Source organism: Rheinheimera sp. UJ63, from assembly GCF_021568285.1.
Lineage (GTDB): Bacteria > Pseudomonadota > Gammaproteobacteria > Enterobacterales > Alteromonadaceae > Alishewanella > Alishewanella maricola.
This window is the reverse complement of sequence record NZ_JAKGTQ010000006.1, coordinates 115,344-165,702: the sequence shown is the minus strand read 5'-3', so window position 1 is coordinate 165,702 and position 50,359 is coordinate 115,344. Positions and strand designations below refer to the sequence as shown.

35 protein-coding genes, 1 pseudogene and 1 CRISPR repeat array (1 of these 37 running past the window's edge) are annotated in these 50,359 nt (G+C 40.7%); of the genes and pseudogenes, 9 read left to right on the top strand and 27 right to left on the bottom strand.

Going from position 1 to position 50,359, the window contains the following annotated elements:
* Positions 1-225: 225 nt before the first annotated feature.
* The 4 genes from L1N97_RS14900 to L1N97_RS14885 form a co-directional block, all read right to left on the bottom strand.
* A complete protein-coding gene (locus tag L1N97_RS14900) occupies positions 226-669 on the bottom strand; it encodes a hypothetical protein (protein ID WP_236130355.1) in 444 nt (147 codons plus the stop codon).
* A gap of 771 nt (positions 670-1,440) precedes the next feature.
* Positions 1,441-1,650: a hypothetical protein gene (locus L1N97_RS14895; protein WP_236130354.1), complete on the bottom strand. Its 210-nt coding sequence runs from the start codon at positions 1,648-1,650 to the stop codon at positions 1,441-1,443.
* A 560-nt stretch (positions 1,651-2,210) separates the two neighbouring features.
* Positions 2,211-2,819, bottom strand: a complete 609-nt coding sequence (locus L1N97_RS14890) for an outer membrane beta-barrel protein (RefSeq protein WP_236130353.1) — start codon at positions 2,817-2,819, stop codon at positions 2,211-2,213.
* Between the two features lie 538 nt (positions 2,820-3,357).
* Positions 3,358-3,930, bottom strand: a complete 573-nt coding sequence (locus L1N97_RS14885; RefSeq protein WP_236130352.1) for a hypothetical protein — start codon at positions 3,928-3,930, stop codon at positions 3,358-3,360.
* A 593-nt stretch (positions 3,931-4,523) separates the two neighbouring features.
* Between L1N97_RS14885 and L1N97_RS14880 the strand changes: the two genes are divergently transcribed.
* The 3 genes from L1N97_RS14880 (at position 4,524) to L1N97_RS14870 (ending at position 8,819) form a co-directional block, all read left to right on the top strand.
* Positions 4,524-4,892 carry a hypothetical protein gene (locus tag L1N97_RS14880; protein ID WP_229588195.1) on the top strand — a complete coding sequence of 123 codons (369 nt, stop codon included), beginning with the start codon at positions 4,524-4,526 and terminating at the stop codon, positions 4,890-4,892.
* 1,651 nt (positions 4,893-6,543) lie between these two features.
* A complete protein-coding gene (locus tag L1N97_RS14875) occupies positions 6,544-7,323 on the top strand; it encodes a hypothetical protein (RefSeq protein WP_236130351.1) in 780 nt (259 codons plus the stop codon).
* 89 nt (positions 7,324-7,412) lie between these two features.
* Complete coding sequence (locus L1N97_RS14870) at positions 7,413-8,819, top strand: hypothetical protein (protein ID WP_236130350.1); 1,407 nt, start codon at positions 7,413-7,415, stop codon at positions 8,817-8,819.
* A gap of 406 nt (positions 8,820-9,225) precedes the next feature.
* On the opposite strand, the gene L1N97_RS14865 is transcribed toward L1N97_RS14870, so the two are convergent.
* The 10 genes from L1N97_RS14865 to L1N97_RS14820 form a co-directional block, all read right to left on the bottom strand.
* Positions 9,226-10,179: a hypothetical protein gene (locus L1N97_RS14865; protein WP_236130349.1), complete on the bottom strand. Its 954-nt coding sequence runs from the start codon at positions 10,177-10,179 to the stop codon at positions 9,226-9,228.
* Entirely contained in the window at positions 10,179-11,237 is a 1,059-nt protein-coding gene (locus tag L1N97_RS14860) for a VWA domain-containing protein (protein ID WP_236130348.1), read from the bottom strand. The genes L1N97_RS14865 and L1N97_RS14860 overlap by 1 nt, the downstream gene beginning before the upstream one ends.
* A gap of 9 nt (positions 11,238-11,246) precedes the next feature.
* Positions 11,247-12,017, bottom strand: coding sequence for a MotA/TolQ/ExbB proton channel family protein (locus L1N97_RS14855; RefSeq protein ID WP_236130347.1), 771 nt, complete (start codon positions 12,015-12,017; stop codon positions 11,247-11,249).
* A 177-nt stretch (positions 12,018-12,194) separates the two neighbouring features.
* Entirely contained in the window at positions 12,195-14,174 is a 1,980-nt protein-coding gene (locus L1N97_RS14850; RefSeq protein ID WP_236130346.1) for a PEGA domain-containing protein, read from the bottom strand.
* Positions 14,175-14,186: 12 nt separating this feature from the next.
* Positions 14,187-15,641, bottom strand: a complete 1,455-nt coding sequence (locus L1N97_RS14845) for a hypothetical protein (RefSeq protein ID WP_236130345.1) — start codon at positions 15,639-15,641, stop codon at positions 14,187-14,189.
* Positions 15,642-15,667: 26 nt separating this feature from the next.
* Positions 15,668-16,966 carry a hypothetical protein gene (locus L1N97_RS14840; protein ID WP_236130344.1) on the bottom strand — a complete coding sequence of 433 codons (1,299 nt, stop codon included), beginning with the start codon at positions 16,964-16,966 and terminating at the stop codon, positions 15,668-15,670.
* A 52-nt stretch (positions 16,967-17,018) separates the two neighbouring features.
* Positions 17,019-17,627, bottom strand: coding sequence for a hypothetical protein (locus tag L1N97_RS14835; RefSeq protein WP_236130343.1), 609 nt, complete (start codon positions 17,625-17,627; stop codon positions 17,019-17,021).
* A gap of 233 nt (positions 17,628-17,860) precedes the next feature.
* Positions 17,861-19,576, bottom strand: coding sequence for an exodeoxyribonuclease V subunit alpha (recD, locus tag L1N97_RS14830; protein WP_236130342.1), 1,716 nt, complete (start codon positions 19,574-19,576; stop codon positions 17,861-17,863).
* Entirely contained in the window at positions 19,573-23,193 is a 3,621-nt protein-coding gene (gene recB, locus L1N97_RS14825; RefSeq protein ID WP_236130341.1) for an exodeoxyribonuclease V subunit beta, read from the bottom strand. The genes recD and recB overlap by 4 nt, the downstream gene beginning before the upstream one ends.
* Positions 23,190-26,504, bottom strand: a complete 3,315-nt coding sequence (locus tag L1N97_RS14820; protein ID WP_236130340.1) for an exodeoxyribonuclease V subunit gamma — start codon at positions 26,502-26,504, stop codon at positions 23,190-23,192. The genes recB and L1N97_RS14820 overlap by 4 nt, the downstream gene beginning before the upstream one ends.
* A 569-nt stretch (positions 26,505-27,073) precedes the next feature.
* On the opposite strand from L1N97_RS14820, the gene L1N97_RS14815 reads away from it, so the two are divergent.
* Together L1N97_RS14815 and L1N97_RS17115 are read left to right on the top strand one after the other, a co-directional pair.
* Entirely contained in the window at positions 27,074-27,334 is a 261-nt protein-coding gene (locus L1N97_RS14815; RefSeq protein ID WP_236130339.1) for a helix-turn-helix domain-containing protein, read from the top strand.
* Positions 27,335-28,417: pseudogene (locus tag L1N97_RS17115) on the top strand (type II toxin-antitoxin system HipA family toxin); the annotation flags it as partial. It abuts the gene before it with no gap.
* 59 nt (positions 28,418-28,476) lie between these two features.
* Positions 28,477-30,004: a CRISPR direct-repeat array (repeat unit 28 nt; unit sequence TTTCTAAGCTGCCTATCCGGCAGTGAAC).
* Between the two features lie 128 nt (positions 30,005-30,132).
* On the opposite strand, the gene cas6f reads toward L1N97_RS17115, so the two are convergent.
* From cas6f to cas3f, 5 genes are read right to left on the bottom strand one after another with little or no spacing between them, the layout of a single operon-like run.
* The gene (gene cas6f / locus L1N97_RS14810; protein WP_236130338.1) at positions 30,133-30,693 is read right to left on the bottom strand and encodes a type I-F CRISPR-associated endoribonuclease Cas6/Csy4; all 561 of its coding nucleotides are present in this window, start codon (positions 30,691-30,693) and stop codon (positions 30,133-30,135) included.
* Positions 30,694-30,695: 2 nt separating this feature from the next.
* On the bottom strand, positions 30,696-31,733 hold the full coding sequence (gene csy3 / locus L1N97_RS14805) for a type I-F CRISPR-associated protein Csy3 (RefSeq protein ID WP_236130337.1): 1,038 nt from the start codon (positions 31,731-31,733) through the stop codon (positions 30,696-30,698).
* A gap of 17 nt (positions 31,734-31,750) precedes the next feature.
* Entirely contained in the window at positions 31,751-32,731 is a 981-nt protein-coding gene (csy2, locus tag L1N97_RS14800; protein WP_236130336.1) for a type I-F CRISPR-associated protein Csy2, read from the bottom strand.
* Entirely contained in the window at positions 32,728-34,098 is a 1,371-nt protein-coding gene (gene csy1 / locus L1N97_RS14795; protein ID WP_236130335.1) for a type I-F CRISPR-associated protein Csy1, read from the bottom strand. Before csy1 ends, csy2 begins: the two co-directional genes overlap by 4 nt.
* 12 nt (positions 34,099-34,110) lie before the next feature.
* Positions 34,111-37,140 carry a type I-F CRISPR-associated helicase Cas3f gene (gene cas3f / locus L1N97_RS14790; RefSeq protein WP_236130334.1) on the bottom strand — a complete coding sequence of 1,010 codons (3,030 nt, stop codon included), beginning with the start codon at positions 37,138-37,140 and terminating at the stop codon, positions 34,111-34,113.
* A 206-nt stretch (positions 37,141-37,346) separates the two neighbouring features.
* Between cas3f and L1N97_RS14785 the strand changes: the two genes are divergently transcribed.
* On the top strand, positions 37,347-38,045 hold the full coding sequence (locus tag L1N97_RS14785; protein WP_236130333.1) for a hypothetical protein: 699 nt from the start codon (positions 37,347-37,349) through the stop codon (positions 38,043-38,045).
* Between the two features lie 176 nt (positions 38,046-38,221).
* On the opposite strand, the gene L1N97_RS14780 is transcribed toward L1N97_RS14785, so the two are convergent.
* The 6 genes from L1N97_RS14780 to L1N97_RS14755 form a co-directional block, all read right to left on the bottom strand.
* On the bottom strand, positions 38,222-38,836 hold the full coding sequence (locus L1N97_RS14780; protein WP_236130332.1) for a hypothetical protein: 615 nt from the start codon (positions 38,834-38,836) through the stop codon (positions 38,222-38,224).
* A gap of 82 nt (positions 38,837-38,918) precedes the next feature.
* On the bottom strand, positions 38,919-39,368 hold the full coding sequence (locus L1N97_RS14775; protein WP_329605561.1) for an ATP-binding protein: 450 nt from the start codon (positions 39,366-39,368) through the stop codon (positions 38,919-38,921).
* Positions 39,369-40,916: a S8 family peptidase gene (locus L1N97_RS14770; protein WP_236130331.1), complete on the bottom strand. Its 1,548-nt coding sequence runs from the start codon at positions 40,914-40,916 to the stop codon at positions 39,369-39,371.
* Positions 40,917-41,166: 250 nt separating this feature from the next.
* Complete coding sequence (locus tag L1N97_RS14765) at positions 41,167-42,036, bottom strand: hypothetical protein (RefSeq protein WP_236130330.1); 870 nt, start codon at positions 42,034-42,036, stop codon at positions 41,167-41,169.
* A 221-nt stretch (positions 42,037-42,257) separates the two neighbouring features.
* Positions 42,258-42,965: a signal peptidase I gene (gene lepB / locus L1N97_RS14760; protein ID WP_236130329.1), complete on the bottom strand. Its 708-nt coding sequence runs from the start codon at positions 42,963-42,965 to the stop codon at positions 42,258-42,260.
* A gap of 271 nt (positions 42,966-43,236) precedes the next feature.
* Positions 43,237-45,264, bottom strand: coding sequence for a tetratricopeptide repeat protein (locus L1N97_RS14755; protein WP_236130328.1), 2,028 nt, complete (start codon positions 45,262-45,264; stop codon positions 43,237-43,239).
* 670 nt (positions 45,265-45,934) lie between these two features.
* On the opposite strand from L1N97_RS14755, the gene L1N97_RS14750 reads away from it, so the two are divergent.
* Both L1N97_RS14750 and L1N97_RS14745 read left to right on the top strand, forming a co-directional pair.
* Complete coding sequence (locus tag L1N97_RS14750; RefSeq protein WP_229588179.1) at positions 45,935-46,456, top strand: hypothetical protein; 522 nt, start codon at positions 45,935-45,937, stop codon at positions 46,454-46,456.
* A gap of 52 nt (positions 46,457-46,508) precedes the next feature.
* On the top strand, positions 46,509-47,258 hold the full coding sequence (locus L1N97_RS14745) for a hypothetical protein (protein ID WP_229588177.1): 750 nt from the start codon (positions 46,509-46,511) through the stop codon (positions 47,256-47,258).
* A 331-nt stretch (positions 47,259-47,589) separates the two neighbouring features.
* Here L1N97_RS14745 and dgt read toward each other — a convergent pair whose 3' ends face one another.
* Positions 47,590-49,176: a dGTPase gene (gene dgt / locus L1N97_RS14740; protein WP_236130327.1), complete on the bottom strand. Its 1,587-nt coding sequence runs from the start codon at positions 49,174-49,176 to the stop codon at positions 47,590-47,592.
* Positions 49,177-49,526: 350 nt separating this feature from the next.
* Between dgt and L1N97_RS14735 the strand changes: the two genes are divergently transcribed.
* Complete coding sequence (locus tag L1N97_RS14735) at positions 49,527-49,799, top strand: hypothetical protein (protein WP_236130326.1); 273 nt, start codon at positions 49,527-49,529, stop codon at positions 49,797-49,799.
* A gap of 175 nt (positions 49,800-49,974) precedes the next feature.
* Here the strand turns inward: L1N97_RS14735 and L1N97_RS14730 are convergent, their stop codons facing one another.
* Positions 49,975-50,359 carry the 3' portion of a hypothetical protein gene (locus tag L1N97_RS14730; protein ID WP_236130325.1) on the bottom strand. The gene runs 608 nt beyond the window's last position, so the window shows 385 of its 993 coding nt (coding positions 609-993); its start codon lies beyond the right edge, outside the window — the gene reads right to left on this strand; its stop codon occupies positions 49,975-49,977.

The window sequence follows — 50,359 nt, the reverse complement described above, 5'->3', positions numbered from 1 at the left end:
AAAAGAACCGACGTATATCGGGTTGTTTTAAAGCAGGCATACATAACTCTCATTGTTGGCAACACAGAAAGATATGATGCGTGATCAGTCAGCAAATAAAAGATGTGATGGCCGGACGCTTACTTTTAATTCTGAGCAATAAAGTGCTTGTTGCCAAACCACAAAGCCTTTGTTGCAAATAAGGGTGGTTCGTATCTACTGGTTTGGTGCTGGCAAATAGGTTGTCTAAAACCATAAAATACTTTGCACGCTGTTTTTCATAAGCCTGATCGGAGGGAGACAACCGCTTTGCATGTGCAATGTCGTTGAAAACTGGCTTAGCGCGATCTGCATTAGAAGATAACAATAATTTTGACTGTTGCCTAACCATCTCAATCCATTGAAATCAATTGATAAACCACCGTCTTTAAAGGTATAAAATCGAAAAAACGGCCAAGGCTGTCCATCTGAGGTATGGTTATAGTAAAAGCGAACCGAGCAGCAGCCTTTGTAACGTTTGGCTAATACCGGCACCTCATTTCCTTTTAAAAAAACGGAATGATCTGGTAAGCACGGTAATAAAGCGCCAGCATCAATATCTATTGTAGCAGCAGCGTTTGCAATAGCCTCTTTTGCATGAGTTAGAATGCTTAACATATCTACTTTGTGCCGAAGCGTATTCTGCTGCATAACCTACACCTTCCAATAACAGTGGAAGGTAGTTTAATGACTTAAACCGTTGGATTATGTGCTGACAAACTTGTGAATAGCGGCTCTTTCACGTTGTTGGGTAGTTATAGACAAGGAATGTTTCAGTTAACTTACAGTCGAAATATCTAGCAGCATTCGTGCGATATAGTGACATTTCCAATATCCGACAAATTTACGGCAAAATGCGTAAAATTGTCGGAAAACCACTTAACCCGACAATTTTATGGCAAAACGAGTAAAATTGTCGGAAATTTACTAGCAAATGAGTGGTACATGAAACGCTATGCTTAGAATTGCTTCGTAATACACGCAGCACCTTTCCTATTGAATTGTATGACCGTTTGGATAACGCTCACTAGCTTCCGGTGCAGCACATTGAGCAACTGGCTTAACTAAGGAAGGTTAGCTGAACCGTTCTTGATATGAATGCAATCTGAGTTATTGATACGACGGATACTGTCGTTGTGAAGCTTTTTTCTTGAACTTAACACACTCCCGCGAGGCAAGCTGTGGGGAAAACCTCTAGCAGAAGCTCAGGCAAATATTTCATAACTTAAGACGGTGTTCTGGAGGGAAATGACATTTTGGGTTGATGGTTATTGGCAATCCCATTGCCGATACCATCAGCGAGTATATTCAATAGCATGGTCAATTTTACCGACTCATGTCCGCGACCTCGCTATGCTCTGAACACGGCATCTCTCGAAAATTTCAATAACATTTGAACCTCCAATGCAGTTGATTTGTGCGTTATTTCTTTAATCCGTTTCCTTTGAAAAACTCTTCCAAATTATCAAATTCAGAGATGTCTTTCATTGGTTGACGATATTCATCTAAGCCTTTACTGATGAAACGCTTGATAAGCAATTCAGGCTCTATACCGTGAAGCCCTGCGACATATTCAATAAGGTCAGGTTGCGTTTCGTAATCCTTGAAGGTAACGGTGTAGCTCTTAGGCATAGTGTAATTCCAACGTAAGCATTTAATTAAGCTACCACAAGAGTTGGGCCTTCGCTGTAAACCTAGCCCATAACTGAGACTAGGTTGAGTCAGTTAGCCAGACTTACACTGTTTGTAGCAAACAAGAACCAGACCAACTGTTAATATCATTGCCGGTATTAACCATAGAGCTTCCATTTAATTCTCCCGTATCAGATTTTGAGAAAGGACCGTCGGTTGCCACTAGACTGAGAGGTTTTTGTTAAATCACGATGGTTTTCGCTCTGCTATGCGCCTTCAGTCGCTTACTAACCAAGTTGTAAAAAGTAGCGTTGACTTCGCCATAAATTAATCTTGAGTATTGTTACATAAGAATAGCAGTGATTGTTCTGATTAGGAGGCAAAAACCGTATGTCTAATGAAACTGTTTTCTGATTTCCACATAGAGGTTAAGTGTTAGATAAATATCTAGTTTTTAAGTGGTTGATTGAGGATTAGTATCAATTTTCTTACTAAGCAACATAACGGGATAGGAATATTGTATTCTTAGCCAGGTGAAAACCACCTGGCCAGAGTATCAATTAAAAAGCGTAGCTAACCGCAATCTTATACATTGCGACATCGCTATCTTGCTCATACGACACAACACCATGGAAATGGTCTGTAAACTTCAAGCGACCTTCAACACCAACGAATGTAGCAGAATCATAATCGCCGCCAAAATCTGAATGTTCTGCGTATACGCCACCTTCAAATTTACCAAAACTATGCTTTAAGCCGACCTTAACTAAATAGCCATCTGCCGTATCTGATAGTGAAAATCGTTGATTACTTATTACTGCATTGTAAGTATCTTTTTGACGGGCATATCCAACCTGACCATATAAATCCGTTGCTGGCGCTATACCATACCGATAACCCACAGACACTTTAAGTAAATTAACGTCCCAATCATAAATCTCAACAGAATCTGCACCTGAGTCTTCGACTTTTGCTAATTGTCCCGTTACGAAAACATTATCTGTTATAAGCTTTGATGCTGCTAATGAGAAGCCATTAAAAGTACTGTCAGAATCATCAACTTTTACACCTGCAAAACCAACATCAACAAAATCATATGTGTTATTGACGTTTGCATTTGCTGCACCGCACACACTAGCTAATACAACAACTAACAATGTTTTTTTCATCTTTTTATTTCCCTTAAAATTACCAAGCACCATGCTCGGCTGTGAATAAATTGTTCACATGCTAAATCCCACGCTACAAATCTAGTAGCGATAACATTGTACCTTTTTCAGTAAACTAAAAGTATAGGTAAGTTCATAATTTATATGTATTATTCAAATAATATATGGTTTTTTTAATTGCTTTAAGATGAGAATGTGAAAATTGTAAGGATTTAATCATCACTTACGCTCAGAGGGTTAATACGCTTAATATCTTTGAACGATGTATCTAAGGCACAGCTGCACAAAAATAATTTAATGTAAACTCATTGAAATGAGTTAGTGTCGAAAGCATGTCGTTGGTATGCAGGGGAAGAGTGATTCGTTTTTCTTCCCCTGCCATTCTTTAAAGGTTTTTACTGATTTTTTAAATAATACAGACGACTCTTTTCAGGTAATCAAACTAGCCAAATGCGTTATCGCTTTCTCGCATGGATACCATGTAATCAAGGGTATCTGCAGCTAACAAATACCCTACCCTGTATTAAATTAGCTGTCCTCAGTTACGTTTTGTGAGTAGATTGTCAATCTCAATACATGTTTCGAGTAGATTACAAACAATCTGACATATGTCGTTGAAGTAATAGTCATCATCCAGCGCTAGAAAACTGGCTAACACTAACTGCTCTTCCTCAGTCTCTGGCAAAACAATAACGTTTTTAAACTCGCCCTGAATCAAAGGCGCTAAAGCCTTATGATGCTGATTATATGTCATCAGAAACCCTAGAAAACGCGTTCCACCGCTGGGCGATGTCCAACAACCTGGCTGCATGCTGTAAGCCGTTAATTGGCCAAACGGTAAAGGCAACTCCAGCATAATGCCAGTATCTGGATGTGGCGTAACAGGGCTGAAATATAAATCTTCGTTTGCCATCATCAGCAACGAAAACACTTTGGGGCTGATGCCATTTATCGGATCTTCGCAGGGATCATCGCCACCAATCACCCCCGTCCTTGCACCCTTATGTTCCAGGTACAAGTGCTTACTGAAATTCTCCATTTCAAGAGAATGACAAAAGTCGGTTAAATCAAAAATCTCTCGGTCGTCAGGTTGCATAATTGGAATGTTCATTTTGTCCTCCACATGTCGATTGAACCTTACCAGCAAAACACAGATTAATTTTGACGCCACAAAACGGCACAACACTCAAAAATGCATGAATTGGCTAATCCCTCTTGGAACCAACTGCCACAAACGACGCAGAGGCTTTATCAAAAGCGTATATTAGTTAGGTACTTCACGTTAGCGATGTGTGAAGGCTTTCGGGTAGTAGGTGAACATTTTAGCCACCAGTTTTACATAAAGTTAGGCGAACAATTCAGATAGCGAAAGAATCGCGATGGATTTTTGGTCAATGCTAAAGTTCTTTTTGCTAAACATTGCGATTGTTGGATATATCGCCTATAAACCGGATATGGCGCCTATCAAATAGCGTCATCGCTGAGTTAGAATACCTTTAAGGTTATTAATTTCTATGGTGCAGTGATGGATTTAGTGACACTTCTATTATCAATTGGCACAGCCTTTTTGGTGTTATCAGGTATTCTGTGGTATCGAGCTTACCGCATTGTCAAACAGCAAATTAAGTAACACCAAGCCCCTTCAACATTTAACAATCTAGTTTTATATTTTTAATTTGTAAAAAATCGTTACAAGGATTTAAATTGACACCATTCAAGATAGGTACTGCACCAGATCAGGGTATTGAGCAACCAAAGGCGTGGGCAGAGGCGTTTTTTACTTCAATAGAGCAGCTTGCTGACTTTGTTGACCTTCCACCTCAGTCTCTTAAAAGGTCAGAGCGCGTTAAACAATCAAAAGTGCAAACAAGGTTAATCGAGATCCATTTATTATTGCGCCGAGTACGCCCTTGGTTTAATTCGGATCAAGCTACCTGGGCGTGGTATATCGCTGAGCCGCTTGTAGCTTTTGAGCAATTAACGCCTTCAGAAGTTATTAAAAAATTTCATGGCTCAGGTATTCAGGCGTTGAATGATTGGATAACAGAGCGAGAATTGGGCGGTTTTAATTAGTGGTATTTTGCTAAACGAAGATATTTTAATATTCAGCTTCCGATATCTCATCTCCATTTTTTTGATCTAACACGGTTAGCTCAGCTAGTACATTCAGTCTATTCGATGCAAAAAAACAGTTCTCATCTTCCATAAGATCGGCATAGGCCACCTTCCTGCGATTACCGGTGCGGATGAATGGAGTTTAATTAGATGCTGTTGACCTTTGAGTCTAAATTAAACGTCATAGCAACAAAGTATAATGGTTTCGCCAAAAATCAAAAATACCAACGAGAAGGACGGGTAACCAAGGTTATTCGGTATCTAAAACGAATTTGTTATTTTTTGTTATCACCGACTTGGCAATACTGAGATTAACAACAAAAATCTCGTGATCCAGTAATATAATTTTTTTAAGGGCTAAAACATGCTGTGGTATATATTACCGATGTACCAGTAACATAATTTTGAGGGGTAAGCGATAGCACAAAATTAGTGTTTTTTTTTTGATGTTTTCATACTGATTTCTTATGCTTTAAATGCTTGAGATTTTCATTTTAACCCCTGAATTTGGTCATTTTTAGTACCTTTCTCGAACCTTAAGGTTAAAGTTATCTATCTATATGGCTAGATTTCCTGTTTTTCTATTTTTAGTGTTTTTTTAAATGTAACCCAACACGCCAACTGTAGTGAATCACTACACTTAGCGCACTAAATCAGTACACCTAGCGTACCAAAACGGTTCCCTTAGAGGACCAAAATGGTTCCCTTTGAGGACCAAAATGGTTCCCTTGGAGGACCAAAACGGTTCCCTTGGAGGACCAAAATGGTTCCCTTGGAGGACCAAAATGGTTCCCTTGGAGGACCAAAATGGTTCCCTTGGAGGACCAAAATGGTTCCCGTGGAGGACCAAAACGGTTCCCTTAGAGGACCAAAATGGTTCCCTTAGAGGACCAAAATGGTTCCCTTGGAGGACCAAAATGGTTCCCTTAGAGGACCAAAATGGTTCCCTTTGAGGACCAAAATGGTTCCCTTTGAGGACCAAAATGGTTCCCTTGGAGGACCAAAACGGTTCCCTTGGAGGACCAAAACGGTTCCCTTGGAGGACCAAAATGGTTCCCTTGGAGGACCAAAACGGTTCCCTTAGAGGACCAAAATGGTTCCCTTGGAGGACCAAAACGGTTCCCTTATAGGACCAAATCAGTACACCTAACGTACTAAATCACTACAGTTTGTGTAGTAAATTACTACATTTGACGTTTCCACTTCTGGATTCTTAGATTAATATCTTTGCGGGCTGGGAAAATTGATCCATTTTCCATGATAACAGCTTATCAATGCGATTGATGAGATGATCCGATACGCCTTAGCACCCTTGCTTCCCATACCTGCATGACAGTGATTATCGCAAACATCATTTGAACTACTCGGCACTGGAGTACCGATATTGCGCCAGTCAGTTGTTCAAACCTCATCTGAAATTATCATATCGACAAAATGACAAACAGACCAAAAAATTAGTAAACATAAAACTTTCGTTTTTTTCTCAGCTTATGCATCAGATACAAACCTCACCATTAGCCTATCACTGAGCGTGACTGAAGCGCTCAAACTATTCAAACACTTGGACTTCCCAGATTTTGTATTCGTCATAGCTTAGAAGGAAAACTGTGTGCTAAGAAAACATTTCAATGCCTTTCTCTCGAATAAACTTATCATCTATTGCAGTGTGATAGGAACGATCTTACTTGGTCTTTTAGAGCATTACATCACTGGCAGCACTTCAGACCTCATTAAAGAGGCCTCTATGGGAAAGACAGCACAATGGTTTTTTTTGATTAATCTTTTGAGCTATTTACTCTTTGCTTGGGCGTCATCACAGTTAATCGCTAGAACAATTGACCTGGCTTTTTTGAGTATAAGAACGGTATTACTCTCGCTTGCTAAAGCATTCATTTGCACGGCATGGTGGTGTTATGTTGGGATATGGCTTTTAAAACAATTTATACAATATAGCTCAATTGAATTAACCGGTTTTTCGGTGTTGTCACTCTCCATCTTTGGACAAATCGGCACTGCTTTGATTGTCTGCCTATTGGTGTGTTATTGCTACAGCATGTTTATCAGTATTTATATCGGTTCGATATTACGCACTGCCTTGCGCGGAGTCTCAGAGAGAAATCGGCGTTGGTTTGCTAGGTATCACGTGCCTGTATCATGTGTATGGGTCGTATTTAACATGCCGTTGCTGTGGCTGATACTTGCAGGAGCATTTTTCTTAAAATTGTCCGGTCTGCTCTTACTATCTGTAGGGGTATCCTTTATCTACCTCATCACAGAGCCTCTAGCAATGCTTGCTGTATTGTTTAGCTTTTATATTGCGCTTGTTGTGTATTTAGATGAACAAAAAAATCCAAATTGGGCGAATTTAACCAAAAGGCTTGCACAGTAAAGCATTTTAATTGTTGATCATTTTTATTCGAGGCACTCATGAGCAAGGCAACTTTTTTCTACCTATTTTTTCAAACGCTAGCAATGACCATGTTAATTGCCATATTAGGGGGGATCGCGAGTGGTGAAACATTAAAAGATTATGAGCGCTTTAGCTACGCTGTAGGGGCTCTTGGCCTAGCAATGTTCTTTTCAAATCAGTTGTGTCAGCATTTTCCCAATCGTATTAATCGCACTAATCAGGTGTTACTTACGCTATGTTTTTACCCTTTGATGTTGTTAGCTATTAATACAGCTGTTGAGCACAGCCCTAAACTAATTACAGAAGCGAATCGTCCTATTGCAATGCAACGGGGTGTAAAAAGATTGTCTGGACCAACAGCAGCAGACCTTAATTTTGTTAGCCAATTATCTTCAACAATTAAGCGTTTCCCTATACCCGATAAAAACATTAGTGAATTGTACCTTGATAGTATTAAAGGCATATCACAGCTGATCCAGCACAAAGATAATTGGTCACAGGGGTTTACTGAAGAACAGTTAAAAAAACCGATATGGGGGCTTTTTCATCAAAACAGAAATTACCATGTGTATGAAGATGATTTGGCCTACGCTTATTATCTAAATGTCCTTACCAGCCCCATTTTACCAATGACGTCTAAACTCTTCACACAAATAGGTCATTTAGCTCGAGTTGACAAGAGTATGCTTCTAGACAACGAGCCTATAGTTAATCTTTTGATAATGTCCCGCCTAGGATTAATCGACTCGGCAAAGGCAGACATGTCAGTACTAAATGATTTCAATCGAGCTAAGCGGCAGGAATATAGCACTAATAAACGCGTGCTATTGCAATTTGAAAAAAACATGAAGGCACAATCAAAGGTTGAAATGTTTGATGTCATCGACTACCAGCAGGGCTGGACAGTGCTTGATTCTGTTAAGCGTAGCTTTACCTTGCATATCTTAACCCAAGCCGGTTTAAACACTAAAAACTTACCCGAAAATATTATTTTCCCTTTTCGCAATAAAGACCAACCTTATCATGCCGATGCTGAATTTATAAAATTAACTCGCTGGTATGCGCCCTTTCTGTTTGATAAGAAAAACCGATTAATTATCCCGTTACAAGATTTGGAAAGTGCGTCGCAAATTAAGCGCTATGAAGCTATGTTGTCCAAAAAACTTCCCGATAGTTATAAAAATAACTTTTACCATTTTTACTATAAAACAGCTATCGAGCTAAGTAATACACCGACAACATGGCAATTACCCATCGCTATGCCGCTTTATGGTCACTTCGTGCGAATTGGTAGGGTATTAGAATGGGTACTAATAATCACTTTAGTACTATTAGTCTTTAAGATCATCTGTATTTCACTACAAGTAAAATATGGCTTTTTTAAAGCATCCGCTACCGTTGTCGCCGCATTCCTGATCTTCCTTACGCCATTGTTGCATTGGATTATGCAACCAGTGCTCTGGTTTTCATTCTAAAAGCCAGTTGAGTAAATTTTGTATGACGCAGGAACTGATAGCTCATATTTCCAAATAAGCCATGAGTAGCCAGCTAAACATTAAGACTTTTCTGGAGGTATCTCACCATCAAATATTCTTAATTTTTTATCTAAAGCCATACAACCAGCGTGGTGAACGATTATTGCAAAGTGCTAATTATCGTTCTAATCGAGAGATGCAGCTAACTGTCACATGGTTTAATTAGGTAAATTTCGACCAGTTTAAATCGAACTGGATTTCACCCTATAATCTCTGTAAAGCCTGAATTAGCAGCGTTTTTCAGTAATATTTAGCAGCAAAAATGTAGATATATAGCGATAAACTATTCGCTAATAGCCAACATTTAACGCAAAAATAATCAATTATGTACAGTCACGATCAGTTGTTAAAATGCTAAACCAACAAAGGCGCCGCGATTGCGTTTTGATAAAGCTTGCATAAAAGCCGCAAATTGTGCAGCGTCACCACCGCTAGGGCGGTAGAAACCTATGCCATGAATGCGAAACCGGGGATTACCACTAGTATCGCTATTTCTGCTGGTAATTTCACTGACGATGGCATCGAGATCACGATGGCGGTAATCATCACCAAAAACGTATAAACTGACTTTGCCACGAGTTTTACTGTATAAATCCAGTGCTCGTAAAATGCCCACTTCCGGCGCACTGCCGCCGCCAGTGAAGCTTCGCATTCTATCCATAGCGCGTTGGCGCATGGTGGTTGAATCACTAAGCCATTTCCCCTCTTGCCCAGCGTATAAAAAACTGCCATCCGCAGATATAATCTGAAAGCCTTTCATTTGCGGGTGATTCATTAAAATATCATTCACTACTGCGATTACCTGATTCCATTTGGCTCCCGATACCATTGATCCAGAGTTATCAATCACGAATACCACATAGTCAGCATCTGTTGGTATACCGCCCACTTCTGCAGTAGGCTTATCAGTTGATTTGGGGACATTGAGCATCGCCGTCGCCTGTCGGATCTCGTTGCGTAACGAGCTAGCCTTTTCCTGCAATTGTTGTAAGGTTTGCTGTGCTCTTGGTACAGAAGACTCCAAAGATTTTAGCTGTTCGGTGACGGATGCAGAGCGCGCCCGAGCCTTGGCCAGTTCCTGTTGTTTATCTGATAAAGCGCCTTTTAACAATTCGACATTCAGCTGCGCGGCCAAAACCTCATCTACTAAGATACTGAGATTATTCGGGCCAGCCAGGGTATTAGTTTCACCATTTTTAGCCAGTAACACCAGCAACACAACCGCGCCAAAAGCGCAGGAAATAATATCCAAAAATGATAGGTTGAATATTTCAACCGGGGCTCGTTTTATTCGGCGCATTATGGCCACTCCCCTGCAGGGGCTAAAAAAGTGCCGCCAGTAACCTGGGTCCAGCTCCAATACATCGCCGAAGCATAGGGATCCCCTTCCAACGGCAGTAAAATTACATTGACCCGTATTCCCTGACCGGCTCGTTTTACTGTTTCAATCAGCAACTCCTGCCGACACTGCGAAGAAATGGTTTTCCTAGTGGTTAATAAACCACGACAACGCACGCCCAAACCGTCGCCAAGCGTCGGTAGGCCATCGGTAATAATATACACGTCGGTAACATTGGGATGCACCTCACGCAGCTTTTGTATGCCGATTTGCAAATTCGTGCCCCCATTGGGCACCAGCTTGCCAATATCGCGGACGATAGCGTTCATAGAATCGGTAACCTGTGGTGAGCTGGCGGCTCGGATGCCGAGCATAACGGCATCTTCTGAATAAGCGACAACAGTTACCTTGGCATTTTGCGGGGCGCGAGCTAGCAACCATTGTGCGGTACGCCGGGTACGCTGCCATTTGCGCTGCGTGATTTTTTGATTATCAGGCAGCGCCAAAAACCGCAAAATTTCCAGTAAATTATCGCCCATCATAGAAGCAGATTTATCCAGTAAAATGCCGATCTCTCGTCCTTCTACTTTTAAACCGGTAATATAACTTTGTTGCCCGCTGCCACTTAATTGCACATTGGCATCGGGTACGGGTAAGCGAGCCAGCGCGGCTAACTGGTTTTCTAAATCTGCCACAACCGCCAGCTCAGTAGAGATTTGCTGCAACAACTTACTTTGGGTGCTGCTAGTATCAGCTTGTGAGCTACGAGAATCTTGTTGGGTGCTGGATTCTAGCGCGATTTTATCGTTTAGTTCATCGATAGACTTTTGCAATTGCTCACGCTGACGCGCTGCCGCGTTTAATTCCTGCTGTAACTTCTTGGTTTCGTCAGTCGGTTCTGGTAGATACGCATGAAAATCGACCAGAATAAAAATCAGGATAATAGCCCCTAAACCACAAGCCATGACATCCAAAAAGGACATATTAAAACCATCATCGGGGCGGCGTTTTAATCTCATAACCTGAGATCAGTTATGCAGATGCGCAAGCAAATGTTTTTCACAGGATTGCTGTGTATTCAGCACCATGGTGTCCTGACGACTATTTAGCAGATGCATAAAAAACATTAAGATCAACGAAATAAATAACGCCACCAACGTAGAGTTAAACGCTACACCTAAAGAGGCTGTCATACCGGCAATATCCCCAGCCAGTGCTTGATCAGCTTGCGCCAAAGCCTGGCCAATACCACGTACCGTACCCACAAAGCCAATGCTGGGGATGGCCCAAATAATATAGCGGATCATATTGTTACCGCTTTCCAGCTGTGCAGCGACACTGTCGACCGACGAAGCAATCGCATCTGCAGCATGCTGCACGTTACGAGTATTTTTAAAGCGCCGGATACAATTTATCCAGGTAGCCATAGCGGGGTTTTCTTTATATTTTGATGCTTCTAAATCTGACAGGGCAAGATCTACATCCAGTGGTAGACTTTTGTCATAGTCTTTCAGAAAATCACGGGTATATAGCGTTTCTTCATCCAGTAAACGCCATAGTTTATAGCCCATGAGAAATAAACAAAAAAACAGTAATGAGAAACAGATCTGTTGCTCCATATCTTTTAAGATAACCCAGATAGAGAACAAACTACTACTACCAGATGCCGCTAGCACTGTGCTGGCAGCCGGCCGGATAATACCTTCATAAAACAGGTGCACCAGCGTAAAGCTAGCAAGCAACACCAACAAACTGGTAATAAGGTTAGGGTTCATTGCCGCAGAATTTGGTTTACTCATTAGAGTGTTTCCCACACTTAAATATTAATAGGAAATTCTTGTGGCGCATCCAGCGACACAAAATAAGCCATTGCCGATCCGGCTAACATCATTAGTACGAGCGCTAACGCAATACGTTTTTTGTTCATTTGTTGCTCCTGCTTACTCTGTCTGATGTTAACGGGTTACGGCTACAACTTAGTTATAGCGTGCGATCCGAAAGCCAATATCCTCTTCCGGTTCACTGCCTTCAGCTCTGATACTGGCCCGTAATTCTTTCATACGTCCTGATTTAAACGATGCCCCTTTAACTACATGGCCCTGACCATTGCTAACGCCTAAGTAATCTCTCTGCACTTCTTCAGTATTAGGTGTATTCAATGCATAGTAGTCATGTACCCATTCGCGCACATTACCATCTAAATCGAAAAAGCCGGCTCGCTCCGCTTTAAAACTACCCACGGGCGCTTTACCCGCAAAGCCATCCTCGTAATCTCGGAAGATAAAGGTTTGTTGACCTTGTAAAACCTTGTCAGCAAAATTACCCTGCTTAGCACGCAATCGTTCTTCATTGCCCCAAACATAGGTAGTTCTGGCGGCTCGTCTATTATGTTTGGCAATAAATTCCCATTCCGCTTCAGTAAGTAAGCGATAGCCGTTGCTGTTAGCCTGGATCCCCCTAAGCCTCTCACCTTGCATAATATAAAAAGGTGTTAAACCTTCTTGTTCACTTAACCAATTGGTAAATTTAACGGCATCAAGCCAGGAGACTTGGGTTACCGGCAATGCAGAGCCTGCGCCTTTACCACTAAAGACTGCATACTGAGCTTCAGTAATTTCGTGTGCCGACACCCAAATATTGCGGCTAAAATCGACTTTAATTTGATGCTCGTTACGGCCCCGATCCGTTTCATTTGGTGGTGAGCCCATAGTATAGGCTTTCGGTTGAACGCCAATAAAGCTAATCCCTAGTGTTTCTGCAAACAGGGGCTTACCTTCACGTCGTCGCGCTGCAAACTCTGTTATCATTTCAGCCTGGACTATTTGTTGTTGGCGCGAACTGGGAGTCACAGTGCGACTAACAGTACGATAACCGCTTTTTCGAAACTCAACCTGCTGCGCCAGTGCAGGCAGTGACAAGGTTAACGGTGTTTGCCCCTGCCCCTGACCATTGATAAAGACCTCAGCAACCTCATTGGCATTAAAGCGCACCTGCCCTATTTCTGCCTTCAGTGAAAATTCAAGTGTGCGCTGCTCTTTGGCTTGCAAGGTAATACTTTGCGTTTGCGGTAAATAACCCGGCTTTTCATAACGCACGCTATAAGCTTTACCGGCATCTAAACTTAGCGGACTCTGTGCTGGTTTACCATTCACGAGTAAAATACCATCGGCAGGTGTCGCCGCAATCGTTAGTTTAGCCTGCACTGGTGATAAAAAGTAATCGCGTTGCTGTGCTGGCTGGTGATAAGAGAGGTTAATGCTATCTTTTATAGGCTCATAGCCAGCTAAGGTAAGCTCTACCTGATAGCTACCCCCGGGTTTAGGCATACTTAATGGCGTTTGGCCTACCAGTTGACCGTCGATGGTAATTGCTGCGCCAGTTGGGCGCGATGCCAACATCAGATTACCTTGTACCTGAGTTAAGGTTAGTGTTTGGGTGAATTCATCTGCTGCAACAAGTTCAACACTGATACTAGCCGGTTGATAGAACGGATGCTCAGCAGTGATCTGATAAGTACCCGGTTGAAACTGTTCTGCAAAGCTTTGGCTCTTACTCACCAATTGCCCATTCACTGACCAGCTGATATCGGCTAGCTGTGGCGCAGTTACCAAACTGACCGTCGCTGGCATCGGTTCCAGCGTAACACTCAGATTGCTATCCTGGGTCGCTAAAACTAATACCTCTTTGGCAGCAAATTTGCTGGCGCTAGCGCGGATCTTTGCTTGAGCGCCGAATAAATAGAACTTATCTTCAATAAAAAAGCCTACGCCTGAGCTTACCGCAAACTGTTGACTTTGGGCAGCTTCGGCTGGCAACACTTTAACGGTAAAACCCTTTAACAAAAATAACCAACTTAAGTAAACGGATAATATGCCAGTAAAAAACACAACTGCAACCAACACTACCCACTTACGTTTACGCTTATCTGAGGCAATAGCATCATCAATACGACTCACAATTTACTCCTGTTAGATGCGAACTTTGCATTTTAGCGCAACTTCTATGGGCGTTGGGCTGGGATGAACCGCAACGGTGATGATCTCGGTACGGTACCCTTCACAGGCACCTTCAAACTGATAACTACCTGGTGCTAATTGTATGGTTTTGTCTTTTATTTCGCCGACGTTACCAACCCCTAGCACCCGAATATAAGTGCGCTCATCGCTTTGTATTCTAACCGCTACAGGCTGCTGCTTAACGAGCAATAGCTGCTTTAACTGAAGTATCTGTGCCGTTAATTTAGAGCTCAGTGTACCAAGCGGTTCAGCACGGGCTATCGCAGCATTGGCAGCTTTTTGAATATTGGCATCAGTTAACCGTTCGGGCTGTTGAACATAACTGTTAAGTTGCTGACTCGCAGCCATAATACGCTCGGCTTGCTGCAAGCTTTGCTGCAAATCGGGATTATCGGGTGCCGTATTTAGCGCCTTGTTTGCAAGCAGTTGCACTGTAGGCCATTCATCGGCAGCACTAAATACCATAATTTGTTGCAACGCCTCAGTCACCGCATTAGTTTGTTCGACTCGGTCAAGTTGCTGTTGCACACTGCTTAGCTCTGGCCTACTACTGTCAATAGCGCGTGCCCGGGCTAAAGCTTGGCGAGCTTGTGAGAAATCATTACGCTCCAGCGCGGCAACCGCTTCGGCCAATACCTGAGCAAAAGCCTGTTGCTGTTGGCCTTTATTAATAAAAGCCAAGCGCGATGTCGCTGCCTGATCGGCCCCATCTAACTGTTGAATTTTCTCCAGCAGAGCTTTTTGCTTACTTGGGTTATTTTCCAACTCGGCAACCCGTACTTGCTCCCATAACGCCAGCACCTCTGCTGCCACCACTAAGCGCTGCTGTAATTGCAATGCCGGCGTAAACTCGGGGTTTATACTAAGGGTTTTACTATTGTGCAGTGTGGCTTGCTGCAAATCGGCCTGAGTGAAGGCCGCCATAGCAGCCGCGTGGGCCTGCCGGTAAGCATCGGTATAGGCTGTTTGGTAGGCCTGTGCTTGCTGTTGTAAATCAGGCAATAAGGTAGCCGCCTCAGCATAGCGCTGTTGACCGTATAGCTGATACGCTTGCTGCACACCCTCTTGTAACTGACGCAAAGTAGCAGTTTGCCAACGGCTAAGCAGTGGATCTGCCGCTAACAAATCGACTTGTGCATTGGTCTGAGACAGCATGAGTTGCAGCGCGGTTCTCGATTCAGCATCAAATTCAGCACCGACACTCACAGATCGCTGAAGCGCCGGAACAGTTGCCGTTGACCCCACAGAAATGCCGTCGGTTCGCAGCGGTGAAGCAGTTAAATTTTTTACGACCAACCACACCAAAGCTACCAATAACAAAGCCGTCACAATATAAAAACTCAACTTAATATAGCGCGACTTTTTGGCAAGTTTATCGTTGCTGATTTGTTCATCTAACGAGGTCAATAGTGGCTCCTTCCACAGTTTAAGCTTTACAGCTGCCTATCAGGTGTGGCTTCTACCTGGTAAATCTCTAATAAACGTTGCCTTAACTGAGTATATTGTTCACTCGCGGTTCCTTTTAATTCAATGGTCTGATCATTAAGCTCCACCACTTGTGGTGTTACTTTAATATCTAAGTTTTGTCCCATTTCACTTAAAACATCACGCTGCGCACTAACCTGTTGATTCGTTTCAATCGCCTTTGATAAGCTGTATACCGCCGCCGCACCAGCCGCAATAGCCCCTAATTCGCCAGCAGCCGAGCCAGAATTTTTCGCCAACATAATACCTAGCACAGCACCACCCGCTGCGACCAATTGCTGTGCTGCCCGTTCTGCTTTTTTCTTGCGAATATCGGCTGCTATTGGCAGAGTTTCACGCTGATACTTAAGATAGGCCTCATCCGTTTCGGCATAAAAAGCTTCATAACTATCTTGTAATTGATCAACGAACAACTCGTCTTTGTTTTGCAATAAGCTTACGCGCTGGAGCATGGGATCTTGTGGTGAAGGCGCGCCTGTTAACTGAAACACCGTTTGGCGCGAGGTAAAGCTTTTTCGTTTACTCACCAGATAAGGTGAAAAAGCCTCTGGACTATACATAGCGGCATACCGCAAATCAGACACTTGCTTAATGGCTTTTTTCTCAGTGTCTGGCTTTTTAATTAATAAGTCGTACACATAAGCAGCAATATCATTAAAGATTGGGGCATAGGGATTTTGATCTTTTCGCAGCGCATCACGATAAAAGGCTTCTCCAACCCGATGCTCAAAGCTTTTTTCTCCCCAAATATTATTGGTAGCATCCATCACCCGCACACTGATTTTTACGGTTTCGGTGTCAGAGTAATTAATTTTGCCCAGCACATAAACATCTGCCGAGGCTGAAGCATCTGGCGTAACATTAATTGCACCAAAAGACTTAGTTACGGCCAATGCTTTTTTGGTATCAATAGCAAAACGGTTAGCCTCTAATCGCCTAACCTGAGGCCAAATGTCCTCATCTGCCACTTTTTTGTCATCAATATTGCCACGAGAATCTAAAGGAATACCCGGATCAAACACCGGGATAGCCACATCTAAAAAAATGGCAGAATTGTAGTTAAATTGCCGTTGAGCAGTGCCTAACTCTGGTGTTTTGGAAGGTCCGGCAATAGAGGGGCCAACTGAATTGACGTTAGTCTGTGTTGTTTGACAACCACTTAAAAGTAGTGCAAGTAGTGTAACCGAGGCAACTAACCAACGCTTCGCTGCTGGTATAGCGGCGATTATCGCAGTGAAAATGTGCATCCTAGTCTCCGTAATCATATTTCCATAATCATATTTTTATATTGGGTTATTATTAACCCTGGCACCCATACTGGGTCATTAGCGCCTGAAAATGCTTTTTTTCGTTGTCAGTGGTTGCAGATGCAACCCCCTGCTTAACAGTTTCACATACCGCTGAACTACCCGACTGCCCTTGGTCTTTTTTAGTAACCGCCGACGGTGAACTTGCCGATTCTTGCTCGCCTTTTGCTTGCTGATTAGCCGTGCTTTCAGACTGCGTTTCACCTGCTGCTTGATTACTTGTCGAAGCGGCAGCACCGGTATTTCCCCCCCCGGTACCCACCTCGCTGATACGACCGGCTCCCGAATTAATGGCTTCGGCCATGCATTTTTCACTCTTGTTCAAGTTGTCGGCAAAATCCAAATCCATTTTCTGCACTAACTCCGCTTTAGTCAGCGCACTACTGTCGATATCTTTAAAATCAATCAACGCACAATCGCCATAAGCAGTGCTATTTTTTATTGATGTCGTTTTGCCAGGAGCATCAGTAATAGGTTGTTGAGCGCAAGCAGGCAATGTTAACGAAAAAACTGCAAAGCTAAAAACCCACAGCGACACTCGAATTATCGAGTTGTTTAGCATATAAAACCTCCTGGCTGTCCCCGTTTTTTTAAAACTCATACATTGAGCAACTCAAAAATACCAGCAAAAACAACATATAACCTTATCATCAGTTAATCTTAGAGATATTTTTAACTTTTAGCCAGCCCCCAAAAAGCACCGTTATCAAAGCCAAAAGCACAACAGAGCCCTAAAAATCGTATCTAAATCATCATTTTCTATCTTTCAGTCAGATTTTTTATATTAGATTAGCCTTACTGAAAAGCGTACGAATATTCAAACAACGAAGCTGGTTATGTTTTGAACAACCCACTCATACGCTCAGTTTTATTTAAAACCATTTGTTTTATTTCAGACTGCGTTGCAAATAACATAAACGCTTTTTTTGCGCGGGTAATTGCTGTATAGAGAATCTCACGTGTTAAGAGGCTGCGTTGATTATCAGTAGGTTCAGGGACAACTAACATACAGCGTTCATATTCAGACCCTTGCGATTTATGAACTGTCATCGCGAAAACTAATTCGTGATCAGGTAAGTTACGGGTATTAATAAAACGATAATTCTGAGACCCACTTTTTTCAGGCTCAGTTGCTGGAAAACAAACTTTTTTACCTTCTTTATCTAAACATATTCCTATATCGCCGTTGTAAAGTTTTAACGCATGATCATTAGCGGTGATGATAATTGGCTTACCCACGTACCATGTATCTACCGGGCCTAACGACAAAGCTTCTTCTATTGCTAAGTTAATGCCTTCAACACCAAGCTTTCCTTTACGAAACGGCGAAAAAACTTGCCACTTTTCAAATGCAGTGAAAACGTCAGCAACACTGTGATGACACGTCTCATTGAACGAACTAACTACTGATTTATAATTTTGATAGCCTGCAATTGACTGTGCTAGTGCTTCATCAATAAAGCCGATGGAAACATCACCAAAAGCATCGTCATGTAATATATCTAAAACCTCCGCGACTTTACCCTCATTGGTTGCCTCGGCAAGTTTTCCTATGCCGCTATCAATTGGAAATCGGTAGCTTTCAGTTAGCTTTATACATGCTTGGCCTAACCAAGCTTGTTCGGTTAAAGCAGCCGACGCAGCAATCTGTGCTAGCACATTGCCAGCCTCAACGGACGCGAGTTGATAAGGATCACCTAATAATATCAATCTTGTGGTTGGTCGAATTGCTGCTAATAGCTCCTTCATCAGTATCACATCTAACATGGATGCTTCATCAACGATAACAATATCAACATTTGCTTTTTGGCCGCGTTTAAATCGGCTTTTTCTAGTTGTAGGGTGAATACCAAGAAACTTTTGAACGGTTTGAGATTTCTCAGGGATGGCGTCGACTACATCTTTATTAAAACCACATAAATCTTGCAGCCATTCCTTTTTCTGCTTAACGATAGACTCTTTGACTCTTGCGGCCGCTTTTCCTGTAGGTGCTAAAATTTCGATATTTAATTTGCTTTGCCCCTGCAGATAATACTTCTCGATTAATAACGCCAGCACCCGCACTACTATCGTTGTTTTACCTGTACCAGGCCCACCAGTAATAACAGATAAATTTTGCCGCAGTGTATTGAGGATAACCCTCTTTCCTGCATCATTGATGTTTTTCAAAATAGAGATTTTTTTTAATATAAAAGCTTCATCGCTTACCGATTTTTGCTCAACAAATGCCTTGAGACTAACTTCAATATCGCGCTCAGCTTTAAAGTACTTATGTAGATATAAACGATCGTCTTGCAGTAAAATAACCGCTTTGTCACGATGAGATGATGCAGTACGTGAAAGCCATAATAACTGCTCAGCCAATCGTTCAAAAACCGCCTTTACTTCTTCGCTTAAATAGATGCAACTACTTCCCATAGCCGCGCTACTGCTTAAGGCAACTAAACTTGATTTCAATACCATTCTATCTGACAAGTCAATCACTGTATCATCGATGTGACCCAGTAAAAGCTCAGCTAATCGCTCATGTGCTTGCAATAAATCACTCATATGCGCCCCGCCATGTCAGCATAGTTTTTGGGTAAAAAATAATTTGCGAGCTGGTCAATCACTCTTTCTTCAGGTAAGTGAAAAAACACCCCTTTGCCCTCATGGTCTGGATGCATACCACGCATGTAGAGATAAAATACACCTCCAAAATGATCTTCATAGTTATAATCAGGGATACGTTCAGATAAATGTAAATGTAAGGCTAAGCAATATATTAAATACTGCAAAGTATAAGCTTTTTGGTCGTTATTTTGTGCAAGTGCTGCTGCGGTATAAGCGTCAAAATCATCACCTAAGTGATTACTCTTATAATCTGCTAAATAATATTTTCCGCCATGACAAAAAACTAAATCAATTGATCCCGTTAACATGCCATAGATAGAAGGTCCTTTTAATTCTGCTAAGTGATAACCCAAATCGCCCAGCTTGTTATGTAAACCACTTTTGGAAAAAGAAGGGCTAAGTGCAAAGGTAAAGCTTAACTCTGAGCGCCATTCCTTTAAATGCGCCAGTGCTACATTATTGCTTCCCATGTCTAAAAATGGGGTCAATATCACCTCACGCATCCATTGCGTATATTTAGGTAACTCACTCTCAAGCATTTCGTTTTTTAAAATAACCCCGTTAGCTTTGAGTTCATGAAGCATCAGTTGTGTTAAATTACCTAAAGTTTCCTCTGAAATAGCACCACACCATTTAGTGAAGTCGGTGTACTCCAAAACATTATGCAGGGCGTTACCTATATTCGCTCCTCTAGCCAAAAGATGACGATCTTGAGCGGAGTTGTTCGTATCTTCTGCTGTAGGCTGCAATTCATCGTCATCTTTCAACACAACACTGTAGCCACGAGAAAGCATAGAAAATGAACTCGTACCCATACGCTGATCAATTTGATCTGAAAATAGCTTACCAACCTTTTCGTAATCTAATGATTCATCTAAAGCACAGTCTTTCACCACATTTACTACTGGACAGTCTTTAAGGCTAACGCATCCCGCATTCGCTTGGCTTAATGCTGTTACAAAATTCGAATGCGCACAACTGACTGAATCAGCGTCCGAGGCAGTTGGAAAATACCAAGCTAAAGGTGATTTGTTATAAGCACTACTGGGGGTGTTTTTGGTAGGCTCTTGTGCATCTATAAAAAATAGTACTAAATGGCGAGATGCTCTTGTTAACGCTACATAAAAAAGGCGCAGTTTCTCATCTAACAACTCCTGTTTTTGCGCTGATTTTATTTCTTCGCAAAAACCGAATAAGGCCTTACCTTGGGTGTCGTGCGCGCTGTATAAACTATCTCGTACTTGCACTGAATCTCGCCATGCAAAAGGTACAATAACAACCGGATATTCCAAGCCTTTAGATGCATGGATCGTAATGATTTTTACTCTGTCCTCGTCACTTTCCAAGCGTATTAAACTTTCATCTGAAGTGTCTTCTGCGGCAATCGCCTGTTCAAAACGACCCAACAACTTTAATCCACCACCAAATAAAACATAATCCTCTTGTAAAAGCTCTAACAACTGAGTGACATTAGTTGCCTTTCTATCGTTTTCTAATTTCATAAGACTTTGCGTAGCTCCTATCAAATTAAACCAACGTGTTAAAGCTACCAAAGGGCCTAAGCTCAAAAACAATTCATTTAACTCTTGGAATTTAGCTATCCACTGCTGCAGAACAACCTCGTTATTAATCACCTCATAAACTTTGCAATAACCTAACCCATTAACTTCAGCAAGTAAGGCTGCTTCAAAGTAACGAGCATTTTTTGGGTCTAATATAGCCCGCAAAATCAACCAAATATCATAAGCCTCCGGTGCTTGATAAATAGACTCTTTTGATTGCGTTAACGAGGCTATACCGAGATTTAATAACGCCGTTTTTAACAACTTCGCTTCGCTATGACTATTAACTAACAAGGCAATATCACTAGGCTTTAAAGCCCGTATCTTAGTTACGTCACTATCTTCACTGTAAAGACACTGTGCCTTATCAGCAAGGCTTAGCAGCTTATGGATATAACTTGCTGCATTCTCAGCGGTTATCCGTTGCCTTGCGGCTGAATTCAGGGAGCAGTCGGCATTATCGGCAATATACTCTCCCGCTATAGCTTCAAGCGGCTTTAACTTACCTTCATGTCCAACCATCAATAATGGCTTGTCATCTCTAGCCTTTACATCTGTATACTTAATCTGCGCTTGATTAAATACACCCTGCGTAAATCTTTTATGCCCTTCACGCAGTGGCTGTTCAAAAATCGCTTTCATCCCAGCCACAAGCGTATCAGCAGAACGATTGTTAGTATCTAAATTATAGGTCTTATCCGCATCCTTTTTGGCTCGAAGATAAGTGTAAATATCCCCACCTCGAAAGGCATAAATAGCTTGTTTAGGATCGCCAACCATTAATAAGCCATTATCTTTACCAGAATAAATGTTATTGAATAAACGGTATTGGAAAGGGTCCGTATCTTGAAATTCATCAATAATTGCTAAAGGCAACTTTTTGCGTATAAGTTCGGAGACTCGCGGGTCTTTACTCACCTCAGCGGCAAGCTGAATAAGTCGATCAGAATAAATATTACCGGTATTAGCCTCAGTCTTTTTTAATCGAGATAACACTGATTGAGTGCTTTTATAAAAGAATTGATAATCCACTAAAGGGATACTTCTTTTTTTTGTAGCATTGAAATTATCGCACAGTTTAAAAAAAGCATTGTTAACTACTTCAACCTTCAACTCCCCCAATAATGCTGCATCTGCTCTAGCTCTTACCACTTCTTGGCTGCCTAATTTACTTGCCGCAAAAAATTTAAGCGTAGTGGGAGCGATTTGTGTGTGCTCAACATCAACAGCATATAAATCATTCAATGCCTGCGAAACTTTAGCGTCATTATTATAAGGTGCGTTATATACGACAGAATATTTATTAAAAAACTGAACAAGCTCTGCACGCTCAGGGCGAGTATCAAAGAAACTTTGTTTTAAAAGTGAATCTTGGGGGGCAGTCAAGCTCGCCACTTGGCTTGATAGAATTTTTTTATAAACCTTTTTATGTTTAGCTGAATTGTCTATCAGTGATTGATAATAGCTATCACCCTGAGCAACATTTTCACGCCATACATCCATAATCGACTCGTTGATGATTTCATCATCCGTAGATAAGGTAATCGCTATCGGTAGCCCGGAATCGATCGCAATACTTTTGCAAAGGTCTGCACAAAAACTATGTATCGTAGAAATGTTGGCAAAACTAATATGGCTTAGTGCTGTTTTCAGCAAATCTCTACAATAATCTTTATTATCTTGATGCAAGTCGAGAGCCGCCCCTAAAACATTCCCAAGCGCGGCATCGTTGCTTTTCTCGTCCAAGTAAGCAATTGCTTCTTTAATACGCAGTCGAATTCGCTCTATCAACTCTTCTGTCGCGGCATTTGTAAAAGTCACGACTAGAATTTCTTCAACTGCTAAGGGCTTGTTGTTAGGGGTACCAACGCCTAATAAAGCTCTTAAATATAACAGTGCCACGGTGAAGGTTTTCCCCGTACCGGCACTAGCCTCTAATAAATTTTTTCCTTGCAGAGAAACAGCTAAATACACAGGTTTAGCATTACTCATACTGCTTCTCCTTGTACCACTTCAATCCACTGAGGCTTAGAACCAATTTCATCAGCAGTTTTTCCTGGCTTTAAGTATTGAAAATGCTTAACAAACTTCTCACCTCTTGCAACCGCCGATACATCATGACTAAGCAGCAGCATCGCTTTCGATAAGCGCATATTTGAAAATGGTCCAGCGCTATCTTCTAGCATTTGCTCAAAGTCATCACGATATGTGTTGCCAGCATGCATTTTAGTAGCTGAAACGATATCCAAAGCAATAGGAGCATTCATTACTGACTTATATAAACGCAACCATGTTTCCAAACTATTTTTACCTGATGCGGTATCAGCTTCTAAGCGATACACCTTATCTTGGCAGGCAAGAAAGCTACTGTTGTAATTAACCTGATTTTCGACTTTTAATGCTTCAGCTATGCGTGCGTCAACAATGGCACGCATCAGGTATTTTTCAGATACCTGTTTGCCATTTTTATGAGCTAGGTGGATAACATCAGCAGCACTTGCATCACAGAATAAATTGATATCACCAACTAAATTAAGAGGTATTCCATCAACATTCAAAGTTAAATTTACTGATTGAACAGTAGGCTTTTTTTGCCCTTTAACTTTCATCACATTATCTAATACGGCTTTTGCGATATCGACCCAACTTTGCAAAGATTCTTGGGCAAAATAATCATTTTCCATCAAACCTGAAGCGAGATAAGGCAAGCTTATATCCGCTATCATCTCTGCATTAATATCACCCTGCTCTACACCTCTTTGCAGCAATTCATCAATGAATTTCCAGCGCGTTAATGGGTTAGTAGCCATTGGTTCTTCATCACCAGCATCATCATCTAGTTCAGGTAAATCTACATTAAAGCGTGTTTTAAAAAACGCTTTCGCAGGGTCTTCTAAAAACGCTTTTAACATTTGAACTGTTATCTGCTCAGGCATTTCCCAAAGCGGTAAAGTGAGTTTATTAGCAATATCTGGATCTTGATCCGCTAACAATGACTCCTGAGACTCAAAGTTTTGATAAGTATATAGTCGGCCATTTTTTTCAAAATATGCTTTGCTATAAGACTTCATAGGATGTTGTATAACAATGGCTTTTTGTTTTTTTACATTAGGTTGAATTAAATCTAATAATTCCTGTAAAACTACACTCGGAATTCGTTTCGCATTACTGCGCATATCCTGACCGACATATGAGCAGTAAAAACGTGAACTACAATTCAACAAAGCCATCAAGAATGTATCTTTATCTTGCTCGATTTGATTCCTATCGCCTAATCGTGGCTGCCTAATCGCTAGATTAATACTATCTGCTGCAGGTTTGCGCGGGAAGTCTGCCTCGTTAAGGCCTAGAATAGCAATCACTTTGGCAGGAATACCTTTTAAGGCACCAAAAGAACCAATATTGGTTTTCCCAAAACGGTATGAAAAGGCGGAAGTAGCAGAATCTTCGATGGCTAGCCGTAACTGAGAACTCACGTAAGCATAGTTATAGTCCAGTTCAGTATCAATAAAGCCATTTTCAAATTCTGTTAATAAATGATACCAAGCGTTTAAACTATCTAACTCTTTATGAGGTACATCTATAAAAGTGTTAGTTAAACCTCTAATATATTCAGCCCACTGGGAAGCAGAATAAGACTTTACTTCTCCATTGCTATCAGTGCACACATCGCGCCACTGCACTAATGCATCCATAAACATAATCAACTTGCTTAAAATCGATGATTGTAAGGCTGATATGCCTTCAATCCCATACAGCAGATCATCGTCAAGTCTCAAGGCAGTGCCATCTAGCGACAAACCCAACACCATTCTGTCGACTGCTGTTTGTAGCGTATATCTATCAAATTCAGGCAATTTTAATTGCTTTAACGTTGTTTTATCTAAGCCCCAATAAGCATTTGATTGGGTAAACCAAGCATGTATTTGCTCAACATCTTCAGTACTTAAACCAAAACGTTTCTTAACCACTGACTGATTTAACAGATCAACTACGCTGCTTAATTCATAACGGCTGCGAGGCAGATCGATCAAACTCATTAATACAGAAGCAACATCGCTGGTTGCAGCATTAACGCCACACACTTGAAAAGGAATAGCTTTGTCTGTCGATTGGTTTTCAAACACTGCATGCACATAGGAGGCATAAGCATTAATATCTGGACACATCACAATCACATCGTCGGGCTTTAACGATTTGTCCTGACTAAATTGTTCTAGTAAATAATCATACAAACCTTCCACTTCTCTAAAACGTGAAAAATGTGCATTAATGCATATACTATTATCCTCACTTTCATAAACTTCAGCTTCAAGTTTGCGTGGAAGGTAACGGTTATTTATCAACTCTGCTTTAATGTGGCTTAAAAGATCATCGGGTTGAGTATCTACAGTTTCTTGCTTACATGATTCGTGACGGCTTTTAATCCCTAACTCAGAAAACAACAACGCTTGCTGACGTGACGAGCCCCCCCAAGAGGCTAACAAGACTTGCCCTACAAAATATGCTTTTTGTTCTAAAACTAGCTGTTGATTCGCCTTTGCATCATGTTCAGTACCAAATAATTCTGCTGAAGCTGGCTGCCAAAAATAAGTAACAGGTAACCGCTGGCTCATCAATTTTAATTGGGTCAAGGTTGATACATCCAATTGGTTCACACCAAAAATCGCCAATTGCCTTAAACCCTGCAAAGCATTCGAACTTTCTGCCTCTAGTATTGCCTTGAATGATTCAGTTAATTGTGCACGATGTAACAATGTGTTTTGTGGTAACTCCGCACAAATCAAACGCCACAGTTCAGCCTGCCACAATTCAGCTGGTTCACTTAATACTGTTTTTTTCTGCTCCCAAGCATCTAGCCAATCAGGGCGATAAGTTTGGTAAAGTTCAAAAGTATCCGCTAATGAAAGACACAGTTGCGCCATTGACTGCGCTTGATCTTGCTTACTCAACCAAACTTTCAGTACCATCAAGGCATGAGAGCTAACTACCTCTTTTTCATTCAATTTAGACAAAAGCTGAAACAAAACTGCCGACAACTGCCTCTTATTTAACAATCCGGCCTGCTCAACAGCGCCCCGTCGAAATGTATTGTTGAGCAATTTATGCAAGGATTCAAAACGAATAGCAGAACAAATACCGATACGCTTAACGATCTCTGCTGTAAGCCAGTTCTCTATGGATTTGTTTGGTACCGCGATAATGTATTCACCAAAAGCACCTAACTGGCCATAGTGCTCTTTATAATCCTTCAACAAAGCATCCAGTAGGTACTTGATATTTGTGTTTGCGATAATATCCAAAGTTTAATCCTTTATAATATCTTTGTTATTAAGAACTGCATGTATTGGCAGACTGAAACAAAATAATTCCCTATTGAAATCCTACACTTTTAAGCAATTGATGCAAAGTATCTAAACTGGAATATAAAAACTATGCTTGCTGATTTCCTCGCATTTGTAATACCCCAAACGATGCATAAAACCCAATTTTCGCTGTTATTAAGTGAGGTAACGGCTATGACCAAACCATCATTTATAGGAAAGTTGGCCATCCTAAAAAGCATAAAGTCCATGCTAATTTAAACTGATTAGTCACATTTTGTGTAACTATATTTTTGAAAAAGTAACTTATTCCATAAAAATTCACGACACAACTTTTTAAAATCAGAAAAAATCCTGAGTTTTTGTATCGAAATTTTTCGACACTTTTTAGATAATTTCAGGTGTTCTAACTGCTAAAAATACACACTGTATTCCCGCAATAAACCACCAAACTCAATTTTTACTTATTACGCTAAAGCGTATATTGACAATATATACGCTGTAGCGTATACATTGATAAAAAGTATAGCGAATAAAGTGGAGTGTGTATGATGCAGATCACTCGTCCAGAACAACTTAGCACACTGATAAAAATATATCGCAAAAAGCACGGTGTTACACAAGCAGAGATCGCGCAGCTAGTCGGTCTTCGGGTGGCGACAATCTCTGATTTTGAGAACAAGCCTGAATCCTGCAAGTTAGCCACATTTTTCAAAATCCTTGCCGCGTTGCAGCTACAGCTGGATATCTTCCCCCGCGGAGATAAATCCACCGACCCAGAGCAAAGTACATGGCAAGAGGGCTGGTAAATGGATACTCTTGATATTTACATGAATGGAATTAGGGTGGGTGAATATCAGCGCGATAAACGGGGTGCAAATGCCTTCACTTACGATACTGCTTGGCTGAACTCGCCTGGACGCAGAAGCTTATCACTTTCCTTAACGCTTCGACCTTAACGGTATACAGGACCTGAAGTCTATAACTTTTTTGACAACTTACTGCCCGACTCTCGCGAAATTCGCGAGCGGATGGTGGCACGCTTTAAAGCAAACTCAACAGAGCCCTTTGATATCCTTAGCCAAGTCGGAAGGGATTGTGTCGGTGCAATACAGTTGGTTCCTTCAGGTGCAGATGCGCCTGTCATAAAACGCATTGAGGCGAGTGCGCTAACGGATACTGAACTAGCAAAGATATTAAATGGCTATCAGTCAAAAAAACCTTTAGGCATGCTGGACGATATACAAGACTTACGTATTTCACTGGCGGGTGCGCAGGAAAAAACGGCGCTATTATTCCATCAAGGCCATTGGTGCTTACCACATAACGCGACACCCACGACGCACATTATTAAGCTGCCAATAGGCGAGATACGCTCACATGATCGCGTGATTGATATGACGCACAGTGTTGAAAATGAATATCTGTGCCTTAACATCGCCAAGTCCTACGGCTTTGAAACTGCAAACTGTCAGATGATAATGCCCAACGGCATTAAGGCGTTGGTGGTTGAACGCTTTGATCGCAAGATGGCGGCTGATAACAACTGGATCATGCGGCTACCACAAGAGGATTTCTGTCAGGTTAGCGGCACTTCCCCAGCTAGAAAATATGAAGTCGACGGTGGCCCTAGCATTTCAACCATAATGAAAGAGCTACTTGGTGCAGCAAACCCCAAACATGATAAAGAAACTTTCATGCGTAGCAAGGTTTTATTCTGGCTGCTGGGTGCAACCGATGGTCATGCAAAAAACTTCTCCATTTTTCTTGAACAGCAAGATCAATATCGACTAACACCGCTATACGATATCTTGTCTGCATTTCCTGTAATCTCTAAAAAAGGTTTACATGAAAAAGACTTGCGCTTGGCTATGTCATTAAAAGCCTCTAAAGGAAGAAAAACAGAATGCCGTTTGATCGGCCCTACGCCTTTTAATGACGACTTACTAAATTTCTAAGCTGCCTATCCGGCAGTGAACTGGCTGCGGCAAGTGTAGCGTTGCTTGATTCCTTTCTAAGCTGCCTATCCGGCAGTGAACGTACCATTGGCCAGGGGATGCTATCAGGCATGTTTCTAAGCTGCCTATCCGGCAGTGAACGCCGCTAAGATTTCACTGTCATACATGAGCATTTTCTAAGCTGCCTATCCGGCAGTGAACTTGAATCAGCAAAATTAGCTGCTTCATTCATGTTTCTAAGCTGCCTATCCGGCAGTGAACAATTCTGCTCCTGTGAATTCGCGGGTGCCGTATTTCTAAGCTGCCTATCCGGCAGTGAATGAATACGGTCATCTAAGTTTGATGCCCATAATTTTCTAAGCTGCCTATCCGGCAGTGAACTGATTTTAGGTGATATTAGCTATCATTTGAACTTTCTAAGCTGCCTATCCGGCAGTGAACACCCTGCATCTCCGGCTTTAGCCATCATGTATTTTCTAAGCTGCCTATCCGGCAGTGAACAGTTGTACTCTGATCTTGTTCGATGCCTAACTTTTCTAAGCTGCCTATCCGGCAGTGAACTGATAATCGCCTGCTCGTCCTTAGCCATGCGCTTTCTAAGCTGCCTATCCGGCAGTGAACAGCACTTGTTTAAGATCATCAGCATCAGGGCATTTCTAAGCTGCCTATCCGGCAGTGAACAGACCGTTCAATATTATTCTACATTGAACTCGTTTCTAAGCTGCCTATCCGGCAGTGAACCGTTCCAACCGCTCGGACATGAGTAGCTACTTTTTCTAAGCTGCCTATCCGGCAGTGAACGTAAATATAGCCTCTAACCTTTTTAGTTTGAATTTCTAAGCTGCCTATCCGGCAGTGAACATCACCAATTTATCATCAGAGCCTGCGTATCTTTTCTAAGCTGCCTATCCGGCAGTGAACTTGAATCAGCAAAATTAGCTGCTTCATTCATGTTTCTAAGCTGCCTATCCGGCAGTGAACTTGGCAGTACGTCTACGTGGGTCGGTTGGTCATTTCTAAGCTGCCTATCCGGCAGTGAACGTTGAGTATCGTCATCACACCTTTTGATTGAGTTTCTAAGCTGCCTATCCGGCAGTGAACTCATCGATACATTCAACCGAGCCTTTTTTGCTTTTCTAAGCTGCCTATCCGGCAGTGAACCCTATGCGCTTTCTGATACCATGGGAGAGCTATTTCTAAGCTGCCTATCCGGCAGTGAACATGATTTAGTTTTAGCTGAACGCTATCTGTACTTTCTAAGCTGCCTATCCGGCAGTGAACAGCATTTGCAATTCGTTGGCGATAATCTCGGTTTTCTAAGCTGCCTATCCGGCAGTGAACACTTGAATTACCGTGTTGCTGGATGTATTGCGTTTCTAAGCTGCCTATCCGGCAGTGAACAAGTACCGTCACCATTTGGCACCATCAATGCTTTTCTAAGCTGCCTATCCGGCAGTGAACGGTGAGCATATCAAGCGTGAGCCGAGCGAACATTTCTAAGCTGCCTATCCGGCAGTGAACAATTAAAATAAACGAAAAAATAATGCTTTTCCAATAACATAAGTGTAAAAACTAATTATGACCCTTTTTTTTAGCCGCAGTCCTAATAATTAATAATCAATAGGTTACGATACGCCGCAAAAATAAGGTCAAAACCATGGTACAGTTATCTTTTCATCTCGGCGGCTTAAACCATACGAATTGAAGCTCCCAATTGTAGGCTTGTCCACAAGGGGTCCTCGCTCGACAAAAATCTTCATATATTGCTTGCTGGATTTGCTAGAAGTTTGAAAAAAAGGGTGCTTTAGTATCACTTCATGTGATTCAGTAAACTTTGCTTGCGCTTCTTCTTGTGACATTAAATGACGCTTGACGATGCGATTCCGTTTGTTTTCAGCACTTTTAGTTTGCACTCGATTGAAATAGCAGTACTGAGAGTTTGCAGGCGTGTTCAACACTTTGGTGGTTCTACAATAACTATCCAAACCAAACATCCAGTTTTTTTCCATCAATTTTTCAAGTGCGTCAGCGCTACCATGCAAGCGTAATTTGGTACCTAAGGTTTTGCCGTACTCTGGAAAACTAACCCCTACTTGTCCATGTGTCACTTGGCCAAGCACAGAGTGCAATTTTGAGCAAAGCGTACCCATGATAATGTTGGTACTAATTTCAGGTTCTGGCTTGACTGTAATTTCAATATAACTGTCCATTGTTACTCCGGTTTATCACCCTTACTTTTCCCAAAAACACCACCGCGGATGAGTATGGCAACAACATAATGCTGCTGATTAATGTCAGGCACTTTATTGTTTAAAATCCAACCATCGAATAGAGTGAAGAAGTCATTTATGTTTGACAAGCGGTGCGCAACTCCATGCGTGGTTACTGAGCCATATACCTCAACGCAAATAGGTTTCGGATTGTGCTCGTTAGTGTACCAAGTGTCTATTGTGCGAATGGCGTTCCCTATTTTTTGAGAAGTCACAGCTGCGACACCATTTTTTTGGTGGAGAAATTTAGTTTTATCCCCTTTTTTCTTTTTCGGCCCAGAGCTGTCGTTTACGAACTCTTGGGAAGGGTACACGGTTTGACCTTCACCTATTTCAACATATGCAACGACCTTTAGCAGTGTGAAATCGTCAGCTAACAGACCACCCCTTATAACGTCGGCTAGCGACTCTAAATCGCTTGTAGGCTTTTCGAATGAGTCTAAACTATATTCGTGTCCATCAAATACCCATGTTTTGTCTTTGTGCGTTACATTAATTTCTATACCGCCCGCATTTAAACGATTTCGCCATAGAAATCGGCCATTGGCTATATTGGTAGCGTACCGAATGGCTAATTCCTTCATGTTAGTCCGGGTGACATAATCAGATATTGTAGACTGCATTACCTTAAGGTAATCACTTTTGTTACATGCTGTTGGCTCATGAACGTCATTAAAAAAGCGCACGGTAAAAGACATTTTCAATGTGTTATGGTGGGATTCAAGTGATGCTGCATCAATAGTCTGGATGTTTGCTTTTTGAATTTCTGCGTCAACTTTTAAGGGGTTATTGGCAATATTTTCTTTTAACCGATTTGAAATTGTGCCCCTAATGGTTTTTTGAGTAATCATGATAGGTGCAAATTTTCCAGCGTCGTGTCTATCTTCCCAGCGGCCACCCTCAAACAGAGCTTCTGACGGTGAAATACGGCCGCTAAATGACAGTACTTCTGGGAGTGTTAATTTCTTGGGTTTTACCATGTTCGTATATCCTTATTTTAAAAGAAGGTTATTTCTGTTTCGGCTAACATTGCCTCTTGCTCAGTAATAAGCTGAGGGGGATTGCTGTTTTCTGAGGTTTTGCATATATAAAGCGGTGGTTTGTATTCATAACGCCAGATAATGTCATCAAGTTGTAATACCCGAAGCGGGCTTATCCACTGACCAACACCGTAAACTGACTCTACAAAACAAAAGGGACTGTTAGGATCTCGTGTATCATTTACGACTCCTGCTTTATACAGCTCGCTGATAGCGCAGTATCCTGTCATTAATGGAACCAAATAGCCTTGTTCCGGCTTGGGTATTAGTTCCCATTCAACTTTGTGGTTATCATCATCGCCCTGCATCTCTGGAGGAGGTGTAGCGCGATACTTTAAGCTGGCAAAGTCTAACCAAGCATCAAAACGTGAGGCTTTTTCGTTTTGTGCAAGCAACGATTTAAAATGGCGCTCAAGTAGTAGTGAACGGTCGATAAGGGCAAAGCCGGGCAGAACTTTACGTAATACTTGCTTACTGAGCTTATGCTTGTCATCACCGCCATAAACCCCAACGTCTGCAATATTCATAATTTGTCCACCCGCTAAACGCTGGCGCACAGCATGTTTAGATATAAGACCAGTTAATGTTAAGTATTCTTTTCTGGTTACTACACGCGAGACTTCCAAAATTAACGATATCGTCATGCTCATGCGGCCTTCTTCATTTTCCGCCGGTGAAGCCGCTTTATTGTTCAACGGTTTACGTGCCTGCGAAAACACATAATGGCCAACGTTTTTAATTCTATGAACTTGGATTTGATGTTCATGGCAAACAATGCCGCACCCTGTAAGCTCCAAACCGATTTCTTTTTTTAGTACGCGAGACAGGGCGTGTGTGTATCCCAAAAAATGTGTTATTGCTGGGAAGCCATAAGTTAGGCCAGCAATACAATTAGCATTTTGCACTTCGATACGATCCAGCAGAATATAGCCGTTCATACGACGTCCTCTTTAACGTTGTCATACACTTCAGTTACTTCAGTACCAAGTTCGTAATCTCGTAGCCTAGACGCAAAAATCTTCTCCCAATATGCGTGCTGCGGTTTACCAAATACAATGCCTTTACCTTTGAAAGCATAATTCATTCGATTATTAAGCCAGTCAGCAAAATGTTCGCATACTTGTTTCTGCCATGACATATTTGAGCGAGCACGCTGAAATTCTAAATCGTTGCAAAGTGGGTCGAGCCATAATTTCTCAGCGTTAGGTAAAGAGCAGCCTGCTTGGCTCCATCCTGCCTCTTTCTTTAGCCCTTGGATCTTAGCGGCATAATTTAAGAGTTCATCAATAATGCCGTTCACCAGCGCAACAAGGTTTTTACGCATCTCAATCGTGCTGTCACGTTTTTGTATAAGTTCAATGTAGTTCTGAAGATCCTTTAACAACGGCCATACAGCACTGGTAAATTCTGTAACTTCAAATATCGATTTTGCATAGATGGGTGGTTTTAATGAAGATGCCCAGCTCGGCGGCGCACTGTTTAGTAGAAAGCCTTTACCTAGCCGTTTAGCATTCAAAAAAGAAATGTTTTGTTTATTATTGCCACCAAATATTTGTACCGCTGTATTGGGTATTACAACCACATCCTTTTCGTGATATCGGTTTGCCTTTTTCGCATCACGCACAGCTTTTTCTTCTGAACCAAATTGAATGGCCACAACACGTTCGTATAGAGCTTGACTCAATGAAGATGAGTACATAGGACTAATTAAATGGTATTGACCATCAGTTACAGGGAAATACACTTGTTTTGCGTATCTATGCGATTTAGGTTCCGCAAAGGTAAGAACCTGCATTAAATCATTTACCCATGCATCGAGTTGGGTTTTGTCTTTTGCAAAAGGCTCTAAAGCACTGTAATCACCATTTTTGATTGCATCTAATAAACTTTGTCCGTTATGGTTCAGCGTTAAAAGTTGAGCAGCATTACTAGCAGCAGCATTCCCAGAAAATTCAGAATATGTATTAGTAAGGCATGAGGTCGTTAAGTATGGGGTACAATTAGTGTCTTTGATCGCAAAGATACCACTGGCACCGTTTTTACTATGAGAAAACTTTGCAGGGTGCGTTACATGAGTAAGCTGCTTTGCTCGTTTCGAGGTGAGATCGAGGAAATCAGATATACAATATTGCTTCTCGATTATCGAGCAAAGATCTTCGTGACGAGCCGTTAATTCTTCTCGTTCAGTATCACTTTTTGCTTTTTTAATTTCTTTATTTAGAGCTTTTTTCGCCTTTTCAATTTTGTCTGCTTTTATGGCATTAATAAACTCACTAATTTTGTTGCTTAAACTATTTCCGCTCATTAAAAATCCTTTTCATGCAACTGATTGAAAAACACCCAGCATAGGATGATAGTACCATTGGGTCACAGTTTTTTTTACGCGTAATCTTATCTCGCCAAATTCACGGCTTACCTGCTCTAGTGTCATTTGCATTAGCTGTGATCTATTACGATAAACTGTCTTAGTATCAAGCACAAACCAAGAATGATTACCGGTTGCAAAAGGGCATTCCACCATGCTGATATTGTCAGCAACTACTTCTTTGCGTGGCCAGGCATTATCGTCAATCAACATAAAAATAGGTTCATCCTCGTTATCAGTTAAAAATAAACAATAGGGTGCATCTGACGAAGATTTACGAAACGGTCGACGTCGTTGTAGCTCTGCGCTCCATGTAACGTTCATATCCCACCATTGAGAAGCATAGTCGGCTGGCCATGCTAAGGTTGAAGGTAATGGAATATTTATTGGTGGAAATAAGCTTTGTATTAATGAAAAATGCTCAAATGTGACAAAGTCTTTTCGTATATCAGCAAGAATAAACTTTGGTTGGGTTATTCTAGGTATGGAGTTAACTTGTCTATAATAATGCTCAGGCAAGATAGTTTTAAGATCATGACTTAATAATATTAAATCATCTCGTTCTGGCCCAGGCTGACAATAAGCTGGTAATGAATTCCCTTTTTTGTCACGTAGATCTCTAAGTGCACGATAATTACGAGATAAGATAAGTAAATTTGTAGTCGTTGGTATTTTTTGCCTATGTCGCTGAATTCGTCCGACTAATTGAATGAGTGAGCGAACCGAGCTAGGTTCTGCTATTGCCCAATCGTAATCATGATCACGGCCAACTTCTGCAACCGATGTTGCCAGCACAACAAAAACGTGATGTTTACTAGGGTATTGGGCTAAGGCAGCTTTAATTTCTACTTGATCCCAGAGTGCATTGACGTCATAACGCGTTAAATTACTGTCTAATCGTTGTTCTATGGCTGATCTAACGGCCAAAGGATGCTGGCTGTGATAAACACAATAATGGAACTGGTACCCCTCGTCTGCCGGCATGCTGAATAATGTTTGTGCGACAGCGACCAGTGGCTTAATATTCGCCATGCGAACCAACCCAATAGAAACTTTTTGCCCACACGGTGACACTTGATGATTCGCATCATGTAATTGATATATCCCTTTACGGATATGAGTTGATAGTGATGCGATGATAATGGCTGGATCACGACTTGGAGTTGAAACATCGAGTAGATCTCCTTTGCGAAGCGGCGTTTCTTTTTCAAGTGATTCTTTTCTAGATAAAACAAAATCGCTATGCCCTTGCATTAATTCAGCTTTGTTAGTGCAGCAAATCGATTTTGAATCAAACTCGTCAAACCAACTACAAACGACAGGCAGTGGATTTTCAGAGTGATTACAAAGAGTATTATAGTGCTCTCTACCTGTGCGATAGGCTTCAAACAGTGCGCACACGAATACTGGAGGCATAGTGGCAGAGGATAACAAGACTCTAGAGCCTAGCATGCCCGCCCAATTAACCAATCTACATAGTGCAGGCAAGTCTGCGACATCAAAGTCGTCTGGTTCATCAAGGACTAAATCAGACGTTAATAGGCGTAGAATAGGCACGATTTGTTTTCCACCTCGAACACCTTCGGTTGCAGGTATCAGATGATCAATCGTACTTATTAATATTGGTGCACTCAAAAGCTTTTCGAACTTAGGCTTTTCTTTCAGCCAAGATTTTAATGGTCCCTCATACACTTCGCCAGCATATTGAACATATAGGTCTTCTCCTAAAGGTTCCGAGAGTGATTCACTGCCAGTTATAAGGTTTGTTGCATCCTTATCTTTTTTGTTTTGGGCTTTATTACTTTCATGCATTTGTTGTACAGCTGCGGAACCAATTAAGACGGCGATCTCTTCATTTTTGAGCTTTAGACGCTCTTTAAGAGCATCACCAGTTTGCAAAGTTAGCGTTCGAAGTCCTAGTGCGACACTAAAACGCGCACCGACAGCCTCATCACTCAGCCCGTACATAATGCGTGCGTTGGCAAATGTCTTGCCGCGACCTGTACTAGCCATATTAATACCAAAAAAACCATGTGTTGATGTTTGTTGGCTGACTTTTACCGCGCAATCATACGCTTTGTCTTGCCATTCAAATTTGGTCCCTGTCGACCTTATTTTAAATACAGGATAATTTGAGATTGTCGGTAAAGATTGCTTCAATGAGGGTAACTGATGCGCCAATATTGAAGAGTAATGACTTACGCCAATGTTGTGCTCATCGAGTTTTTGGTTATAAATTTTTTTAATGCGATCTGTATTAGCATAGGCTGTATAGTTTGGATCTTGCCATTTAATTTCAGGTGGCAATGAAGAATAGTGCTGATCTGCAAGAATTAAGGTCAGCCTGGCAATGTGACTAATAAAACGTTGGTCAAAATAATCATTTTCAAATAAAGCTTTACAACAAAGCGCCTCTTTAGCAACTTCGGAGGCTTTAAGGCGCCAAGTGTTGCTAGAAAAAGGCGTACGTTTTTTAAAACTCCAATTAAGCTCTCGTTGATGCTCTGTGCTTTGGATGCTTTGTTTAGAATTCCAAATTGAATCGAAATCATCATCAAGCCAATTGGCCATGTTTTTAACTGATGGCTCTAATGTCGACCCTTCGAGAGTAAATGCCGGTAGGCGGTGATGGGATACGATTAACCATGCCACGACTCTAGCAACAGGCGATAACCCTTCAAAAGGGGCAAGGGCAGTTCTACTTGGATTGTCGCAATATAAGTTTTCAATTAAAGTGCTTTCATCATCTTGCGTCAGTGATGTTAATTCTGAAAGCCATTGTTGATCGCTTTTGTTAGCAGCAAAAGCCTGAAACAGTCTTAGAGAAACCCATTCGTGTCTATAGGGCTCATAAATCTTAGACTTTTTCTTTGGATTTATTTTATGCTGAAACAAAAGAGTGGCTTTACCAAAGTCATGGAAAAGAGCTGATAATGCAGCAAGAAAATCAATTACATATGTGTATTTTTTATCTATATTCAACTACCAATCCTTAGTGTTGTTTGTTTACGATAATGAAATTTTTCTAGCTCAACATCAGTTTGTATATTTGATTAGACTCAATGAATGCCTTTCCAAGGTTAACTGTAATTATATACAGTTAAATTTACGCTGCAAGTGAGATTAGTACAAATACGCATCAATTGTGATGCTGACTTAACCCTAATATTATTTAAAAAGGACTTTTCGTGTTGAAAAATATTAATATAATTCTATTTTTACTAACATCTTATTTGTGTTCATTCAGTGCTTTTGCTGGAATAAATCCACAGTTAGAGAATTTTTTAGAAATCATCATAAAGCTTAATATAAGTGATGATTTTCCGAGAAATGAGCTAGGCAAAGAAGTTTGCAAAAATAGTGGTAAAACTGATCATCAGTGTAGAGGTGCCACAACACTAGCCAAAGGTTTTTGCTTGGCTAGTGGTAAAACTGATTTTCAGTGTAATGGTGCGACAACGGTAGCCAAAGGCTTTTGTTTGGCCAGTGGTAAAACGGATTTTCAGTGTAATGGTGCAACAACGATAGCCAAAGGCATTTGTTTGGCTAGTGGTAAAACTGATTTTCAGTGTAATGGTGCGTCAACGCTGGCCAAAGGCATTTGCTTGGCTAGTGGTAAAACTGATTTTCAGTGTAATGGTGCGTCAACGGTGGCCAAAGGTATTTGTTTAGCTAGAGGTAAAGCGGATTATGAATGTAGAAACATAACATTAGAGCAGGCATATAACTTACCAAAAGTTGATTCTGTGTGGAAATGGGATCAGTTTCAATCGCCAAATGCCTATGGTAACGTCTGGGCTTGTCGGGGTACAACTACAGGTCAATTTGCTGATGATTACAAATGCGCCAGTGAATTAAAGATTGATAATACTTGGCCAAATAATTAGTAAAATTAGTGCTTAAGGTCTGCTGACTTAACCACAAAGTACAGATTGTGGACAAGTACAGCAGAACATTGTTTAACCTTGATCGAGGGTTCTTATGTAATTTCGTTGAGTTACCCCGATGTAAGGCAATTAACTGGGCTAGGATTAGTTCAGTTAATTTTGTATTTTGATATGCTTTACCGTTGTTGCGCTTGCTTATATCCACCACAGTCGGAAAGTTGAGCGGCAAGTTTGGTAATGATTTGCAAACCAGTTTCGGTAGTTAAACCATTAAAATTTCTACAATACTGCGTCAAAGCTAATGTGCCATACATATACGCTTCAATTGTTGGTACTGGTGCAACATGAAGGCTTCGTCCTTGACCGCCACCGCTCTTCATAAAGAAGTTCTGACCTTGGTTTATTACTTCTAAAAACTTTGAATCATGATTATCAAATCTTGCACTTGGTAAGAACCCTAACATGACCGCTGCGAAGATTGGCAGCTCAGTTTTAGTCATTTGTAATACGGTTTTGTTCGTCCACAAATACCGTTTGTTATTCGGATCATTTGGGTTTTCTCGTTCGGCTGACTCTATATTAACACTCATCCAGCCGCCTTTCGTTTGACTTGTTTCAACTTGAAACGCGCACTTTTTACCGAAAGTATTTAATTGTAAAAACCACTCTGGACGTTCGAGCTTCGGTTTACCTTGAGCATATTCATGCCCCTGATTGTGTCCATTTTGAAAAGCTGGTCGTTGTTCAAAATTAAGGTTTGAAATTTGGCGAAATTGGTTTTGTTGATGCATAGCTGGGTATTTCGGTGATTCCGAACAGCGATCCCGGAGTTATCCGATCACCCGTTAGCCGTTCTTTTTCATAACTCTAGTTTTACGCTAAGTGATCGGATTGGTCTAGTTTTCTCATCGACTCTCCTGTTAATTCTATTCGGTGACTGTTGTGTAATAGCCTATCTAGTAGTGCATCAGCGATCGTCGGGCTTGGGATCAGTTTGTACCACTCACGGGTCGGTATTTGACTGGCGATAATGGTGCTTGATTGCTGGTAGCGTATTTCCATCACATCCTGCAAGTCGTTAGCCTGTCGCGCCGTTAATGCTTCCATGCCCCAATCGTCTAGAATGAGCAGTTTACGTTTAGCCAAGGTGCTCAGTTGTTGGCGGTATGAGCCGTCGGCGTGGCCGATATGTAGCTCATCTAACAGCTCACCGAGCCGGTAGTAACGTACGCTGTGATGTTGGTCGCACGCTTGTGTTGCCAGCGAGCAGGCAAGATACGTTTTACCGCAGCCCGTTGCCCCCGTTACTAACCCAAATGGTATTCACTCTTGGCAAGCAATCGGCACGTTGTTTAAATCTGACGTTGTCACGCGCATCAATAACCGACACTCGTTAGTATCAATATTACAAATTTGACCGTAGACATCACGATTCAAGAGTGTCGATTTATCCATAATGAAATGACTTTGTGAAAAATCACCTATCCAGGTTAACGAATTTGCCCCCTGATTCAAATTTACTACGGCACCTTTTTCGGCGGCATATAATTTGATGACTTCACGGTCATTTATTCTCGAAAACGCTTCTAACGCTAAACTGACTTGATCACACAGCTTTTTGCCTTGGCGTAAGTTGGTTACGGCCCATTGCTGACGACATGCACTGATCAAATTTAAAGTATATGTCGCGCTGTTTAACTCGCCTTTTTGCAATTTTTCAGCATTTTCATAAAGCTTAACGCCATCTAAAATACCGCCACCACAGCCTAAAGACTCACATCGACTGTTTTCAGACCAACGATGTTCACCGGAAATAGCCACTAAGGTACTCCACTGCTCTGGAGTAAAATCAAAATCTTTTTTAACCAATGCCAGTAAACCTGCCACGATTGGGCTTGAGAAACTCGTGCCGTTCCAAGATGAAACTTGCTCATTTCTTATTAAGCTACTAACGGAACTCCCCTGAGCCATTATGTCCAGAGTGGGACCATAATTACTAAATGAAGACAAATCTGTCGGGGTATAGTCACTCGATGCAGCAGCACCGACAGAAATAACGCCGTCACAATTTGCGGGAGCGACCATGGCCACGTCTTTACTCTCATTACCTGCTGCAGCCACTAACACAAACCCTTTTGCGATGGCTTTATTAATAGCATTTTGTAAATAACGAGGACATTCTGAAACCATGCCTCCTAAGCTCATATTAATAATGCCCGGCTCACCCTCAAACTCAGGTAATTCAGGTGATTGTGATTTGAGGTATTCCCCATTGCCCGAAAACCAATCAAGCGAAGCAGCAACGTCACTTAAAAAACCATTTCGACAATTAAGTACTCTAACTGGATGAATTGTTACATCGCCAACCATACCGGTTATTGCGTTAGCATTACTGATCCCTGCGCCAATAACACCTGCAACACCCAAACCATGGCTGCTTTCACAACTCTCGTTAAAATCTTGCTCCAAAAAGCCCGACTTACGCTCGTTGTCAAAAGACACGACAACAAAATTCACGCCATCGGCATAATTGATATCCTGATGTGAACGAAACCCACCATCAAGCACATACACATCGACATTCTTTTCTGGCGCTTGTAACTTGCCCCACAGCGATAAGACCGAAGATGATATCGGGTTAGCCGCAGAGTTGTCGTTAAAATAGCCTTGCTTATAAAACTCAGGATCATTCGGTGTAACGCTATGCCATGCCGTCTCGCTACTTTGCACAATCACATCACGTTCAACATAATGGTAAAGACCACTGTCTATCAACAATTGCTCAGCCTCATCAATTGTCAGTTCTAAAGGCACATGCACAACTTGAGAGCGAAGCTCTGTAGATACTACGGTATGATTGTGATGCATCATATTCTGTGAAGTCTGCTGTACAAGCAACGAAGGTACGCACCAGTTTTTACCGCTTCTTAAGGTAAAACAGTTTTCGGTTTGAACCTGTGACTGCGTAGCAACATACGGTAAGTTAAGTGCTTTAATGTCATTACTTACAATCAAACGTGCAGATTGAGCCAGCAAGCAACTTGAAAAGAGCGCGATACTCAGCAGTGAAAATCCGGTAGTCAACTTCAACATAGTCATTCTCCTAAAATATTAAATGAGCTTATAAGCCACAAGTGTTGTTGGTTAAATCAGCTAAATAAGCGACGTCATCATTGAAAACCCATTGATCTCCTACTACTTGGCCCAAAGCAGCATTACCCGTAAAAAAGGAAGACGTTTTAAGCTGAGTATTTAACTGAAATTGGTTGGCTTGCACGACGGCAGGTAAACTGTTAGCAAGTTGGCTAAAAAGCGTATTCAGTAATGTACGATAAGGCGCCATATGCTCCTCAAGGTGAGTGAGTGCATACTGATACTCAGTTATAAGTTGCGCATCAGACACATTACCTTGCTTATAATTACTCACCTGTATCGCAGCAATTGCGCTAGAGAGTGCAGTCGCGTTGGTATTTATAGCGCTGTGGCTAGTTTGTGCTGCTTGTTCACTTGGGTTGTTGAGCACCATTAGTTCACGCAACGCTACTAACAGCGTTTCTTCTTCGGTTGCCGCGACTAAACGTTCACGCTGGCTTTGTAAAAACTCGATATCAGCCAGTTTTTCAGTAAATGAGCTGTTATCTATTGTTACCTGAATATTAGTAAGCACCCGCCGCGTTTCATCCGTTCCATCGATAGCGGTTAATGTGATAAACCCTGAATATTCTCTATCAACCTCTGCAACTTGCAGCGTAAAGTTATTACCCTCTCCACGCATAACGATGATCTGTGGAATATTAGAAACTACCGTAAAGTTTGCTGAAGTTTTCACATTCTGCACCGTTACCGAGACAGGTAACGTGCTACTCTCGTTAAGAACGCTAGGAATGGTACTTAGCCTGGCACTAAAAGGTCCAATAGGTGGCTCTGATTCACCACCGCCACAAGCAGTAAGTAACGGAATAAATAAAGAAAGTGCGATAAGATTTTTCATAAGCAATACCTCTGTAATAACTGATCAGTAAAAGAGCAACGAAAAAATTTCTTTCCCGCGCATCCGATAAAAACCATATTAATGAGAGGCCATGCATCTGATGATTATCCAAAGACTTATTTGCAAAAAAAGTTGAAATTTTTTCCAACTTAAAAAGATCTTTTTAAAATGCACAAAGCAGGCGATGTGCCTGCTTTGTTTAATGAAACAAGATAACGTTGTTAATGCAACTGCGTGTGTTTCGGTAAAACTGCAACCACTTTAAACCGCAGATGTCTTTTGTGGATGGGTCCAAAGTAACGGCTATCCAAATTTCCTAGCCAGTTATCTGACATAACAAAATAATGATCATCTGGAACATGCACGACCACTTTATGATCAACATCAGCATGTTCGTTCAAATAAGCAAATGTAATCGGCATGTCATTAACATTATTAGTTTCAACACGATAAATTGGGGTTTTTAAGTGTTCAATCTCTCCTGCCAAAAGCTTATATGTTTTGCTTGCATTAGTTAAGAACAAATCTTCGTGCCCCTGAGCTGGCGAAATGACAACATCTTGGCCGTTAATGGACAACCATTCTCCAGTGCTGGCATGAAAGACTAAAGTATCGCCTGGCCCTGCTATAATTCGTTTCATCAGGTTTGGCGATACGCCTGTTTCACTGTACGAAGTTTTAAAAGAACTTACTCCGTGAATTTTACCCACCTCTATTTTTGATCCAACGCTTTGCATAAAAGCTTTGTCGCCATTCTTTATTAACGGGAGCATCGATATACCCGTAATATTTGCAATATATGAGTTTGTTGATAACGCTACCCATGTTAAGAACATAGATGCCATTAGAAGAGGGACAAATAACCATAACCACTTTTTACTCATGTTATTTGAATTAGTTTTGGCGGGCGCCGATTGCGAAATAATCATGTCATTCTCCAACAGATAAAGGATAATTAGCAGTGTGTAATGGTTTACTAAACTGCTTGGCCGTAAGAGAACACTATAAATAAGGGCCGCTCATCTGATGCATAATGAAAATGACACAACCAATTTAATCGTTAATTAAAATTGGAAACTTGGACGCAAAGCCTTTAACCACATCAACTGTCAATTTATCCCTGAATTATGAGGAAATAAAAAACGCCAGATTAGCTGGCGATTTTTTTAACTTAGTACGTTTCTTAATTTACTAATCAAATTAAAATTCAAAGTCTAGAAAGATGTAATCGGTATCGGTATCGGTATCGGTATCGGTATCGATTGAGTTTAACGTTTCTTCTTTATGAAAAAAACGTCGAAGTTCATCCAATACACTCTTTCGAAACTTTGGTTTCTGCTCTAAATCCGCAAGCAATCGATCAACGATTAATGAGTAACGTGCATAACAAACTTTTACATCACTCAATAAGCTAAGATCCATTTCTTCAGTCCATTGTTCGATTAAAATATTTAGACCCTGAATCACTTCCGTTGATTCACCAAAGGCATACATCAGGCACTCCAAAATGATTAAAGACTTTTTATAACCTTCCAAGGCAGTTAAAATATTACAATCATCATGATCAGCTAAACGACTTAGCGCAACCGTTAACGCTCGCAAACATTCGGGTGAAGCTGACTGCTCAATATACTGTTGATTATTAATAGCCACAATTTGTAAATAATGATCCATTGCGCTGGCATCATCACCGTTAGCCTCATCGAGCATTGCTAAACGATGCAGCACGGATATCTTAATTTCAATTTCAGAAGATGGTAAAGGATACTCATCTAAGACAGCTAAATAACGCGTAAAACATGCTTTAGCTGAAACAAAATTACCAATTTCGTATTCAAATTCTGCTAAATATCTAAGAGCAGCAGACAACATATCTGAGTCAAGAAAATTTGGTTTTAGACTAATTTGATTCTCTGCGATGTTAATGAAACGAGTATATGTTGCTCTTGCTGCCTCCTCATTACCGCTACGAGCATAATTATTTGCAAGTTTTGTGAATGGATAAAATAGAGATCTTAAATAACCTCTAGCTTCACTATCTCCTGCAAATAACCTTTCACGAATGGCTAAAGAGCGCTCAGCATTGGCAAAATCCTTTTCCCTCTCTCCGTAATGCAAGTTTTCAAGCACATCAGCTAAAATGTCTAAGCGCTCTTCTGTTTCACCATCTACATAAATTAGCTTATCGCAGATAGCTAAACACTCTGCTAATATGTTGCGCTTGGAAACCAAACTTTCACCACTATTATACCTAAAAACTAAAGCGTGGAGTAATTTAATAACATATTCCATACGCTCAGGTGTTTCACCAAACTTAGCCATCTGTTCTTCGATGATAATTAAGCTTTGCAAGTACCATTTTTTCGCTGTTCTGCCAGAATCATGATAAAGTGCTTCAAAGTTACCTAGTCGACCAAACGCGATAGCTAATTCTTGAAAACGCGCAGGTGTTCCACCAAACTGTTTAATGATACGCCGACTAATAGCTAGGTTTCTGTAACAAAGTTGGTTCGCAAGGTTAACATAAACATGCCGTGAGTAAAGATCGCCTAATTTACCTGTAAGTACCTGCTCGCATTCCAAATATAACAATGAATCTTTGACTCTTGTGTTTAAATTATCTAAGACATCAAGCCCACTATTTAAAAGAGTGAAAGCCAGTTCAAAATCTATTCGCAATTCATAACAAAACTTACTCTGCAAAATAACAATGTTTATGTAGGCTTGAAGCTGTTGCTCGTCGAACTGCTGCCCCAGTTTCGATACATACTTTAACGCTAAGTATTTCAGAAACTGCTCAGCCGAGAATCTCGAATCAAGACTTGTAAATAGATTACAAGCAATATAAAGAAACGTTTTTTGCTCATCAGACTTCAAATTCAGCCAACGAGCAAGCGAGTCGGTGCCGTGCTCAAACCAAGAAATAAGAGCAAGTGCAAGCGATTGGTTTAGTATTGACAATGCTGAATTTGCAAATAACGTTTTAGCTTTTTCTAAATCGAACACTTCAGGGGATTGCATTAACTCTGCTGATAGACTGCGCTCCACGTCGTTTTCAATATATTTAAGGGGTTCAGCCGCATTTAGCAAAAGCTCGTATATAGCGCTATAAACATCTTGGGCCTCAGTTGATAGCACATCTTCACTCGTCAAGGAATGACTAAGCTCGCCTGCTAACACGCTGATAAAATGAAAATTTTTACTTTCAGGAAATGTCAAACTTTGCATGTCATACTCCAATAATTTTAGCGAAACTAACCAGTTTCAATAACTTAACGACCTAGTTGTTAGAGGGCACTATAAATAGTAGAGAACGCATCTGATGCATAACCTAACATTTAAACATGAAAAATATTTTGACCGCTCAATAAAAGCACTTCTTAGAAAGCTAGAAAAACTCAAATTGAATGAACTCAAAAGATAGACTGCATGGGTGGGATATAACCATGTAAAAGGCATCGGCTTGTACCACTAAGCTTTGCTGCGTTAGCAATACCGACTAAAAATGACTCCGCGGCTTGGTCACGTTCTGAGCACAGGGTATGCTCGGAAAATTTAGAGATAATTAATAATTTCTTATTGACATTATTTTTCTTTAAACTTAATCTAATTAAGTTGATGGCAAATGTACAAAAATTACCCATCAATTTTTTGACTAAACACGCTAGATATGTGCTGTCAAAATTAGATATAGATACACACATAGCAAAATCCAAAACTTAATATAAAAATTATTGTAATTAAATTACTTACGTTTCCTTATAAGAGGGCTTTATCTGAATAATTTTGGTTTACTGATAAATTGACTTAGTCTTAATCTAAGCTCTTAACATTTACCATTTTTAATCAGCACTTCTTTGCGGATGCGTATCAATTTTATATGCGTTAGGAGCTTGCTATGTCTGATTTATTCAATTCTGTTGCTTTCAATTCTGATAAAAAAAAGAACAGTCGCGTTGAGCATCCCTCCCGAGAAAGCATCATCCCCAATAGCTTCTCTATTACCAACAAAAATATCCATAATCCTATCATACCTGAAGAGTATGATACTTTAATTTCCAACAAAGCTGCCCCTGTTCATACCGACTTAATAGTCCAGGAACAATTGGATGGTAACGCCGACTCACCTCTAATAGACCAAGAATTTAATTGTGTCTCGGATAAAGAGAGCTTCAACTTAAATTATATAGTCGAACATAACTCATCTTTAATCTCAAGCCGCTACGATCCTGCCAGTTTTAGCAAGGCAGTAAGAGCAATATGCAATAAGTATGGTCTGCAAGAGTTCGAAGTTGAAGGTCCATTACTATTGGTCCATGTGTTTGGTTTAAACACAAGAAAACTATCTCAACAAGCCATCATTGACATTTGGGACGACCATTGTCACGACATTAAGTGTGATTATGATGATGTAGCTTGAAACTTAGCTACCTTTAAATACTTATTTTACTCTTTTATAAAAGGGGCTTGCTATGTCTGATACAACCAGTTCTGTTTCATTCGACTCTGATAAAAAAGGGATCAAACGTGTCGTTCACATTTTTCAAGATATCATTCTTCCCCGTTCGACCCCAATAAGCACCAAGCAAATACATGACCATCTCATTTCTGAGGGTTATAACATTTCCCGCTGCCAGCTGAACAGAATACTGAATTCGTACTCTAACGATTTTGGCGTAGACCGAGTTGACGATAAGGATGAATTCGGCAGTATTTATTGGCTAGCAAAAAAGTCATCTAGCAGAATGAGTGAAGTAGAAGCAATGCTTTATATTGCTGTGACTGAGCATATTGGGCTTGAAACGCTTATATCATCGCTGCCAAAGGATACTCAAGAGTTTCTTATGCAGCAACTTGAGAGAACGTCGACGCGTGTCAAAACGCTGAAAAATGTGCCTCACCATCGGGTCCATAATTTTCAGAAAAATACCCAACTTTTTTGTGCTTATGAAAATAAGTGCCGTTTTGAACCCGGGGTTTTAAACAGCTTTAGAGCTGCCCTCAATAATTCACTAGAATTAAAAATTACTTCAAGTGAACTTCCGCCTCAAACACAAGACCTATTCACACCGATAAGTCTGTTTGAAAAAGAGGGGAACCTTTATGTCACTGGTTTATCCGAACTTAATGGAGGAACTAATGCTAACTATAGTCTTAGCAAAATTACGACAGCTAATTGCATCGACCCTGACTCTGCAACTTGTAATCGACTGCGTCGCTAAATATACATCGCGGCAGCTCATACATTAGCAATGTACTTAGGCTATGCACTCTTTTATTCTTTACACAAAAAAGAGTGCGAGCTAAATGCCAAAAGTATTATAGAAAGCGGCACAAATCTCACCTAGTGCTTTAATGCATTACAGGCCGCATCATTAAGGCCTGCAGTCGCTAATAAGCTGCCTGACGGTTAAAGCGCCACAACGGACTTGCAGTAAATAACAATGCGTCCATAGAACGACATTGCTTGCAAATGCCGTTTTTTCAGCAAATAATCTTACCAGGGCTAACCGCTCTCCGCGTCATAGACGTAATTATTTAACTCATCAAGAATCAAATTGATGCTGATAATTCGCGGTATTCATCTAAAGCAAAGCGATCGGTCATACCACTTACGTAATCAATAATAAGCCTACAACGATAATATAACTCTTTTTTCAGATTATCGCTTTCTTGTTTTTCCAATTTGTAGACATCTTCAACACTGTTCAAGTAAGTCGATATGTGTTTACGAGATAAGTCACGAAACAAACGTGTTTCAATGGGGTGAGTTTTTAAAAAATTGCTTGTCGCTAAGCTTTTAAACTCTACGAATGACAGTTTTAACAATGGAGTGTAAATTAGTAACAAACCTTTAATTACAGAAAACCCCTTCAGTTCAAGCCGTTCAACCTCTTTATCAGAAAAAACTTTACTTACAGCTACGTCTTTAAGGGTTTTTGCAGCCAGATCATAGCTGTCATTACCACCCAGTAATGGCTCGTCAAAGGTACCATCGAAAATCGCCTGATGATTACTAACAAACCGCTCTGCAGCATAGTTTGCCAAATCATTAACTAATGACGTTCTTAACTTTAATATGTAATGATGGCTTTTATTAATTACAGTACTTTGATAATTTGTAAGTGCTTCTTTTTCTATTTTTAATAAATACCCCTCTTCAACCACTGCATCTGAAATACCTTTTTGGCCTTTGTATGCATTCCACTGATTTCTTATGGCTTGGCTTAGCTGTTCAACATCAAGAATACCTTTGTCTAAAGCGTCATCTAAATCGGCTATGCTATAAGAAATATCATCAGCCGCTTCCATGATATAAGCGAGTGGGAAACGGCAACCCGCCTCTATATTCAACGTAGACATTAACTCGGAAACGTAGCTTTCCTCAGATAGATAAAAACCTGGCTTTTTCTTTCGATATTTAAAATCACTGGTATCTTCTGGCTTGTCTTCATAAGCCGGCCGCGTGTACTTAAATAAACTGGCTACCTGAGTATAGGTAAGGTTTAGCTCTTGCAAACTATGCAACAACCTAATGGCTTGAGCATTGCCTTCAAAAGACAATAAATCACGCAAATGTATATCTACAACTTTTTCGACAACTTTTTGTTTAGCTTTATTGTTTTGTTGTGTATTGCTCTTATCTTCACCACTGTCTTTTGAATCAACCGGCTCGCTTGGTTCACTTTCTAATACTACCACGTCAGAAAAATTATCTTTAAAAATTTGGACAAGCGTTTCTCTAGCCCAAAAATTAATTGCTTCTTCGCCAAAATGACCAAACGGAGGGTTACCAACATCATGTAGCAAACAAGCAATTTCAACTGCACTAATAAAACCATCTCGCTTATCAATGAGTCCTAACTGTGTAGTTAAACTATTTGCATCTAACTTTTTAAAAATGAGTTTTGCAATATAGCGCCCGGTTTGCTGTACTTCTAACGAATGTGTTAAACGACTGCGGACAGCTGCATTAGTTTCAAGTGGAAAAACTTGAGTTTTTTGCTGTAAACGTCTTACAGCAGCAGAGTTAATTGCCCGTCCACGATCGCTTTCCATTTCTTCATTAAAGTCTCTTATTACGTTTTTAACGCTTGACGGTCTCGGACGTTCTGTTTTTAACTTATCGTTATAATTCATTAAAATACTTCCATCATAGAATATTTAGTAAGAAGTGACATCGAAATTATTTTTAATAAGCTCTGGCTATCCATTATCAGCCTCCTTTATTCGCCACATATATTTATTATCAAACCAATAAATCGTAAATGTTAGCCATTACCCTTAACTATGCTGACAATGAGTTTTAAGAAAGCTTAGGTTTCCTATTACTACTAGCTAGAAGCGTTCTGCTTCATGCTAACTCTCTAAAGAATATACATTAAAACTGTTTCTTATCTATACAGATTTACAATGGCATTAATTGATATTAGGTTTATACTTAATTTGTTCTTAAATATATGAGCATTAAGATAACGGAGTATCTAACTATGCGTGTTAATGAAGCGGGCAGAATTTACAACAATGTAATGTCAATTAGTGTTAGAACACATGGAAGAGAAAAAATGCTCACAGAACTCAATGAGGCCTTAGCATTTATGAGCAACTTTGATGACTCTGATCCTGTCATGTTTGATGGCAGTTTTACTTTTCTGAATATCAAAGAAGCAAAAAAGCATATTAAAATAAGAGCAGATAGACTAATTAATATCGAAAAGATAGAGGACACGCCTCCCCTATCCTCTCAACATCACATTTATTAATACAGTTCAAAACGGCTAACACGAAGCACTTTATAAGCGTTCATTTAAATTTCTAAATATCCAATAGGCTGTTATAGGCGACAAAACATTTATCGTAACTGCCTAACAAAGCGAAATATTTTTCTAAAAAGCCATCAATTTCACATTTAATGTCCAGCGCTGGACACTAACGGCACTATGAGTCTAAGGAAATTAATTTTAAGAGTTTTTTCCCGGTGTCGCTCTCAAAAAATACTTTATCAAAGGTCATACTGATTGCACCTTTTGTTTCAACTTTAACCTTTATACCATTAATCAAGTTAGCCTCGTTAAAAGGTGAGTTCTTCGCAAAACCCTTAGACACTTTCTTAGGTTCTTTCTTAATAAGTGTTTTTAAGATCTCTTTTTCTAACGACTTACATTCGCTTGCAAGTAACTTGTGTGCGTTTTCCGAGAGTACTTTGTCAATATCAGAGGAAATTGGATCAAGATTTTTGATTGCATCAATTATTTCATCATTATCTTTTCCGCTATCAACTATTTGCTTTAGAAAACGCCATGTCACATAACCCGCGCCTGGA

What these genes read in the sequence shown, in the direction of transcription:
- L1N97_RS14900 (WP_236130355.1), bottom strand. Translation starts at nt 669, where the DNA reads ATGCAGCAGAATACGCTTCGGCACAAAGTAGATATGTTAAGCATTCTA.
- L1N97_RS14895 (WP_236130354.1), bottom strand. Translation starts at nt 1,650, where the DNA reads ATGCCTAAGAGCTACACCGTTACCTTCAAGGATTACGAAACGCAACCT.
- L1N97_RS14890 (WP_236130353.1), bottom strand. Translation starts at nt 2,819, where the DNA reads ATGAAAAAAACATTGTTAGTTGTTGTATTAGCTAGTGTGTGCGGTGCA.
- L1N97_RS14885 (WP_236130352.1), bottom strand. Translation starts at nt 3,930, where the DNA reads ATGAACATTCCAATTATGCAACCTGACGACCGAGAGATTTTTGATTTA.
- L1N97_RS14870 (WP_236130350.1), top strand. Translation starts at nt 7,413, where the DNA reads ATGTTAATTGCCATATTAGGGGGGATCGCGAGTGGTGAAACATTAAAA.
- L1N97_RS14865 (WP_236130349.1), bottom strand. Translation starts at nt 10,179, where the DNA reads ATGCGCCGAATAAAACGAGCCCCGGTTGAAATATTCAACCTATCATTT.
- L1N97_RS14860 (WP_236130348.1), bottom strand. Translation starts at nt 11,237, where the DNA reads ATGAGATTAAAACGCCGCCCCGATGATGGTTTTAATATGTCCTTTTTG.
- L1N97_RS14855 (WP_236130347.1), bottom strand. Translation starts at nt 12,017, where the DNA reads ATGAGTAAACCAAATTCTGCGGCAATGAACCCTAACCTTATTACCAGT.
- L1N97_RS14840 (WP_236130344.1), bottom strand. Translation starts at nt 16,966, where the DNA reads ATGCACATTTTCACTGCGATAATCGCCGCTATACCAGCAGCGAAGCGT.
- L1N97_RS14835 (WP_236130343.1), bottom strand. Translation starts at nt 17,627, where the DNA reads ATGAGTTTTAAAAAAACGGGGACAGCCAGGAGGTTTTATATGCTAAAC.
- recD (WP_236130342.1), bottom strand. Translation starts at nt 19,576, where the DNA reads ATGAGTGATTTATTGCAAGCACATGAGCGATTAGCTGAGCTTTTACTG.
- recB (WP_236130341.1), bottom strand. Translation starts at nt 23,193, where the DNA reads ATGAGTAATGCTAAACCTGTGTATTTAGCTGTTTCTCTGCAAGGAAAA.
- L1N97_RS14815 (WP_236130339.1), top strand. Translation starts at nt 27,074, where the DNA reads ATGATGCAGATCACTCGTCCAGAACAACTTAGCACACTGATAAAAATA.
- cas6f (WP_236130338.1), bottom strand. Translation starts at nt 30,693, where the DNA reads ATGGACAGTTATATTGAAATTACAGTCAAGCCAGAACCTGAAATTAGT.
- csy3 (WP_236130337.1), bottom strand. Translation starts at nt 31,733, where the DNA reads ATGGTAAAACCCAAGAAATTAACACTCCCAGAAGTACTGTCATTTAGC.
- csy2 (WP_236130336.1), bottom strand. Translation starts at nt 32,731, where the DNA reads ATGAACGGCTATATTCTGCTGGATCGTATCGAAGTGCAAAATGCTAAT.
- csy1 (WP_236130335.1), bottom strand. Translation starts at nt 34,098, where the DNA reads ATGAGCGGAAATAGTTTAAGCAACAAAATTAGTGAGTTTATTAATGCC.
- L1N97_RS14780 (WP_236130332.1), bottom strand. Translation starts at nt 38,836, where the DNA reads ATGCATCAACAAAACCAATTTCGCCAAATTTCAAACCTTAATTTTGAA.
- L1N97_RS14770 (WP_236130331.1), bottom strand. Translation starts at nt 40,916, where the DNA reads ATGATGCATCACAATCATACCGTAGTATCTACAGAGCTTCGCTCTCAA.
- L1N97_RS14765 (WP_236130330.1), bottom strand. Translation starts at nt 42,036, where the DNA reads ATGAAAAATCTTATCGCACTTTCTTTATTTATTCCGTTACTTACTGCT.
- lepB (WP_236130329.1), bottom strand. Translation starts at nt 42,965, where the DNA reads ATGATTATTTCGCAATCGGCGCCCGCCAAAACTAATTCAAATAACATG.
- L1N97_RS14755 (WP_236130328.1), bottom strand. Translation starts at nt 45,264, where the DNA reads ATGCAAAGTTTGACATTTCCTGAAAGTAAAAATTTTCATTTTATCAGC.
- L1N97_RS14750 (WP_229588179.1), top strand. Translation starts at nt 45,935, where the DNA reads ATGTCTGATTTATTCAATTCTGTTGCTTTCAATTCTGATAAAAAAAAG.
- L1N97_RS14745 (WP_229588177.1), top strand. Translation starts at nt 46,509, where the DNA reads ATGTCTGATACAACCAGTTCTGTTTCATTCGACTCTGATAAAAAAGGG.
- dgt (WP_236130327.1), bottom strand. Translation starts at nt 49,176, where the DNA reads ATGAATTATAACGATAAGTTAAAAACAGAACGTCCGAGACCGTCAAGC.
- L1N97_RS14735 (WP_236130326.1), top strand. Translation starts at nt 49,527, where the DNA reads ATGCGTGTTAATGAAGCGGGCAGAATTTACAACAATGTAATGTCAATT.